Consider the following 57,671-nt stretch of genomic DNA (forward strand, 5'->3'; position numbering starts at 1 on the left):
CTTTCTTCGGCTAACTCCTCACTCAATGCTGCAAGGGCATCATCGCTGACATCCAGCGTATCATCATCGGCTTCATCCCCGACTTCATTGAACAGATCGTCAATATCATCAGCACTGAGTATATCGTTGTCATCCTGCGTAGCTTCTGCGTCAACATCCAGTGTAATTTCATCACCCAGGCTGTCATCAGCTTCATCGAAATTCTGTTGCAGGAAATCATCGAGGTCATCAGCACCGGCTTCTTCATTATTAACATCCGACTCATCGTCAAACACAATGTCGTCATTGAGTAAACTATCCAGCTCATCCTGTTCGAGCGTGTCATTGCCCTCTTCAAACGCATCATCTTCGAGGCTGTCAAAAACAATTTCGTCATCAGGCAGAATATCGTCATCCAGCTGCACACCTTCGTTTAACGCAACTTCGGCACTGTCTTGCGGCATATCCAAATCGAGCGGGTCAACCGCTGCTGTTGCTGCGGCGGCAGCTGCAGCCGGTGCAGGTGATTGAGGTAAGAACTCGTCGTCTTCCTCCACCTGCTTAGCCTTGCCGTTGCGCAAGCGCATGATAACCGCGCCAATGATCAGTAAAGCAGGAATGGTCGCGAGTAAAGCAACCACCAGCGGATTGGCGAATAACTTAGCAATGCTGAATTCAGCTTCTGCCTGTGCCTGCATTTGCTGCTGGGCAATTATCTCATTCTGCATGTCAATCACAGCTTTCAGCTGCTGTTGAATTTCGCTGTCTCTGCCGAGCTGATCCTGTACATTTTTGAGCTCTTCAGAAATATTATTCAGCTTTTTCTCAAGCTCGTTATTTTCTTCAAGAATTTCCTCAACACTACGTACAGAGGTTTTAAACTGGGTTTGCAGTTCATGGAGCCGAGAATCTTGCTCCATCTTGAGCGATTTAAGCTCGTTGGTTAGCGCCTCACGCGCTTCTTCTACATCAACCTTACGTGCCTGCGTAACACGTTTGTCGGCAGCATCTATGGTGGCTTGGTCAAGCTTACCGCTTTTTTTCAGCTCCCATAGTTCATCATCTTGATCTGACTTTTGTCTTGCCAATTGCGGATTAACACGGCGGATCTCGGCCAGTGTGGGAATTTTAAGGTAAGCGCCGTCGCGCATATGATTAAGGTTGTTGTCGAGAAAAGCCTGGGGGTTTTTCTCATACAAAGCTTGCATGACCTGGTAGATTGAAACCGAATCGCTCGGGCGGATTTTATGCGCGATACGCCACAAGGTATCTGTTGACTTGATTGGGCCAACCGATCGGCCCTGAAGACCAAGATCCACTCCTTTTGGACCTTTAAGAACGGTCCCATCCTGAGTGTGAACGGGCGCTGCAATAAGGGCCATTGCTAAGATACAAATAAAGGCTAAACCGCGCATGCTGTTCCTTTGTATACTCTTCTTGCGTTGCCCTGACGGCAACGCGACTACTGAATTGTGCTTAATAGGGCTTGTGCAAGCTCTGTTCCAGTTGCCAACTATAAACCAGATAACAGCGAATATCCATCGCCAAAGTATTGAAAATTAACATTCTTATCATGCTTTTTGGTGAGTTAGCTATGCATTGTTTAAGCCCCTGAATACCCTCAAGGATAGTCGAAATACATCAACATGGCGGGACAGAAATCAAAAGAGGCAAATTGCTGCCGTTCAGGGACAACCGGGGAGAAATGGGTCTGCCAGAATAAACAGACCCAAACAAAGATTATAAGTAATGCGCAATTAACTCTTCAGCAATTTGTACGCTGTTCGTTGCGGCACCCTTGCGCGTATTATCAGATACAACCCATAGGTTTAAACCATGCGGGTGAGAAATATCCGCTCTCAGACGGCCCACATAGACAGTGTCATTGCCGCTGGCGTCACCGACCGGCGTAGGGTAATCCTGTTCGTCCTCAATCAGTTCAATACCCGGGGCATCGTTTAACAGTTGCTTAATGTGCTCCAGGTCATAAGGCATACGAGTTTCCAGGTGAATGGCTTCGGCATGACCATAAAAAACGGGCACACGAACGGCCGTAGGGTTAACCATGACGCTGCTATCACCCAAGATTTTTTGGGTTTCCCACACCATTTTCATTTCTTCTTTGGTGTAGCCATTATCCTGAAACGCATCAATTTGCGGGATCACATTAAACGCGATTTGCTTAGTAAACACCTCGTTTTCAACTGGTCTGGCGTTCATCAGGTTAGCCGTTTGCTTTGCCAGCTCTTCAACCGCTTCTTTGCCTGCACCCGATACGGCCTGATAAGTAGAAACATTGATACGGTCTATACCATAAGCATCGTAAATCGGTTTTAATGCCACCATCATTTGAATCGTCGAGCAGTTTGGGTTGGCGATGATGTTACGATTGCGAAAATCTGCCAGACTGGCGCTATTTACTTCAGGCACCACCAGCGGCACGTCATAGTCGTATCTAAAATGTGAGGTGTTATCGATCACAACACAGCCCGCTTCCGCTGCTATCGGTGCATACTGCTCAGACACGCTGCCACCGGCAGAAAACAAACCAATATGGGCCTGGCTAAAATCAAACTCAGCCACATCCAGCACTGTCAGTGTTTCGCCGTTAAACTCTATTTCTTCACCCGCACTGCGGCTGCTCGCCAAAGGATACAGGTTACCGACCGGAAACTTTCGCTCTGCCAGTGTTTCAATAATTTGCTTACCGACCAGCCCGGTTGCCCCGAGCACCGCCACATCGTATTTCTGCGACATATTATTCCTCATTCAAATTAACTACTTTAAAACCAAGCTGCTGTAACTGCTGCCCACATTGGGGTGCATTTTGTACCGTAAGGGTATTGAACTCGCGGCGGGGTGGATAGTTTTTGCGTAACATATCAAACCCCTGACTGGCGATATTACTGCGCATCAGGCCATCGTCTCGACGAATATCATAGACCAGATGCACCAGTCTGCCGAGCTCCTGCTCACTCAGCGTATGCTCTGCATAGCAAGAAGTCAGTGCCGGAATAGGTAAAAACGACTCAAGTGATTTACTCGCCTCTACTCCTAACTGATTACACAGCGCCTGGTATAACATTTGTGTACCGCGTGCCTTGCCTTCTAAGGTATGACCCGCAATATGGACTGAGGCAAACAAAGTATGTTCTAACAGCGGCATCAGAATGTCTGGCTCGTTTTCCCAGACATCCAAAACGAGAGCAATTGCCTGCCCCGCTTCAAGCGCATTTAACAACGCCTGATTATCAATCACATCGCCACGACTTGCATTGATGACTAACATGCCGGGTTTCAGGGCTGCAATACGCTGCGCATTGAGCAAATGACGAGTCTGATGCCCACCGGTTTTAACCAAAGGCACGTGGAAAGTAACGATGTCTGCCTGCGCCAACAAGTCATCAAGTGGCATATGCAGGTCTAAGCTACCGGCCTCATGACGAAGCGGATCACACAGCAACAACTCAATGCCACTGGCAGCCAGCTTTTCACGTAAGCATTGACCTATATTGCCCACCCCAACAATACCCAACTTTTTGCCTTGCAGATTAATCGCTTTGTGTTGTGCATAGGCATACAATGCACTGATCACATACTCGGCAACGGCAACCGCATTGCAGCCAGGGGCACTGGCGAAACCAATATCACGCTCCGCCAACAATGGCCTGTCGATATGATCAACACCGATAGTCGCAGTGCCAACAAACTTGAGTTGTGTAGCCTCTGCCAGCAGTGTGCTGTTAACCTGAGTCACGGAGCGTGTCAGCAGCACATCAGCATCAACTAGCTGATGTGGAGTCAGACTGCGGCCATCAAAGCGTTTTACGACCCCAAGATCAGAGAAAAACTCTTCAACCAAGGGCATATTCTGATCTGCAAGGATCTTCATTTATACTTCCCAAACGATACACGGACCCCTTATTGTAACGCAGCCATCGCCCGGACAACAGGCTAACGTTTGCTGACACCAATACTGATAGCCGCAAACATCACGCAAAGTAAAAATATCACCAACACTTTGATACTGGGTTGCTCGGCTAGGTTAATCCATGGGCTAACTAAAAATGCCTGTACATTGCACCAGGCTAAAAACATGGCAATGATACTGGCCCCCTGGTAACCATACATGGCGCACAAAACGCAGCTGACAAGATTAAGAAATACAGCGGGTTGATAAAGATGTGCTGAAAGCAGCATCGAAAAAAAGGTCGCAGACGCGACACACAATGTTCCATATTGCATGACTATTCCCTCCTAGAATCATCTCTTCAACTATAGAAGAAAACCTTAAAATTACAAACTCATTACATAAAAACAACACCAAGGTGGCTAACTCGCATGGCAAATAAATAGCAACTAAAATAAAGATAAGATGCTATTTAGGCTTGAAATCACTGGTCCAACAAGCTAGCCTAGCCAATGTGGTCAGACCTCTTACAAGGAATAACAACATGACACTATTATTTACACTCGCTTTAATCGCATTGGTGAGCGCTGCCTGCTACCACCGTGCGAGCTGGAACACCTGTCTGGGTGTTGCTGCGGCGACGTTGCTGATCGGCACCTTTGCCGGGGCCTTTGGCGCGTTTGCCTGGTTAATATTCTTAGCCATTGCTGTTCCTCTTTCGATGACCAACGTGCGTCAACAGTATATTGTTGCGCCTTTGTTCAAGGCGTTCAAAAAAGTGACGCCAAGCATGTCAGAAACAGAAAAATCGGCGATTGATGCTGGTACAACATGGTGGGAAGCGGATCTATTCTGTGGTAACCCTAACTGGAATAAGTTGCACCAATATCAGGCTCCACGTCTTACTGCAGAAGAGCAGGCCTTTATGGATGGCCCGGTTGAAGAAGTCTGTGCGATGCTAAATGACTGGGAAGCAACACACGAGCTAACCGATTTACCGCAAGAAGTATGGCAATATCTTAAAGACAACAAGTTCTTTGCCATGATCATCAAAAAGCAATACGGTGGTCTGGAGTTTTCAGCGTACGCACAGTCTTGTGTATTGCAAAAACTGACCAGTAAGTCGACTTTGCTGTCTTCTATCGTTGGTGTACCTAATTCATTAGGTCCGGGCGAATTATTACAACACTATGGTACACAAGAACAGAAAGAACATTACCTGCCTCGTCTGGCAAAAGGTGATGAGATCCCTTGTTTCGCACTGACCTCTCCAGAAGCGGGCTCAGATGCGTCATCAATTCCGGATTTTGGTATCGTATGTAAAGGCGAATGGGAAGGTAAAGAAACCTTAGGTATCCGCCTGACCTGGAACAAGCGCTACATCACACTTGCACCAGTGGCTACCGTGCTTGGCCTGGCGTTTAAAATGCGCGACCCGGATGGCTTGCTGGGTGATAAAAAAGAAATTGGTATTACCTGTGCGTTGATCCCAACTAACACACCCGGTGTTGAAATTGGCCGCCGCCACTTCCCATTGAACGTGCCATTCCAGAATGGTCCAACACAAGGCGAAGACGTCTTTGTCCCTCTTGACTTCATCATTGGTGGTCCGAAAATGGCCGGCCAGGGCTGGCGTATGCTGGTTGAGTGTTTGTCAGTGGGTCGTGTGATCACCCTGCCATCTAATTCAACAGGTGGCATTAAGTCTCTGGCGCTGGCCAGTGGTGCGTACAGTCGTATTCGCCGCCAGTTCAAACTGCCGATTGGTAAAATGGAAGGGGTTGAAGAAGCACTGGCTAAGCTTGGTGGCTATGCCTACAGCAGTGATGCTGCCGTGAGCATGTCAACCGGCGCAGTCGACTTAGGTGAAAAGCCGTCTGTTATTTCTGCTATCTTGAAATATCACCTGACCGAGCAAATGCGTACCTCGACCATGCATGCAATGGATGTACATGGTGGTAAAGGGATCTGCTTGGGTCCAAACAACTACCTGGGCCGTGGTTATCAGGGGGCCCCCATTGCTATCACAGTTGAAGGTGCAAACATTCTGACCCGTAATATGATCATTTACGGCCAGGGTGCTATTCGCTGCCATCCTTTTGTTTTGGCAGAGCTTAATGCCTGTACCATCAAAGATAAAACAGAAGCCCTGAATAGCTTTGATAAAGCCCTGATGGGCCATGTAGGCTTCACCATTTCTAATCTGGTACGCACTAAATGGCTGGCACTGACGGGTGGTCGCTTCAGCAAAGTACCATTTAACGATGAAACAGCAGACTACTACCGTGCAGCCGCCCGTTTCAGTGCGTCACTGGCACTCATGTCCGACATCTGTATGGCAGTATTTGGTGGGTCACTGAAACGTAAAGAACGTATTTCTGCACGCCTGGGTGACTTGCTAAGTTACCTATACCTTGTTTCTGCAACGCTGAAACGTTATAACGATGAAGGCCGTCGCAAAGAAGACTTACCCTATGTTCAGTGGGCCTGTCAGGAGCATTTGTACCTGTGTCAACGTGCACTGGCAGATCTGATCAACAACATGCCGTCAATGGCATTGCGTGGTATGCTTAAACTCATCTTATTCCCATTCGGTCGCCCGGTTCGCAAACCAACCGATCAGATGGAACATAAACTGGCGCAGCTACTGCAAACACCAAGTGCAGCCCGTGACCGTCTTGCCTCGCATATCTATCTTCGTGATGAGCCGCTTAACCTGATTGGTAAACAAGAACAAACACTAAAAGACATTCTGGAGGTGGAACCGCTGTTCGACAAAGTATGTCGTGCCAAAGGCGAAAAGCTGCCATTTATGCGCCTGGATAAAGTGGCTGAAATGGGTCGTGAATGTGGTGCGCTTAACAACGACGAAGCCGATAAACTGGCCGCCGTTGAAGCGAAGCGACTCGCTGTTATTAATGTTGATGACTTTGACCCCGCTGACCTGCTGGCTGGCAAAGCCAGGGTGGTTGCAAAAGACGCGGACGCCGCATAACTTGTCTCTAACCTAAAGGCCAGCCATGCTGGCCTTTTTTATATCAGGTCTTTTATCTGCGCTAAATAAATAGCACTTTGAGCATCATCAGCGACACACTGATGCAGCCCCACACGACCGCTAATCGCCGAGGATGATAAGTAACGGTCCATACCAGCAGTGGCGTGCTCACTAACACCGCCAAACAAAACAGCTCACCATTAAGCAATACAGCAACACCGAGCCAGCTTGTAAAGCACAAGCCGTAAATCAATAACGACTGACTGCGTAAAAGTTGAGGGTACAGATCAAGGCTACGCCAGAACTGTCTGCGCCCCGTAACGTGTTTATCTGTATCCAGATACAAACTACTCCACCACAACTGATTAATCAGCAAGATCACTAACGTATAGTAATGCAGCAAATCGGGGCGCTCTTTGGCCATTATCAACCCTGCCCACAATGTGATCAGTGATGCACCTGCACGCCACACAATCATCCAGGGAGACTTCTTGATGACGTAATACCAAAAACTAGCAGGGCTCAGCGAGGGCTGTGGCAAAGCAAGCTTTATTTCAGGTCTGAACCAGTCCAATGCCAGCCACATTGCTATGACAGCCAGATAAATGGGCAAACTTGGCGCCAGCCACACGGCTGTAAAGGCGACCAGCAAGGAACTCACTAAAGCCTGAGGGCGGTAAAGCAAAATCAATGCAAAACCCCACTGTAAGAGCATAAATGCAGGCAGCTGTGGTGCCTGCCAGAGCTTGTCAAAGCCAATACTCACAGCCAGGATCAGCGCAGCAACAAAGAGCACATGACACCCCAACAAGAGTATCCAGTCTGCGGCAACTTGGTGTAACCGGCCGCGCAGCAATGTGCTGTGATAAGCGCGATGTGCAGAATCCATGATTGCAGGTTTAAGTGCCTGTAACAGCAAGCTCTGTAGAAGCAAAAAGCCAAATGCCACTTTGATGGCAAGGTGATGCGAATCAAACGAGACCAGCTTTCCCAAACCATAAAACACCCCAATGATCAGCTGGGGAATAAAAATAAAAAATAAGGTTATCAACATCATCGAGAACTGTTGCAGTTGCTTCATCAACACAGCCAGCTGAACACGACATGCCTGATAACGGTACAGATAATAATGTAACATTTACACCTCACCGAAACAGTGGCTGTGTCACAAAGCCAATTTCCATAAAGGGCTGAGGTTCATGGCAGCTGATGATCACTTGTGCCGGATGATGTTTCAGCCAGCCTAACAACACATCCAGGCTGGCCTGATCCAGTGCCGCACTCGGCTCATCCAACACCAAATAAGGCGTATTACGCATCATGGCGTTAATGAGCTGACACTTTTTTTGATTGCCGGATGATAACGCGCCGTAACGGGTATCCAGAAACGGGGTAAAGGACAGTTGGTTTATCATCAGTTCTGGCCAGGGACATGCCCAGCTCTTTACCGTCAATTGCAATAACTGCCTGGCTGTCAAAAACTCGGGAAAGGGAATGGACTCACTGGCAAGCGCCACGACTCTTTGGGCTGCAGGCTGGGGTTGGCCGGCAAATAGCACTTCGCCATGAAAAGCGTCGTCCAGACCTGAAATGATTCTGAATAAGGTGCTTTTCCCCAGTCCGTTTGGCGCTTCAAGGCAAAGCTTTTGCTCTGCCAGTGCGGTACTATAGTCAGAGAAAACCGGTTCGTGCAGATACACTTTGGTCAGGTGTTTTATTTCTATCATACAGGTCCTTGTTCATTGCCTGTTCCGATATTAACAAAACACCCTGACGCCGCATATACGCCCGTCGTTACAAAGTATGTCGGTTAAAAGCGCGCCCAGCATACTCAGAGATAAAAGTTTCGATAGCGCCACGCTTTTGCATCGTCACAAAGACTTGCTTGCCGTCTTTTCCACCAAAAGCAATATTGGTCGGATACTGGCCCTTGAGTGCAACCTTGCGCAGCAACTTGCCCTGCGCAGAGAGTATCACCACTTCGCCTGCGCCATAGCGCGCAACATAAAGATTACCGGCTTCATCACAACGCATGCCGTCCAGGCCATGATCCTCAAACTCATAAAACAGCTCAGGCTGACCTATCATGCCCTGCTCATCGAGCGAAAAAGCCCAGATCCGGCGCTGCACACTCTCATTGACATACAAAGTACGATTATCCGGACTGACTTCGATACCATTTGTGGTGCCCATATTGGCGCGCAGCAACTGAGTCTGTCCGTCTGGTGAGATGCGCCAGAGTTGCCCCTGATCATTTTGCCAATCCGGATCACTGGCGAAGAGCACGCCATTATCGCTGATCGCCAAATCATTGGGCTGGTGCATTTTCGGGTTATGCGCCAGCACAGAAACCGACTTATCGGGGGCCACCTTCAGGACATTGTGACCAGTGTAGTCAGCGATATACATATTGTCCCGGGCGTCAAAACGGATCCCATTGCCCGTGCTCCCTTCTGGTAAGGTCAGGTATAAGTTTGCCTCGCCGCGTCCGCTCACCTGGCCGACAGTACCCTGTTGCGCATAATTAACCGCAAATAGTACCCCATTACGATTAACTGCCGGGCCCTCTACCCCCTCGGTGAATACCCCATCCGCAACCCAGTCCTGTGACTGATATAACGCAGGCCCCGATTGAGAAGAAACACAGGCAGCAAGCAGGCTCGCTGTCGCACCCAGGATAAAAACATGTCTTATTGGCATAGCTTTGTCCCTAAACATAAAAGTCTGAGTATGCGGTTTCGTACACGGGCTGTGAATTGAGAAATATTCACACTGAGCATAGGGCTGAGCGCTCCTCAGAACTTATAGCGCACTTTTAACAATATCGAATCCTGCATTGGGGCTTGCCAGAGCTGCTTTGCACTCTCCAGCCAGGCCTCTGAGCCAATCTGACTGCGGGGCAATCTGTCACCTGTCGCTGCGCCACGACGATAAACCAGAAACAAATCTGACAGTGCGCCCATCCGGTAACGGAGTTTAAACTGACTGGACAAGCGGCGATCTTCAAAGCTGGTGTCTACTCCATTTAATAACTGTCGCTGGTGGTCCTGTAGCGCAAAAACCTGATCACTGCGTGCTTCCAGTACCGCCCACTCAAGGGTCGAGGAGAATTCCAACTTATCCGTTATCAAGCCACTGACCTGAATTTTATTAACGAAAAAGTCCCGTTCATACTGTGTGACCTGATCCGTGTCGCTTGCCACCAGCCAGCCATCTCCAGTGCGATAAAAGTTATTAAACTTAAGCGTCCAGTTTGGATGTGGCAACCAGGTCAAATCAACGGCATACTGTTGCGCACTGCCCGCAAATCCTTCCTGATCATATTCAAAGCTGGCAGCCCATGAGAACTTGCCTATGTAGGGGCTGATATACATTACTCGCGTTTCCCAATTACCCGGCTCTTCGAATGCCTGGCTCTGGCGACCTATGTTGTCCTGCCAGCCATCGCTGATCCGGTCAATATGAAAGTCAACCTGACCCCCATTTGCCAGCAACCATTGGCTGAGATAGGCCTGCCGGGCCGGTAATTTCAAACCCTCACTATTGGCTTCATAACGCACAGTAAGTGAGTGCTTAATGCGTGCTAACCAGTGACTCTGAGTATTGATTGCATGACTCAACTTCGCCTCACTATACTGCCAATTGTTCCGCTGTGAATACCCTAAATCACTGTTATTAAATCTTTTATTTAGCTTAAGGTAACGCCCTTCCAGACTCGTATTTGGCGAGAACTGATACCCCAGCTGCAACGAGGCCCCATTGCCCGTTTGTTCGCTCACTTGTTCGACCTGGCTTGCCAGCAACGCCCCCTGAAACGACCAGGTTGCGCTTTGATATTGACTGTCCCAGGCCATGGTTGATGCATTGCGATCCAGCCAGGGGCGATCTGTATAAGTGGCCAGTAATCCCGATTGCCAGTGCTTTTGCCTATATTTAGCCCGAGCGGCATAAAAGCGCTTACCGGCATCACTGTCTAAGTCCTTTTCTTTTACTGCAAAGGCACCCACTTGCAACGTCTCGCCCTGATGCACAAATCGGGTAGCCAAATCTATGGGTGTAATAAACTCACTGCCATCATCACTGCCCGCACCAATTCGACGGGTGTGGATAAGCTTAGTATCCTGCAATGCCTGAACATTGAATACAGCAATGTCCTGGGTAAAGAATGGTCGCTTGTCACTGCGGAGTGTTTCAACCGCACTGTAGTTGATATCCACTTCATCACTGTCCACCTGGCCAAAATCCGGGTTCACCGCCACCGACAATTTCTGATGATGATTGGGCTTGTAAAACAAATCGAAACCCACGTCACTGTCGCTGTTGTCCGTGGCCTGGTCGGCAAAATGTTGCTGATGACTAAAATATGGCACAAAACTTAACTGACTATGGCTAGGGATCGCCGATTCCAGCTTAGGCATGGCAAGGAAAAAGTCACTATTACTGGTCGTTTGCTTTTGATTTGCATAGATATAATTTTTACTGAGGTCATAAAGCTGAATAGATACGCCGATTTCTCCTTGCTCACTGTCCGTATTATGTGCTGGATTATAAAACGACACCGTATGCCAGGGGATGAATACCTCTGTGGACCAGTGATCTTCCGCTTCAAATGTTGCTGACTGCCAGTCTCCATCCCAGTCACTGTCCTTAGTCAGCTGCGTCGTGAGCACAGCGTCCTGGGTACCCCCGCCCAATGTAACGGCAAACTCATACGCGCCGCTGCCATCACCGGCAAAATCCACAACAATCCGGTTAAACTCAGCCTGCATAAAGGCATCCTGAATATTAAACTGCTTCTGCCGGCTTGCCTCATCCTGATAATTGATAATACCTATGTACACACCTGATTGGTCGCTCAATACACGGGCATGCACCTTATCAGTATGCTCAGTTAAGGTTGCCGGAACCACCTGGTAAAATCGATTAAATTGTCGGGCCGTTTGCCACAACGCTTCGTCCAGACGACCATCAAGCTTGATGGTCGTGTTGTGTGTTTGATTTGCCCATAGCGCCTGACTGCTCAATGCCCCACTGATGCACAAGGCGAGATAATACTGCTTCATATGACTGCTCCCGATATGAGTGACTGCACTTATTGCAACAGAAAAGCGCAACAGAAAAGCTGAAAGTTTCCTGAAGAAGCGTGATCAAGCTCTGATGATTATTGACTTTGTTCTGAACTAGGTTAGTTTCTGCTAATAATACATGACCGGCTTAAGCTAACAGCTGCTGTGTTTTAAAAATAACAATGAATGCAATGAAAAAAAGCCAGAGCCCAAAGCGCGGTTACAGCACCGATAAAGACTGCAGGCATGGAATCATCTACAAAGGATCCAATATGGAAACATCCACACGCGCTCAACATTATCACTTCCTGTCCTGGCAGTTTGATGCCAGCCAGGATGAATTGCGCGCGCCTGACAGCCAAGTGGCGGTAAAATTAGAGCCTCAGGTTGCCAGGCTACTCGAGCTGTTTGTCTGCGCACCGGATAAGGTGCTGTCACGCTCGACGCTGAATGAGGCATTGTGGCCAGACACCATTGTCGAATCTAACAGCCTGTATCAGTTGCTGACTAAATTACGCCGGGTGCTGAATGATAGTGCCAGGCAGCCCCGCTTTATCAAAACGGTGCCCAAACGTGGGTACGTGTTTATTGCGCCGGTAGAACGGCATCAGCCGACCTCTCAATTGAACGTGCATGCTGATACTGAGATCCAGCGCGCCACCGGGACCAATCCTCATATCAGATTCAAAAAGCGTGCACTGATGGCAGCAATACCTGTCGTCACTGCGTGCTTCAGTGCTATAGCTTACTTTTCCTCAGTACCTGATCCCATCACGCTCCCCCAGTATGAGGTCGAGGATATAACCTTTGAGCTGGGACTGGAATTTGATGTTGCAGCCCACACCACATTGCCGCTATTGGCCTATGTTGACGACTTTAAAACCCTGGTCATTTCAGATAAACAAGGCAATGTCACTCAGCGCCTGCATTTTGACGACCGGGTCGCCAAACCAGCCTGGCACCCCACTAAAGGCTGGCTGGCATTTTGGCAATATCAGGGTGATGGCTGCACCTTATTGATTGTAAATGCGCAAGGGCAACAACTAAATCAGTCGCAGGCCATCCCCTGTTATCAAATTCAGACGCCAAGCTGGCAATCAAACACGCTGCTTATTGCCACGGTACGTACCAAATCAGGGACACTCCCTTATCAATATAATATTGATAATAATAAATATATTTCTATTCCACTAAAGCTGAACAACGGTGATAAGCTCATCACAACACTACGAGGCTGGGACAACCAAACCTACTACCTGATCAAAGATGCCAGTCAACATAGCCGTCTGGTTACCCTCGATGGTACAGTTCAGATGCGCTGGTCTTACCCTGTCTGGTTGATTGCTTACGATCCTCAGCACCATAGCATGATCACCAATGACAGCAGCAAGCACCATAATCTGATTGCCACAACCCGAGACGGGCATGAATACCCAGTTATTGCCACACCGCAAGGGATCTTCAGTAGTCTGAGTATTGACAACCAGGGCAATATCTTTAGTGCCGCAGAAAACTGGCAGGTGAATATTCGTGACAAAGACAATCTGCCCATTTTCTCAAGTTCAAGCCATGACTATCTGCCGGTTACCAATAGCCTCGGGGAAACCGCCTTTATGTCACGCCGCACTGGCGCATGTGAGATTTATCTGCACAGTCATGATCGGGTTACTCAGCTCACGCATCACAAAGGCAATGGCTATGTGAACTTTGTCACCTGGAGCCCTGACAACGCCTACATCCTTGCCAACCGCGAAACACGATTACTATTGCTCGACCGCACCGGCGTACAGGAAGCCTTTACCCCTCAGCTGTCACTTCCACTCAGACACTTTGGCTGGTTAGATACTGACACTCTGTGGGCCACAGATGGTCATGAGGTCGTTATTTACACAAAAAGCGGCCACTTTAAACACCGTATAACCATGCCATCTGATCTGTTGCTATACGACTACCAAACTCAAAACTGGCTGATTTTTAAAGACTCAATGATTTATCGCACAGCCGATCTGGCGGGCACGTTTGATAATGCAATGCCGCTCACAACGCTCAAGCCCCAGGCTTATCATCAGGTGACGAACCCCAGGCTGAGAGATGGCTTCCTTTACTGGCAAAGTGCCTGGTCAAAGACCGACCATATCTGGCGCTTATCGCTTGATGGCAATACCCAACCAGAACTCCTGAAAACGCAAAACCTGTTGTGGCACTACGATATTGCCGCGGATGGCACCTTGCTGATTGCCAAAATGGAGTCGGTGGAGGGAGATATTAAGCGGCTGAGCGTCAAATAGAAAACGACTAGATGGTACAGTCTGATTACCTAATTGGTTTTGCATTTTGGGGGCCCTGTGTCACCTAATTGACCAGGACCCCCACTACACCTTAAGCTTAGTTTTAACTTAAGAGATGTTAAAGCGTTTTCATAAATGTCTGAATTTTTTCAGCAATAAAAGGCAGCTCCTCTTCTAGTGCAAAATGTCCGGTGTCAAGGATATGAAAATCAATATTTTGCAGGTCTCGCTTATAGGGATGTGCTCCCTGCTCGGGGAAAATATAATCTCCTTTGCCCCACACCAATAATGTTTTAGGCTGATGTTCTCTAAAGTAGGCCTGCCATTTTGGGTAGTGTAACAAGTTTGTTCCATACGAATAAAACAAAGCAAGCTGAATCTCCTGGTTACCAGGTCTGTCCAACAGCGCCTGATCGATAAGCCAGTTATCCGGACTGATCCGTTGTGGGTTACGTGTACCATTTGTGTATTGCCATTGAGTTGCGTCAATGGTCAGCAATGCATCCGCCAGTGCCTGACCCGTTTCAGTGCTCTTGTCTGCCCAATATTGTTTAATTGGTTCCCAAAACTCACCTAGCCCCTCTTCGTAGGCATTGCCATTTTGAATAATTAGGCCCTCTACCCTATGCGGATTGCCAGATGCGATACGAAAGCCGATTGGCGCACCGTAATCCATTAAGTACAACGAGAACGTATCAACCCCAACCTGACCCAGGAACTTTTCAGTAATAGCTGCCAGATTATCAAAGCTATACTCAAAATCATTAACAGACGGCATAGTGCTGTTGCCAAAACCGGGGTAATCCGGTGCAATCACATGATAGTCACCTGACAATGCCGGGATCAGGTTACGGTACATATGTGATGAAGTTGGAAAGCCATGCAACAATACAATTGTTTTGTTGGCCCGGTTGCCCGCTTCACGATAAAAAATTGACAACCCTTCTACCTCAGCCCGCTTGTACATTACTTCATTGAAACAATGCGTTTCAGTGGTTTTGGTTTGATCTATTTGATTGGCATTATTTGTATTCATAGTGACACCTATTTCCAGTGGTAAAATGTACTTACTGGCACGCAGTAAGTGTGACGTTCGATAGGTGCATTATGTTTTACTCGACTACATCAATAAACCGGCATAATATGAACTTAAAATCCACAATATGTTGACAATAAACTATGGATACAATCGATGGGCTCAAAGCCATGGTCGCGGTTGCTGAGTGTCAGTCCTTTACCAGTGCAAGTGAGCGGCTAGGTATGTCAAAGTCTCTGGTTAGTAAGTACGTCTCACAGTTAGAACAGCAAACCTGTATAAAAATGTTCAACCGGACGACTCGTCGAGTATTGCTGACTGAATCCGGAAAAATTTTTTATCACCAAGCGCTTACGGTGCTGTCACATTATCATCAGATGCTGGAAAGCGCGCAAAGCCTACATAACAGAGTCTCTGGTACCTTAAGAGTCAGCGCCCCTTATGCACTGGGAGAAACGAAACTCGCCAGAATATTACCGAAATTTATGCAATCGTATCCCGAACTAAGAATCGATTTACTGATGTCTAATGCCAGTGTCAATATGATTGAGGAAGGGATAGATGTGCGCCTGCGCGTTGGGCAACTCAGCGACTCATCACTGATTGTCAGGAAAATTACCCAATATCCACTCGTTGCTTGCGCCTCGCCCGAATACCTGGCAAAGCAGGGCCACCCGCAGAATCCGGAACAACTGTGTAAGCACAGCTGTATCATAGATCGCAATTATAAAATGGCGGATCGATGGCAGTTTACTCACCTGCGAACCCGAGATACAGACACCATAGAGGTACCCAACCAACTGAGCGTAAACAGCCCGACAGCCTCCCGCGAGCTGGCAAAACAGGGAGCTGGCGTTATTCTTTGCCCGATTTTTGTCGTTGAGGAAGCGATAGAAAAGGGGGAGCTCATAGTGTTATTCAGTGATTACATGACCTCGCAAGTCGCCCTTCAGGCGGTTTACCCTCACCGCGATTACACCCCCAGAAAACTGGTGACTTTCATTGATTTCTTGAAACAACACCTCTGAGAGTGATCAGTCAGGGAAGTTTAGGGGCAAACTCCCCCTGTAATAGCCGTTGCCACTGACGCTCAAACTCCCCTGAAGCTTTGAGCTTTTTCAGGCCTGCATTAAAACGCGTGCGCAGCGTATTGCTGCTCGCTATGGATTTTGGAAACAGTACATGCGCCCGATAGTTTAAAAAAGGCTTAGGGTGCGCCTGTATCTGGTCTTTCGGCATAGACGGAAAGTGTTCTGCCAGTAGGCTTTGCATCGCCGTTTCACTGAGCAAAATCAAATCGACGCGATCATTAAGCAGCATGTTCAGATTAAGCCGGTCATTACTGACCATAATTACATCCAGCTCCCCCTTTTGCATCGCCTGATGAAACGCTGGTACATATTCGTATCCTAAAATCGCGCCTATCCGATAGGGCTTAAGATCGTCAATGCTGTGCCATTGTGGCAACGGCGTGTCAGCCCTGAAATAGAGTAACAGCTGGCCACGATAGAGCTCATCGCTACAATAAAAGTGTTGTTGATATTCGCGTTCGCAAACCCAGTAAGAGGCCATGTCATACTTACCTTGCTGCGCAGCTTGGAAACTGCGCTTCCAGGGCAAATAAACAAACTCGGCGCTTAGCCCTGCCTCTGCAAGTACCTGACGTATGAGGTGATTGACAAAGCCATCGTCAACAAGCTTGCTCCCGGTAAACGGTGGATACTCACCAGTAGCAATGCGAACAGGTTCACTTGCCTGAACCGACTGCAATAAAAATATCAAAAAAAGTAGAGCTATTTTTTGCATCATACCGCTTACATAAACGGGGCTTTGATATAAATATAGGAGGTTGGAGAGTAATGTGTTACTGGCAAATTAATAAAAAATCGAGCTATGAACAGCTCGATTTTTCATTCAACGAGTTATGAACTCTCAGTAATGTCATCTAACTGAATGTCATTACAGGCTTGAGTGTAGCTAATTTCACTCGCAACAACGCTTGACGGATAGTGAATTATCCACTTTCTCAGGTTCTTCAAAACAGTATAGTCACAGCTTTTCGTTATGATATTTCCGCGAATAAACTGCGTTCTATTCCCCGATTTTATTTTGATTGTTTGCTGGACTGTATTGTTAGTATATGAAGAATTAAAAGAGATCAGCATAGTAGCAAAATCCAGCATTACAACTTCATATCAGTCATTTTCTGTTGTTCTTTTAACCACAGTTTATCAGACCTAAATGCGTACATAAAAACGGGATAGGATATAAACAAAAGTAAGCCAAATGTCCCCAGAGAAAACACCAGCTGAATTAAGCTAAAGTGATTAATTGTAAATACAACTCCCCACAAAACGACCAAACTACCCGGAACTAAAATAGTAAGTACGAAGGTTAGGATGGCTATCACTTTGCTTCCAATTGCCACCCCATAACCATACATAGGTATCAGTATTAAACAGTACAATATGAGCGATACAAAAGTGTTAAGATCTATATGCTCTTTAAATGGTAAGCCAATAAACTCAAGTGCAGTGATGAAGGCTGTAAAGCCAAATAGCATTTTCCACTTTTTCACAACCATCCCCTTAATGCATCAGCCTTATTCAACGGCGAGAAGTAGCAGGCAATACTTTAATCAAAGCGCTACCTGTAATCCCCTAGTCCTCACAGCGTCCCAGCTTTACAATAGCGTCTTTAACCTCTATCACCTTCCCCATGTATTCAGCATCAGCTGCCAGCGAATCAAAGTTACATTTTGCGTCTAGTTCTTTCTGGTGATTTTTAAATACTGTAACTGCTGGATTCATCAATTCTTTCAATACGGGTTACAACTAAATGTCCCTCAAATCATCAGGACATAAACTGACAAGACGCCTATATTATATGATTTATAGTTCCAGTAATTTTGTGCTTACGAATTGAATGACAGATTATATATAGTATGTCCAGACAGGTTCAGCGGAGATCATAGTGCTATTAAACGCAACATAAATAACCGGCCTCACTGATGGCAAATGGCGAACTTATCACAAACTATTTTTTACTGGCCGGACAAAGCGATATTAAAGGTTTTAGCTTTAGAGTAAATAGAGGAAAAAAAATCGATAAGCTTAAGAGAGGGATAATGCTGGGATAAGGAGACAGAGTTTTACTGGATTTTATAAAAAGTGGCGGAGTGGACGGGACTCGAACCCGCGACCCCCGGCGTGACAGGCCGGTATTCTAACCAACTGAACTACCACTCCGCAGTGGTATGACTTTTTATGCTTATATCAAATGGCGGAGTGGACGGGACTCGAACCCGCGACCCCCGGCGTGACAGGCCGGTATTCTAACCAACTGAACTACCACTCCGCAGAGATATAATACAATTTTTTACTCGTTAAAATGTTGGCGGAGTGGACGGGACTCGAACCCGCGACCCCCGGCGTGACAGGCCGGTATTCTAACCAACTGAACTACCACTCCACGAGTAAATAACGATGTTAGTGACGTCGTTTTGTCATAAATTCAGACTACATTGAATCTGAAAATCCAAACTAAACCCTGGCTAGATGGCGGAGTGGACGGGACTCGAACCCGCGACCCCCGGCGTGACAGGCCGGTATTCTAACCAACTGAACTACCACTCCACGGTGGTTTAGCTCGGTGCACTTCTTAAAGATGTTGGCGGAGTGGACGGGACTCGAACCCGCGACCCCCGGCGTGACAGGCCGGTATTCTAACCAACTGAACTACCACTCCAAAGAAGTACTACACAGGATAAGCGATTGGCGGAGTGGACGGGACTCGAACCCGCGACCCCCGGCGTGACAGGCCGGTATTCTAACCAACTGAACTACCACTCCAGCGTGCGCTTATAGAGAAAAAGTATGTGGCGGAGTGGACGGGACTCGAACCCGCGACCCCCGGCGTGACAGGCCGGTATTCTAACCAACTGAACTACCACTCCGCAGCATCTTGTTCTCTCGCTGTTCAGGTGTGCTCCCTGACAGCGGCGTGAATAATACGAATGCCCCCCTTAAGAGTCAACACCTTTTTTGAAAAAATCGGGGATTTTTAGTCATCCGACATCGAAAGGTTCAAAATATCAGCTGATTTGTCATTTTTTGAGCTTGGTTTGCCAGAGTTTTCTGTATCCGGATCTAACTCTTCCAAATCTAACTGCTTTTTCTTACCGATAAAGGGCAGGCTGATTTTTAATTCGATGGGCTTTTTCTGTACAAAAATGCGCACGGCCAGCCAACCCAGCAGTAGGATCAGCAAATTACCAACAACCACAATGGCAACAATGGCACCTGTGCTGAGACCCGGTTCCGGTTCAGGCGGTGCGACCACACGCTGCGTTGGCCGCTCTGACTCAGGTAACTCCGGTACTTTTTCAATGGGGCGTTCTATTTCAAAGTTATAATCTGGCAGGCGGGCCATAAACTCTCGGCCGTTGATGTTCTCACCAAAGGCGGACAATTCCACACTGTATCGACCCCAGTCATAGTTTTTAATTGCCAGCTGGCGGTACAAACGTTCTTCGCCATTGAGGGTAAACATTTGCTCTTCGCCATTGGGATACAAGATTTTGCCCTGAAAGATCACAGTTTCCGGTTTCACCACCTCGGACTCAAGCCTAATAGTCAGCTGGTGCTCAAAGTCTTCCTGACCTGCCAGCATCAATTCAAATGAAAAAGGTGGCTCTGCAATAATGATAGGATCTTTCACTACACGACGTTTGAGGATGGGCGTTTCTATATAAAATTCAGGCTGCCACTCACCGGCTGGAAAATTCAGGCGAAATTCACCAGTAAAGATGCCATCCAGTGGCCGCTCATCGAATTCCCGACCATCATCTTTAAATTCGGCCACACTTTGCGTACCCGCGCCAAAGTTGGCGTACTGATCATTATTAGTGCTGACAAATTCGACATACAGGGTAACGACATCACGGAAGTAGCCAATATCGACCGGCTGGCCATCGTTGGTGACTTGTCCCTGAATTTTTAGCATTTCACCACGGAATATCAAAGGTGGTAAGGGGTCTACCTGTAACTCTATGTCCCCTAACACCATGACCCGGCTGTCCTGCCGGATCTGGCCCAGTACCTGCCAAGGGCCTGGTATAGGGTCAGTCACTATCACCAGGTCATAACTGATCTCGTCATACCATTCGAGCTTTTCGTCCGCAATGGCGTGCGTGGCGTAGTATTTACTACCGTCCGGTTTAACCAGTACCACGGCAGGTGTACCTGGGGCCCGAAAGAACAACAACGTAATTTTCTTAACATTGTGGTCAATGCGAAAGCGGTTCTCCAGTAAAGGGATTTCATTGACCTTGCCGTCTCGCTCAAGCAGCGTAATTTGCGGTGTGTCGGCCATCATCGTCGCGCTAAACACTGCGCAATATAACAACATCAATCCTGTTAAGCCGATCCGCATGCCACTTTACCTCATCATAAATTAATCATTCTCTTGCACTACAGGTGCGTGCCTGAATGCAGCTACTGCTGCCATAAACTCTGCCCACAGGCTTTATTGACCAGCTCCATGCGTGCTTCATGCGCATCCAATTCATCTGCTGTCGCCAGCACCACATTCAGCGGCGCACGCTCAGCACTCAAGCGCCGGATCCCACCGCCACTGCCCTGTTGTGCCTGCTCATTGTGCTGAGCCAGATTAAGCTTCTTCTGTCCACCTGTCATAGCCAGGTAGACATCCGATAAGATCTCGGAATCCAGTAAAGCGCCGTGCAATGTTCGTTTTGAGTTATCTATATCATAACGACGACATAAAGCATCAAGGCTGTTCTTCTGACCCGGATGCAAGTCCCGCGCCATAACCAGAGTATCGAGGACCTCACATACCTCATGGGTTTTTGCAAATCCCTGATTAAGCATAGCAAACTCATGATCCATAAAGCCGACGTCGAACGGCGCGTTGTGGATCACCAATTCAGCGCCCTGAATATAGTCATAAAACTCTTGCGCAACGTTATGGAAGAAAGGTTTGTCTCGCAGGAACTCATTGGTAATACCGTGAACATCAATGGCCTCTTCTTCAATACTACGTTGTGGGTTGATGTAGACATGGAAGTTGTTGCCGGTCAGGCGACGATTCACTAATTCCACACACCCGATCTCGATGATCCGGTGACCTTCTTTGGGGTCAATGCCCGTGGTTTCTGTATCCAGTACTATTTGTCTTTTATGCATATCGTCGATTGCCTAACTTTGCTATGGTTAGCGTCTATTGGAGTATTTTACATAAAAACAGGCAAATTCGTGCAAAAATCCGTAGAGATCTATACCGACGGCTCCTGCTTGGGCAATCCAGGTCCTGGTGGCTATGGTGTGTACCTCAGTTACCAAGGTCATGAAAAGACCCTCAACGCCGGATATCGGCTTACCACAAATAACCGTATGGAGATGCTGGCAGCGATAGTTGCACTCGAAACACTCAAGCGTCCATGCCAGGTGATCCTTTACACCGACAGTCAATATGTGAAACAGGGGATCGAATCCTGGCTGGCCAACTGGAAAAAGCGCAACTGGAAAACAGCCGCTAAGAAACCGGTTAAAAATGTCGATTTATGGCAACGGCTGGACGCTGCAGTTCAGCGCCACACCATTGAGTGGCGTTGGGTTAAGGGCCATGCTGGCAACAAGTACAATGAGTTGGTGGACGACCTGGCACGCGAAGCTGCTGGCGGCGCTGATCTGCAAGAAGATACCGGCTACCAGAGCGAGTAACCGATTAACTTTGCTCCTGATTACGGCTATGCTTTAGTCGCGCACCTTTTACCGCGGGCGTCCATTTAGGGCGCGCATGCCACTTGGGTTTAATCGGCGTTAAAGGCGCGACCCGTTTTCGGGCCACCAGCAAATAGACACTGCCCATCGGCTTCATGTAATGACGACAAAAACGTCGCCAGGGCGCAAAACGCGACAACCGTGAGCCCCTTGCCAGTGAGGCATGGACGAATCGCTCATCAGCAAGAATTTCAAATCCCAGCAGATCCAGCCAGTCCTTAACTCTGGACGGGGTAAAAAAGCGTCCCGACCAGGGCAGCTTTTCTTTGCTAAATGGCAGCAAATGCGCAAGTCCACACAAACTAAATGGATTAAACCCGCTAATCACGATATACCCACCCGGGATCAGTGTTCGGTGTGCCTCTCGTAAAATATGATGAGGATCAGAATGATACTCCAGACATTGGCTGAGAATGCAGGCATCTACACTGTGTTCATAAAAGGGTAACTCATCGACTTCTGCAAACACGCCAACATGTCCCCCCTCTGGCGCAACACAAATCTGATGACTGATAGGGCTGTGTGACGTATCCAGCTGACCACTCAGGCAGCCCAGCTTGAGCATATGATAGCCAAACATTCGAGGTAGCCAATGGGCCATCCGCCTTTCTATGCTTGCGCGCACATAATCTCCATGTGGAAAGTCCTGCCACTGGTAGGGTTTCGGCCCTCGCTGAAAACTTAGAGCTGGTTTCATGATACGCACTCGCTATACTTATTACACCTTCACTTTATAGAGCAATGAGTTATGGCGCAAGTCGCAGTGCAAATCCACCCCATCAAGGCCTACAATGATAATTATATCTGGGCAATATGTCCGTCTGATAGCAATTTAATGTGGGTTGTGGATCCCGGACAAAGTGAGCCCGTTATTGAATTCGCCACAGCACAACACAAACAGCTGGCAGGCATCTTAGTCACGCACTATCACTGGGATCATACCGATGGCATCGCACCTTTGCAGGCACACTATGGCAACCTGCCCGTCTATGGCCCCAAAAATACGCCATTTGGTGGTATCACACACCCTTTAAACGACGGTGGTAAGGTCGTCATTGCCGGACTAGACTTTACCATAGCTCATACTCCGGGGCATACACTGGACCACATCTGCTACCTGGGCACTGAGCTGGCATTTACCGGAGATACCTTATTCAGTGCAGGCTGTGGTCGTTTATTTGAAGGTACTCCGGCACAGATGTGGCGCGCGATGCAAACCCTTGCCCAGCTCCCTCCCGAGTGTAAAATTTACTGCACGCATGAATATACGCAGGCTAATCTGGCTTTTGCCGCTGCGGTAGAGCCAGACAATATCGACATTACTACATGGCAGGAGTGGGGCCAGAAACAACGCGCACAAGCACTACCGACCTTGCCGACCACCATCGCACGTGAGTTAAGCATCAACCCTTTTATGCGGGCAAACCTGCCGCATATGCTCGATACTGTACCATCTGAGTTACAAACTGACTGTGATGAAGACTGGCAAAGGTTTGCCGTGCTCAGGCAATGGAAGGATAATTTTTAGGCACTGCTTTAATTTTTACAACTAAACAGTTAACATTGACGGGTTTTAGCTGTGGATTTTCTGCGGCACCGTACCCCGACAATGGATCAATGACCGAGTTTTATGAAAAAGCCTCTCTTGCTGCTGTTAGTATCAGCACTGTTGAGCGGTTGTCAAACCACGTTCGACAGCCCCACAATTGAACAAGCCGAACAACTGGATCACGCCAGTCCAGCTGAAATCAGCGACACTCTGATGAGTGCCATTCAGGAACCCGTGGAAGCCGATGAGCCACCACCTGTGTTCGACGACGTCTGGGAGCGGATCCGCTATCAGTTGTCTATTGACGTACCACAAAACCGCCCCGTTGTGGCAGAACGAAACTACTATCAGCGCCATCAGGCATACCTGGATCGAATTTCGAAGCGCGCTGAACCCTACCTCTACTATATTGTGGAAGAAGTAGAGAAACGCGAAATGCCGATTGAAATTGCACTGCTGCCAATCGTAGAAAGTGCGTTCGATCCGTTCGGTTATTCTCACCGCAGCGCGTCTGGGATCTGGCAGTTTATGCCGCAAACCGGAGAGCGGTTCGACCTTAAGCAAAACTGGTGGTATGACGGTCGTCGCGACATCGTTCAGTCAACTCGCGCCGCGCTGGAATATCTCACCTACCTGCACAAAACACTCGAAGGTGACTGGCTTAATGCCATAGCGGCCTATAACTCAGGAGAGGGACGGTTGCTCAAGGCGATCCGGAAGAATCGTAAGAAGCATTTGCCAACCGATTTCTGGTCTTTAGATTTGCCACGTGAAACCACAGCCTATGTGCCTAAATTGCTTGCTCTGTCAGATCTGTTAAAGCGTCAGGATGAGTTTAATGTCAAATGGAACAAGATCATCAATGCACAAGTGGTTGATACCGTCGAAGTAGGATCACAAATCGATTTAGCGTTAGCCGCCGAAATGGCCGACATGTCGCTCACGGAGCTTTACCGTCTGAACCCGGGTTTTAACCGTTGGGCCACCGATCCGAATGGGCCACATACCCTGTTGCTGCCAGCAGATAAAATCGAAGCATTTCAAACCCGCCTTGCCAGTACACCAGTCAAAGATCGTCTGCGCTGGCAATACTACACCGTTGCGCGCGGGGATAGTTTGTCGGTAATTGCCAAGAAGTTTTCCACCAGCACCAGTGCGATCCGTTCACTGAATAAGCTTGATTCACATATGATCCGGGTTGGGCAGAAACTGCTGGTCCCACTGAGCGACGGCGAGTTACAAAGCGAGCATTTACCAGATGCCGTGCGCAGCGCTGCGAACAAAGCAACACGTAACAAAAAAACTCATACAGTCACCAGTGGCGATACCTTATGGGATATCAGCCGTGAGTATGACGTCACCGTGACGCAGCTTGCCAAATGGAACAAGCTTAAAGCCAACGCAGTGCTTAAGCTGGGGCAAAAACTCACCATTTATCAGGAACAGAGTGCCACTCAGCCCGTCGAAAACACAACCGAACGCACCATTACCTATAAGGTGCGTAAAGGAGACTCCCTGGCACGGATAGCAGCCAAGTTTAACCTCACTGTTAGTGAAATCGTAAAGTGGAACAAGCTTGCGGGTCAGAAGTACCTCTACCCAGGTCAAAAGCTGAAACTGACCGTTGATGTCAAACGGTCATAGCGTTAAAAGCCGCTGACAACAGCGGCTTTTTTACTGGCTCCAGGTATCACGCCTTTATCACAGGTGTTGCAACCATTTCTGTAGCCAAGGGGCGACCGCCTCATAAGGCTCAAAATGCTCACACGCATCCACATCCAGCCTGGGCTCTGTCACTGTCGCATTGAGCTCCTGAACTAGCGCATCTATCTGACGCCCGGCACCACAAAAGGTGTCACCGTAACTACTGTCGCCCAACGCAACAACCCCTACGGTTTTCCCCGTCAGCATGGGAAACTGACTTTGCATTTGCAAAACTAAGGATAGCAGATTTTCCGGGATATCGCCTTGTCCGGTTGTTGAGGAAATAAAGAGTAAATTATCCGCTGATTTGACCTGCTCGAGCGTGGGTGCTTCGGCGATCACTGCGCTATGCCCTTGCTGTTCAATGTCGTTTTTAACCTCAGAGGCTAAATTTTCTGCATTGCCAAATACTGAACCAACAAAAAGCGTAATGGATGCCATTATAGATAGTCCTTTTCTGTGTCTGGCCAGCCCAGTTGCTTGCATAGGTTCAACATTTCTTCTCCCAGACTGGCGCGAATGGTGATGGGTTGTTGACTATAAGGATGCAAAAACTTTAGCTCAGTTGCAAATAACATCAAACGACGAATACCAAAATGCCCCTGAAAAAAGTGGTTTTGCTTGTTATCACCATGATTCACGTCACCTATTATCGGGTGATTAAGGTGATTAAGGTGGCGGCGGATCTGATGTTTACGACCCGTTTTTGGAAAACACTCGACGAGAGAGTAACGAATACTGGGATATTTCCCCAACGGTATATTGAGCGTTGCCTGATGCAAACAGTTGAACTGAGTTTGTGCTTCCTGTGGCGCTTTATCCTGATTAGCAAACTTATCAGCAATTTTATCAAGCTGCTCTTTCAAAGGTTTATCAACATAAACATCTTGCGGCGCAAAGCCACGCACCAAAGCCAAGTAGCGCTTTTGTACCGTGCCGTCGATGAAAATCTGATTCATATCGCGCGCAGCCTCGGAGCTCAGCGCAAACAACAAAACGCCGGAAGTCGGCCGGTCAAGTCTGTGCACTGGGAACACATGCTGCCCCAGCTGATCCCTGAGCATCTGCATCGCAAACTGCGTTTCACGCTTGTCTAAAAAGGAGCGATGAACCAGCAAGCCTGATGGTTTATTGATAGCCACATAATGTTCATCCTGATAAATGATCTCTAACATCCAGGCCTACTCCGAAACAGCTGAGTCTAGGCGCTGTAACACACTCAGCAATGATTTAAACTGGGGATGTTGTGCGAAGTTGACTTCTGCCATCGGCGCAATGGCCATATTAGCAGGTAAAGATGCGCCGTTTCGCAACAAGGTACGCATCTTTACGATAAAAACAAACTGCAACCATTGCTCAAACCGTAACGTATCGCAGCAAAATGGCTGAGTAGACTGTAACGCCTGTTCCGAAACTGGCTCTGCCTGCCAAAGTTTAGCCTGGCGCAACGTGTGCTCGAGTTCTTCAAGCAGTTGCCAAACTGGGTGATCCATAGTGCTTCCTCAGACAAATACAAAAGCCCCATTATACCCGATCCAAGCCGGGCGTTTGTATCTTTATGGTCACCCTTATCAGTCACCAAGAATAAAGTTATAATCGCGCTTCAACGCAATTAAGTGAGATGAAAATGACAGCGCAAATTACGACTTTAGGTGAACTACTAACTTCAGCAGGCACCCAATGGCGCGCCTATGATATTGGCCGTCGCATAACCAAAATCGATAAAAAGCAGTTTGCGCAGATAGAAACCACTCAGGTGCCCTACCCTTATCCACTCGCGGGCCATGCATTATTAGCGATTCAGTTCTGGGATAATCAGGCCACGCAGGACCCCTATGTGTGGTTTTTAAAGTTACCACTGGATGAACAGAGTAAACTGGTTGCAGCCAGCCGTGACCACTTTGCCTCTATGGTCATCGAAGCCTTAGGCACTCAGCTCACCGGCGAAGCGGCGCAAGGTAAACTGGATAACAACCCCTATGTCTATGCACCCAATGCCAATAAACTGGCCGCATTTAATGCATTACTGAAAACAGAACTCAAGCGACCTGCCTCGCAATACTATGAATATGCTGAGCTCTATATCGCTGGAAAAATGGGCTTGGATCAGTGGCAAAACCTAGCAGTACAAGGTCTGGCTGACTTAGCCATGCGCCTGGAGCATGGTAACAACCAAAACAATCTCAAGACCCACTGGTCACAATTACCCAAGGAAGTTCAGTCGCCTCTGGCGGCCATGTTAGAACATGTTGCCATTGGTGTTGAGCTAACCGAGCACTTATTAGGTGGCCTGAAACAAGCCGTGAACGATCAAGATTTAACAGCGTGTACCAATCACCTCAGAGCATTATCGGGTAGCCATAGTCTCGGGCTCATCGCTGACGCTGTTGATACTATATTAGACTCACCACTGGCTGCACAGGCCGATCTGCAACTCACCATTACCGGACGCTGTTGGGAAACACTGACAGACTCAACCAGACTCATTAGGCTCATGGACAGTGCAGCGCATAACACTGAAGTAGATGGCTTATTTGAAAGCATTTTCGCCGACCTGGTTGCAATTCCAACATTGCGCCCACATGTCTTAGCTCTACTTAGAACAGAAAATCGCAGTGAAACACTGTCCAGAGCAATAGGCAGGCTATTTAAACGATGATCACTCTTTGGCTTTTTATTCTTATTGGCGCAGTCATTGCGTTCTTTTGGTTTGGCCGTCAGATTGCAGAAGCGGCACAACAACACGCTGTAGGACAAGCAGAAAAGCTCAATGTTCAGTTGCTCAGTGTTGCCTGTGTAAAACGCAGGCTCGGTGTACTGAGTAACGGAAAACTGGGAATAAAAAGCCAATTTGCCTTTGAATTCAGTTCAGATCAGCAAAGTGCATACACCGGCACTATGCACCTTGAGAACCTGCGCCTGAAAAAAATGGATGTACCACCTCACCGCATGCTGTAACTTCCATAGTCGGGTGACAGATCAAAGTGTGCTTTTTCGAAGGGTCAAAAATGATTTCTTTAGTATTTGGTGAGAGTTGAAATTAAAGAGTGGTTTTGAAGTGTGCGTTGACAACGCAAAAAACCAAGGCGTAACCCTTGTGCTACGCCCCAATCTGACGAATTTCCTGGGAGGTATCCAATACCTCTGCCTACAACAAACTAGCAAGCCGCCAAGCTTCATCATCCCCTGAACGGGTATACATCCCGACATACCCGATCTTCTTCCCTGACTTCATCCGATAGGTTACATCCTGTAGATATCCTTACCGCATCCAAGCACATCCTTTGTCGGCTTGTGTAAGCTCTGTCACACCGCTCGACTTGTCTTCCCTATTCCTTTTATAAACAACGTCCTTTTTGTGTCCTAAGCCATCCTGACCTTGTCCACTTCGCTTATCCTAAGCGCTCCTAACTTCCACTGTCAAACATCATCCTGATGTTTCTAAGTCTCCCTTGACTCTGTCCACTTCGCTTATCCTAAGCGCTCCTAACTTCCACTGTTAAACATCTTCCTGATGTTTCCTGAGCCGTCCTGACTCTGTCCACTTCGCTTATCCTAAGCGCTCCTGACTTCCACTGTTAAACATCTTCCTGATGTTTCCTGAGCCGTCCTGACTCTGTCCACTTCGCTTATCCTAAGCGCTCCTGACTTCCACTGTTAAACATCTTCCTGATGTTTCCTGAGCCATCCTGACTCTGTCCACTTCGCTTATCCTAAGCGCTCCTGACTTCCACTGTTAAACATCTTCCTGATGTTTCCTGAGCCATCCTGACTCTGTCCACGTCGCTTATCCTAAGCGCTCCTGACTTCCACTGTTAAACATCTTCCTGATGTTTCCTGAGCCGTCCTGACTCTGTCCACTTCGCTTATCCTAAGCGCTCCTAACTTCCACTGTTAAACATCTTCCTGATGTTTCCTGAGCCATCCAGACTCTGTCCGCTTCACCCGTTCCTGGCACCGATGTCCTTCCGTCCTTGAACACGATTAAGTTTACGCAATCCTGAATAATGGGAAAGACGCTTTTTCTCACACTTTTTTTCGTCACCTTCTTGAAACAATCATAAGGACATTTAATTTCAATAACTTAACACGATAAGGAGGGCTAAAACACCGGTACTAAAACGCCTTGACCTACATTAATGTGAGAAAAGTCTCACAGGCTTTTTTCCATAATGGCGGTTCGAGTTTTAAACAGCAGTTCACCCTGTACTGATTTGAAGGTTAAAACCTGAAGTTTTTCATAACCATGCTGGCTAAAAAAGAAGTTCTGTTCGGCCTCAGACACAAATACCCCGAGACCACTGGCCAGGGGATTTTCTTTAACTAATTCGTCCAGTGCATCCAATAAATGATGTCCCAGTCCCTGACCCTGATAGTGTGGCTCTACGGCAATAAACGAAAGAAAATAATAATGTCCACAATCCGCCAGTGCCTCTCGTATGGTTTTTTCTTTGTCTATTAATTGCTGAGTTTGCAAATATCCAGCACTCATCATTAACCGCAAACGCCAGTCCCAGCGTCGCGATGCTTGCAGCTCTGTCTGAGCTTCAAATACACAGGCAATCGCCAGCAAGTCTTCTTCCTGGTAGAGACCAATTAAGGGTTGAGCAGACTGACCGAAGCAGGACAACTCCTCGCGGATCAAAGCTCGTAGTCGTGATTCATAAGTTTGTTCATCCGCCCCACCCAGCACATCTTTGAATAACTTGTCATCATGGTAGGCTCTGTATAACAGGCTGGCTGCCACCCTACTGTCTTCCGGGGATAAATGTTTAATGGTTAGCTGCGCATTGGTCGTCGAGTTTGTCATGGTAAGTCCTTGTGTTTTTTGTTGTGATTATCGACAATTTTTACTTGTCGGTGTGGTAAATCTACTATAGTTATAGCGTACTTTTTAAACAACCAGAGGGCATATGGATACCAGTGCACATAACCTAAAAAACTTATTTGCTCAGCTTGGATTAGACAACAGTGATGCAGGCATAAAGTCATTTTTTAGTCAGCACACACTGCCCAGCGATATGCTTTTGGCAGAAGCCCCATTTTGGAACCAAGGACAGAAGCACTTCATTGAAGAGTCACTCAGAGAAGATGCTGACTGGAGTGAAATAATCGATGAGCTGGATGCAAGATTACGTTAAACAAAGCTGACCACACTTGCGATAACTGGAGTTATATCCAAAACGTGCTGTGCTAAACACATATGTCATTGCAAAGCGCTATATGCCACCTCACAAACACGAGCTGCATCTTTTTACTGGTGATGTTGTGGCAACTTAGGTGATACAATGCGCTGAGTTTTAATTTCCAGAGGCCGCTTTATGCACCCCGCAGTTTTGAACGCAATTGCCGCACTCGTTGCGCAAGGCAAAACCCCTACCGTTGCCACCACCAAAGCCAAACTGGCTGAGCCCGTAGCAATGCCCTTGATCATTGCGGGACTAACAGCTTATAAAAATAACCCCGATCTGCTCTCAGCACTAGACGAACAGCCAAACCAGAGTACCCAGTCGCCTGAACAAGACAGCGCACAGACTCAGTTAGATCGCATCGAGGCTAAACTGGATAAATTGCTCGCTCTTCTGGAGTCTCGCTAAGATGTTCGTTGTTGATCTCACTTTTGACTGTTATCAGGACACCACGCTTGAGCAAGCAGAGCAGGCTATCAACCGAGTGGTTAACGCGTTGCGTTTTAACGGCCAAATCATTGGGGATGAATTTCCCACCGTTTTAAAAGAAGGCTTTTTTATCACCCGGGTGATGTGTCCTCTTGAAGATGCACTGCACCCTCTGCATCACAGCCCATTCGTTAAGCACGCCATTGATCAACTCCAGCAGGCAGGATTGTTAGCACCTAAAGTCAAAGTAATAGGTCAGGATATTCATGCCAATGGCGCTGATCAATGCCAGTCCCCGTCCAGCTATATTCTCTATACAACCTATGTACACACCTGCAGTCCATTGTATTGTGGTGATGATTTTCAGCCAGTGCCCCTGTACAAGATCCCGGCCATTGCCAATGGCGATTATAAAGCACTGATAAAATGGCAAGAAGACTGGCAGGCCTGTGATCAGATCCAAATTAATGGTGCAACACGCTGCGAGTTTGCCGCCCTCAATGAGTTGACCAGCCTGGACAGTGATCTCACCCGACGAGGCCTGGATCTCAGTAAACGGATCCGTTATCTCACCAAAAAGCCGGTTTATTATTACTTGTATCGGGTTGGGGGAGAAAGTCTGGCACAGGAAAAAGCTCGCTTGTGTCCGAGCTGCGGCGCACATTGGGCGTTAGATGAGCCCTGGTTTGGCATTTTCGATTTCAAATGTGATGCCTGTGAACTGGTTTCCAATATTTCCTGGGATTTCCAGTAAAGACACAAGAGATGGCCTGGCCATCTCTTGTTATAAATTAAAACTGCGAGATCAGCTGAGCCAGAAACGCACTCAGACTGGGCGCCAGCACTATATGTGGCGTCTTACCCACGCGTTCAAGACATACTTCACCCGTACTGAGTTGCACTGTGATTAAGACATCTTCGTGCGCAGTCAAACCAATAAAAACGGTATCAGCTTGCTTCAGGCGGCGCTTCATTAACATATGCCCGGTGATATTCTGTTGTAAGCGCTCGAAATCTTCTTCATTCCAGGCCTGCAGCAGTTCAATCTCTTCTCCATCCAGCGTAGCCACAATATTGCCACCATACGCCGTGCCATAAAACGCATTTAACTCAGGGCTAAACTGAGTTTCCAACGCATTGGCCAATGCAGTCAAATCACCGCCCGGATTTCTGGACACGGCTTGCCAGGCAATCAGGCCATCGCCTCTTGGCTCACCGGCTTCGCACGGGCTGGGCCATTGTGCGTCATGCTCGATCAATGGCCAGTGACCGTGGGTCTGCTGTACCGAGTTGGCAAATTTATCATGAAGTTCGAGGATCAAAGTGCTCACGCTCATACTGCTATTTTCGCTCATTATTCGCTATAATCTGGGCCATTGTAACTACTAATGGATCAACATGACAGACTACAATAACGCCCCGGAGTTAAAAGCCTCTGTGTTGGGTAAAACCACCGAATACGCCAGTCAGTACGAGCCGAGCTTGCTTCATCCTATCGCGCGCAAGCTTAATCGTGATCAGATAGCAGTTGATGAGCAGGCATTACCATTTTTTGGTGAAGATATCTGGCATGGTTATGAGCTGTCCTGGCTGAATACAAAAGGTAAACCCCAGGTGGCCATCGCGCGCTTTGTGTTCCCTTGCCAGAGCAGCCATATTATCGAGTCTAAGTCATTTAAACTCTATCTGAACAGCTTCAATCAGAGTCAATTCGCAAGCTTTGACGTGGTACGTGACACACTACAGCAGGATCTCTCCAAAGCGGCCCAGTGCGATGTTACAGTGACTTTATACGGCCCTGATGACCACAACTGCCTGCCATTTTCAGCCCTGCCGGGAGAGTGTATTGATGAATTAGACATTACTGTGGATGATTACAGCCCACGCGATGGCTTATTGACTCAGGAAAGTGACCAGCAAGTGAGTGAAACCCTGCACAGCCACCTGTTAAAATCTAACTGTCTGATCACCTCTCAGCCAGACTGGGCAAGTATCGTTATCCGCTATGAAGGAGCAAAGGTTTGTCGTGAATCATTGCTGCGTTACCTGATCTCATTTCGTGACCACAACGAGTTTCACGAACAATGTGTAGAGCGCATCTACTGCGATCTGCTGCACGCACTCAATCCCGCCAAGCTGGAAGTGTATGCACGTTATACACGTCGTGGTGGCCTGGATATCAATCCGTTCCGCTCAACCGAACAAGATCAGACCACCTTTAATGTTCGGATCAATCGTCAGTAAACGCCTCAATCGGCACACTGACAGCGCAAACATCGGTGTGATTGGCCTGGTGTAAAAACCAGGCTTCAGGGCGATTTTTGCGCGCCGCAATCAAAGCCCGAAATGCGCGACTATGGGTATTAAACACTCGAAAACGTTGCTTGTCGGTACTCTGAATATCCGCCAATACCTCAACGCTAAGAATGGGGTTAAAAGGCTGGTTGGCTGCAGGCTTTCGGTGCAATCGTTGCACATGCTCCATACCGGCTAACACTCGGCCAAAGACCGTGGTATTTAAATCCAGATACCGTTGTGCTGTTAATGTGAAATAGAACTCACTGCCACCGCTATCAGCACTGTTTTGTCGCGCCATCGCAAAAGTGCCCGGGCAATGTGTCTGCCAGGTACGAGTCCCCTTGTCGTTTTGTGCTACGGCAAACCCGTTTAAGAACCCGGTCCGAGGTGCATAGCCATCGACTAGGTTTAAAGGTGTGATCTCCTGAGGCTCTGCTGTTGCCAGGAAAAGTTCAGCCGGAATACTTTTTGACCCCTTGAGCGGGCGTTTCTCGTTGCTCTGATCGCCACCCTGTGCAACAAAACCTTCAACAAAGCGATACATAGTCAGGTCACGGTAAAAGCCCTCTCGCGCCAGCGCTTTAATATTTTTCACATGGCCGGGCGCCAGCTGCGGGTTCAGTTCGACATAAACCGGCCCGGTTGGCAAAGTGATCTTAAGGATGTGCTCCAATGGCACCGACCGCCAATCGGCATCGTCTGCCTGTGCAATGATGTCAGCAGGGGCTGGTGCCGCCTGAAGCACATCAACACTATCAGATTGCGCCAGTTTATCGGTTGCCTGACAGGCAGTGAGTGTGAGAAGCAACAGCGCTGCTGTGCTCATCCTTGCTGTTACTTTGCGTATTATTATTGTCATTATATGTTCCTGGTTGATACCACAATTCGCTGCGTGACAAAGGCGTCTCGGCAGACAAAGTTGGATTCGGCAAGCGCAGATGAGTGCGCCCAGCCAAATCGAGTTGTGTCAGCTGATCCGCGAAATGGCGACGAAATAGCTGCTCAAAACAGCCATCCACAATCGCTTGCTCAAGACCCGCTTGCAACAAATCACGGAGCTGGATATTGGTTTTATCGACAAACAGATAAACTGCTGATGGATAGATAATTAATAGACTGGGTTGCACCATAATATCAGTGCGTGAAGGAAAGTCATTGGCAGCCAGAATATCCAACGGCACGACATCCAGGCGTTTGTTACTGAGCATAGTCATGGCCTTTTCTGTATCGTGAAAAGCCACCACCTGTAACCCATTGCGTTCGAACACAGCTCTGTCAGGCCAGTCATGACGCAGCCCAAACAACAAAGGCTGCAACTGCCCCCAATGCTTAATATCCACAAAGTCCGCCGCCCGGCTGGCAGCAATGAACAACACGCGATAGCCCAGCAAACCTTTAACCAAGGGGATCCGCACAGCCAGTGCCTGCTGCTCACGCGCCTTGCTAGTCACAGACCAAAACACATCAATGCCCGATGGTTTGCCGAGCAAACGCAATGCCCGACTCTGTGTCGGGATCCCAACTATCGGCTTAAATGTAACAGGCCTGGGCTGATAAGACAGTGCCAGTGCCAGCAACTCAGTCACATAAGGATTGGCGCCCGCAGTGACACGGATCTCAAGCGGCGCAATAGCACGAGAAGCCATGGCTGAGCCACAGATACAAAGCATCAATAGCAACAAAAAACGGCCCATCATTCATCCCAGTCAAACTTATACAGCAAATCAATACTCTTATATAAACCACTTGTGGCTTCAATATAAAACTTTGAAAAAATACGATACCGCATTGCCACTTCGCTGAGCGATGCGAACACCCCGACTCGGTAACTGACCTGTACACTGGGTGTCAGATAGCCAGATACTTCAACCTGGGTATCGTCCCCGCTGCCTTTGGCTGTCAGGTTCACATCCTTAATTCCTATGGTCTCTCCCGCTTTAGCGAAGTAACCCTTACTGCGGTCTATACTCTGCGACAATAAAAATTGTGCCAGCATGGTATTGCTATTGCTGTCACCCTCGCCCAAGGGCTGTCCATTAAGCAAATAAGCCAGCGCCTGTGCCTGATCCATCGCGGGCTCTGAGTAAATCACCAGCTCCGGGCTGCGAATACTGCCTTTTACTTCCACACCAGCAATCACACCATTGGCTGTGGCATCTCGGTTACGGATCGCACGCACATTGATATAAGGCTTATCCAATGGGCCATTAAAGCCCAGCTGGCCAGTTTCTATGCTCAAATCCTGACCAAAGGCCTTATACTGTCCTTCTCGCAGATTAATCTCGCCACTGGCCAGCATGGCTGAAGCGAGTTGTTTTTCCAGCGATAACTCACCTGCCAGGTAAGCATCTAACCCCATCGCCTTGATTCTGACATCATCAAGCAAACTGACATCCAGGTCGAGCCGATAATCCAGTATCTGAACAGACTCACTGGCACTGGGATCAGCGTTATCAATGATGACCTGATCGTCACTCACAGTGACCACCCCTTCCGGCAGCGCTTCTATTTCTATGCGTCCATAAGGAACACTAACCGCACCCAATAACTCGGCATACAGGCCGTTGTAGCTCAGTAACAGCTCAGGCGAAATATCCAGTTCGATACCTGGCTGTGGCATCAGCGTCAGGCGCTCACCATTGAGCTGCAATTTCGCCGCAATAGCGGACTCCCAATCGATCTCACCGGTGAATCTAAGCTGACCTCTGGGCAAAGTGTGTAGCTCACCATGGAGCTGAGCCTGCTGACCATTCAGTTGCACATCAAGGTCCAAATCGCTAATGGCCACGGGAATTTCACTGGCTTTTAGTTGAATATCCGTGGCTCTGAGCTGCCCATTGAGCTGCGGCTGAGACAGTGCACCATCGATGCCTATCTGACCGGTGATAGTGCCAGCCAGTTCCAAATCGGGCCACATCAAACTGCGGAGCAAAGGTTTGAACTTATCGAGTTCTATGCCCGCGATATTGACAAAACCACGCATAGAGTGCATCTCTGTCTGTAATGGCATCTCCAGCTCACCATTAAAATGACCTAACTTTTTGAGCGCCAGTTGCCAGGTCGTTTTGGCTTGTTGTGCATCACTGTTAAGTGTCAGTACAAAGCGCTCGATTTCAAGAGGTAGGGTCGGTGCTACGCTGTCTTCACTGTCGTTGAGCTGTTCAGCGACAGCGCCATGTAAAACAACCTGAGCGTCAGACATATCCAGCTGCCCGTCCAGCGCCTGTAACTGACCTTGTAACCAATTTGCCCTGGCATGACCCGACAATAGGCCTTTTAGTTGCGCTGCATTGCTAAGTAACGGATTAAAATGCGCCAGGTCTAGTTGCTGCAACTCTACGCTGGCCTGGCCCTGAGCCCCCTGCTGCGCCGCGAAACACAGCTGTCCGGGTGCCAGTGTCCAGCATTGACGCCCGATCTCAATTTGCCCGGCTTTAGCCAGAATTGGTGCCGATGACAGCAATACCAGCTCGCTACTGTTTATGCGCAACAGGCCCGAATCCAGTTGACCTGCCCAGGCTTGCTGAGCATATTGTCCACTTAATGCCAGCTCAGCGCTGCCGCCGCTATTCTCAACCTGTACCCTCAGCTGATGCTGGCTTTGATCACCTTGCGCCGTCATACTGAGTGCCGTTTCGGGTAACTCCCCCAACGTCACAGCCGGCAAAGAGACACGCAGATCCGTCAGCCAATTTTTGGCCATATCCAGTGTCAGAGCCAGCGTCCCGCCGTCAAGCGATGTGTCCTCATAAACCAATTTGTCGAGCTGGCTGTTGAACGAGAATTTGGGCATCTCAACCGGTCCGCTCGCCGTAAACACCCCAGACAGTTGTACATCCGCAGGCAAGAGCAAATTTCGTTCATGTGCCAGGGCCAGCTCACCTTGCAAGTCCAGTTGTTTATCGGCTTTGCCTGACACCATAATCTGACTTTGCCCGTAACTGAGCTGAGCAGCCAGGATCTCACCATGTAAGTCACTATTCACTTTGCCTCGGGCTACCAGCCTCAGCGGCAATGCAGCCAACTGGCCCGAGAGTGTGAGCTCATTTATCTGCGCCTGCCAGCGCTCACCCTGCTGAGTAAACTCAAGCTGATAAGCGCCCGACAACTGCGTCTCATCGAGTTCAAGCCAGGCGCCCAAAGGCAACCTATGTAGTTCTCCTTGCAACTGACTACGAAGTCCACCTTGCCAGCTTACCTTAGCACTGAATTGTGTATGAGCGTCTCCTAAAGCCAGTTCAGCCTTTTGCAGCGCCAGTGCGTTAAGACCTCCGTTAGCAGCCAGTTGCACCGTGAGCTGATTATCCAGCAAGGCCAGCTGCTTGCTCAGCGCCACATCGGCATGCGCGGTGAACTGATAGTCATCCGCGGTACCCGAGGCGCTGAACGCTAGCTGTTGCAGGGTGTTATCCGCATCGAGCGCAAATTGTCCGGCCCTTACATCCAGTGAAAATGGCCAGTTTGGGACTGCCACATTGACACTTAAGGCGATCATGCCTTGCGCCATACCAGTGATATCCGCAGCCAATTCAAGTTGCTGCAGGTCGCCATTCAATGTGAGCGAACTCTGATAATCCGGATGCTGATAGTCAAGCGCACCCGACACAGCCCAGCTGCTCAGGTCAGCCTGCGCCGTGACTGCAAGCTGATGGGCAAAATATGCCATCGACAAGTGCCGTACCGACAACTCCGACTGCTCAGCAGCTGCGCTCAATGTTAGCTGATTCAGTACCTGAATCTCACCCTCGTAGGGTTGATAAACAAGCTCGTCTATAGTCAGTTGTTCAAGATCAACCGCTATAGGAAGGCGTATGGCAGGCAAGGATAACGCCGGTATCTCTGTCGGCATAACGAAAGGCGCGGCAGGTGCTGGCGCTTCAATTTGTTGGATTTGTATGCTGCCCAGTGCAAACTGACCAACCTGCATATCCTGCTTATCAATGCGTGCAGTCAACATTAGCTCATTAAGATCTATCTGATATCCGGCAGCTTTGATATCTGCAATGCCGAGCGTCAGTTGCTCAATGGCAACAGTGAACGGCACAGTCACGGCGCCCGGCTCAGACGCAGGCTCTGTGCCTGTTGCACCGGATTGTGCACTTCTTTGTTCAGTCAAATGCAAGGTCACCTGGTCAGCACGACCAGAAAGGCACAAAGTTGCACAGCTAAACCAGTCAAGTGACAGGCTTAACTGACGTGCGTCAAAAACAAGCAGTTCGTTTTCAAACCGGATATCCAGTACAGCATTAGACAACACACGTGCCTGCGGCGAGCTTACCTGCAAGCCAGAAACGCTGTGGTTGGCCACCCAGACAACAAACTTATGACCGGGTAACGTAAATAGCAGAAAAAATACCGTCACACATACACCAATGACAGCATAGCTAATACGGCGCAGCCAGGTTTTCATTCCCATTACATCTCCGGTCCAATCACAATACTTAAACGGGTACTTCTACTGTCTTTACTCAGTCCCCATGCGTGGTCCAGCCGGATTGGCCCAACCGGTGTCAGATAGCGCAGCCCGAATCCGGCCCCCAATGCCCATTTCTCTTTAAAATCATCCGTCGCCGTACCACTATCAACAAACAAGGCAACACGCCAGTTGGGCAAAAACTGATAATTGTACTCAGCGCTGGCAGTCGCCAGATATTTACCGCCGAGCAATTTGCCGTTCTCATCACGCGGGGCCACCGACTGATAGGCAAACCCTCGAACGCTCTGATCGCCACCGGCGAAAAAGCGCATATTAAAAGGCACGGCCGCAATATCCTCTGCCACAATTGCGCCGGCTTCCAGGCGAGTCAGAAAAAAATGCCGCTGCTCGAGATTACGCAACCAGGCATTTTTCCATCGCACTTTGAGTAAAGATGTTGAAGAGATCACGGAGTCACTGGCCAGCTCGACCGAGATCAGTCGCTCGTTCCCCCAGTAAGGCAGCATGCCCCCCAGCGTTTGCTTTTTCGCATAGCTCACCCCCGGGATCAGCATTTCGGTCTTAAGTACCTCGCCATCTTGTTCACTGGTCTCATGTTCACGTTTCAAAAAAGCGGTACGCACCCAGTTGCCGGATGTCAGCCATTGGCGCTGAACCTGAATATTCCAGGTTTTAATATCAACCCCTTCGGTCAGATCATCCTGCAACTGATAGCCACCAAGAATGCGAAATACATCGCTATTGGGGTCACTCATAGGAATGGTGTAAGCCGCACTGATATCCTGCTGACGCTGAGAAACATTGAGATCTGAGGTCATGGAATGTCCCCCGTCAGTGATCCAGGGCTTACTCCATTTAAAGCGCGCTTTTGCCCCCAACTCAGTGCTATATCCTCCACCAACTTCATAGCTATTGGCCGGTTTATCGACCAACTCAACACGGACAGGAACCTCACCGTCTTGTCTGGCTTTAAGCAGCGGGTAAACACGAACACTTTGAAAATACGGTGTTTCATTCAATGTCAGGTTGTACTCAGATAGTTTATCCGAGACATACAATTCACCAGGCTGAAACGGGCTCAGCGCTCTGGCAAAGTCAATTGCTTTTGAATCAGATGACAAATGCAGCTTACCAAAGCGATAGCGGGGGCCAGCTGAAAGGACTAAGGTAGCAGAAACCTGCTGTAATTCACGCTCTACAGTGATCTGCTTTTCCTGCCACTGAAAATCAAAATAGCCCAGCTCCAGTAGTAGACTTTCGATTTGCGCTTTGGTGGCTTCATACTGATCATGTCTAACCTGCTCGCCAGCCTGGATAGCGCCCGCGATTAAACGGCTGCGCAGTGTTTCATCTGCAATCCCCTGTAAGGAGATCTCAACGTTGTACCAGGACAATGGTATCCCGGGATCCAGATGTAATACGACACCGCGAGTCTGGGGGTCAAATGCCACAGAGACTGCATGGCGATAATATCCAAGTGCCTGCAATGCCTTAGTAACATCTTTACTTATGAGCTTTGTTCTGCGCGGCGTAAATGGCTTACCCACATATGAAGCCATAAATCGAATGACGTTATCCCGAACTTCATCCGTTAACTCAGCGCTGTCAGAGGCACTGTGAATGGTAAACTCTGAAATATCAGATGACGCTATAGCCGAAGAATGAAATGAGAACAGTAGCACAAAAAGAACGGTACTAAACGCAGATGAACGCACTAAATAACCCTATAAATCACAGTGGCATTATAATACCACAGCAAGTTGACGCTGACATGGCGTGGTTAGGCTCATCACTGTGTTATTTTTATGCACTTGCATGCAAATTTTTGCGGTCAGTGCTTTTTATTTTGTGTTGGATAGCGGACAATATCGCCAGCTATATTAACTTGAGTACGATTATGCAATTCCCTGATGATGACAACGGCCAGCTTCTGTCTGAAATTGCTGCAGCCGGTGTAGATCTCACGCAGATGCACAGCATCGATTTTTTTATCTTGTTTGAACAAAAAGCCGACGCAGAACGCTTTATGAGTGCCATATCTGCCGATGAGTTGGCACCGAACACTAAGCTGGATACCTGTCCGGATACTGGCGTATGGGAAGTGATAACTTCTGTGACTATGGTGCCGGATCACCAGCTTTTAACTCAAACAGAACAATACCTGGAGTCTATCGCTAACAGCCACGAAGGCTACGGTGATGGCTGGGGGATCCTCGCCGAGTAAAGCTCGCGTGTTTTCGTCGCGGATAACAGCAAGTTCAGCTTAGCTTTTATCCGCGGTGCGATAATTGCCCTGATAATCAAAAATCTTCTCTGCCACCTGCCAGCCATACTTTTTATGTTGTCGGGCAATAACAAAATCCGGCGCCGATAACACAGTGGCATCCACCTGTGCCGCCTCCGTCCATGCCTTCACATTAACGCCAGTCCGGCAGTGCTTTTCAAACTGACGAACAAAATAGTGCCGACTTTTGGGGTTCGCAAAGTCAAACACTTCGCTGACACTTGCGCCATCTTCATCAAAATAGGTGATTTTCAGCACTTGCGCCTTAACCACTTCACCACTTAACCCACTGCAGCGTATCACCATGGCATTTTTTAAATTGAGTGCCGCCCGCAGCTTATCGTCGGGATCTGCCAACATCACTCCACAACTATGACACTGACGGGCCGCAATGTCGTTCTCGGCACCACAACTGTCGCACTCTTTAAACTTAAAACGATAGTCACATTGTTGCTCATTGCCTTCGTCGTCCTGCAACAACCCCTGACAACGCCTGCCAAAATGCTCAATAACCCGTCCCTGCTCATCATATTTACCCCAAAAGATATTGCCAAAACCACAGCCCGGACACAAAACCTGAACAGGCTCATTATCTGAGTTGGGCTTTTTACTCCCCACCTCCGGATGGAACAAATCAAATTCATTAGCTGCATAATCGATTACCAGGCAGTCTTTTTTACCTTCACTGAGGCGCAGGCCTCTGCCCACAATTTGCTGATATAAACTAACCGACTCGGTGGGCCTTAAGATCGCAATAACGTCGACATGAGGGGCATCAAACCCCGTAGTTAATACCGATACATTCACCAAATATTTTATTTCTCGACGTTTAAATGCGGCAATGATGTCATCCCGCTCACGATTATCCGTATCGCCAATCACCAGGGCTGTTTGCTCTGTTGGTAAATAACCAATGATCTCTTTGGCATGTAATACGGTCGCAGCAAATATCATCACGCCATGACGCTCTTTGCTGAGTGACACAACATGGTTAATAATGCTTTTGGTCGCCCGGGTATTACTCTGTAACAGCTGATTCATATCCGCTTCACTGAAACGACCAAATGCATTGCTATTTAGCGCGGAGAAATCGTAATTCTCTATAGCCGGATCGAGTTTATTAGGCGGTGTAAGATAGCCATGCTTGATCATATAACGCAGCGGTAATTCATAAATACAACGATGGAAAGGGCTATTTTCACTACCTCGTACAAAGCCATGGTAGTGACTACGATACACCCAGCCACTACCAAGCCTGTATGGCGTTGCTGTCAGCCCCAATAACTTTAAAGCAGGATTAAATTGTCGCAGGCGTTCAATAACCATCATATATTGACTGTCATCCTCACCGCTGACACGGTGGCACTCATCAATAATCAGCAGAGAATAAAAGCTATCTATCGCTTCTAAATTCCGGGCCAGTGACTGAACACTCGCAAACGTTACCTGATGAAGCATTTCCTTTTGCTTTAACCCTGCCGAGTAAATACTCGCGTTTAAACCATAACTTTGGTATTTCTGGGCATTTTGCTCAACCAGCTCTTTTACATGTGTCATCACCAGAATTTTGTGTTTCGCGAGTCGTGCTAACTGGGCAATGACCAGGCTTTTACCAGCACCGGTTGGCAACACAATAACAGCGCTATCATCGGACTTTTTAAAATGTGTGATGGTATTAGCGACCGCTTCTTCTTGATAAGGTCTGAGCGTGTAAATAGGGACACCTGAGAATATTAACGAGTTAAGATAAAGATGGAATAAGGCAGGATATAGAAAGTGAACCGATTAGTTGTCCACTTAAAAGGCAAGCCAGTCACCTATGAAATACCGTAACTGGCCTTAGAAACGCACAATTAGATTTTATGCTCTTCTAAATTAACATCAACAAACGCCTTTGGTGTTTTACCGCGACCAGTCCATTCAAATACCTCACCATCTTTTTCAATTCGGTATTTTGGGCGTACCTTACTACGCTTATCAGTCGCACTTTCCGAAGCAAAATCTTCTAAAGACAATCCTTTTTCTTTAATCAGTGCCAAAACTTCTTTTTTGGCTTCTTCCTGTTTTGCCTGCTCATCAATAGCAGCTTGGATCAGCTCCAGCGCTTTATTCAAATCACTGTAACTTGCAGTCTTTATAAAAGATCTTATTTCACGCATTTGATTACTCTCGTAGATTGTTGAATTTACAATTTTCTAAGTTAATTAAGCTCGATATATAGAGAGTATATTATATTTATCTCATTTCAAATTAAAAGTGATTAAATTTATAATGCCTATTGATAATTACTCAATATTAGTCACGACATTAAGACATTTTCCACTCTTAGGGACAGCGATAAAGTCGCATACCGAACTAGCGCATCCACACTTTCACTTCTGCCAGGCCATTCGACTGCAGCAATTGTAGCTGCGATTCCACATTCTGGCTTTGTTCGAACTCAAAGGCATCCAGTTGTTCGTCAAAAGTTATGGTCGCGGCGCCATCACCACCGCGTTGTTTTACTTCATGCAATGCGATATCAGCAAGGTTAACCGAGGCCTCCCAGCCTATCACCTGCCCTCCCAGCAAAGGCAGTGGATAGAAGGACCAGCCTACAGAGACACTCAGGTTCAATGACTTGCCATTGGGTAGCTTAAAGTCAAATTGGGCAATTGCTTTACATAACTCACTAACATATCGTTCAACTTCGGAGCATTTAAAGTCCCGTAAAAGCAGCAAAAACTCATCGCCACTCCAACGCGCCACATAATCTGAACCCTGAGTACGGGTATTAAGCAAGGTCGCAAGCTGCTGCAAACAGCTATCTCCACCAATTGGGCCATAAGCATCATTGATTTTACTGAAACTATCGATATTCAGGATCATCAGCACCAGACTCTTATCCTGCTGACGCAATGACTGTGCGTTACGCTGATAGTGTTCAATATCTTTGGGAAGCTGGTCAAATAAGAAGCGGCGACTCCGAAGCCCCGTCAACTCATCTGAGTGGCTGACCAGCTTCAGTTGCGTATTTACCTGATTCAGTTTGTCGTTGGCTTTTCTCAGCTCGGTTGTACGCTCCGCAACCAGCGCTTCCAGTGCGGCCTGTTTACGTCGCTCCTGAGTGCGAAACACCCAGAACACCAGATAGAATAAAAACATGAAGCCACAGGTGATTATCAAACGGAAAAACACCGTTTCATCAAACCGCTGGGGTAATTGCAGATTCAGTGACAGATTATGTGCCTGTTGCCAGTCCTGACCACGTCGCTTCACCTGTAGTAAGAAAGTGAAATCGCCCGGCGGCAAGTTTGTATATATGGCTTCCCGGCGAGACTGTGCATCGCGCCACTGGGCATCGTGCCCGTCCAGTTTATAGCGGAATTCTATACTTTGCGGTGCATAAAAATCGATAGCCGTGTAGCGAATCGTCAAATCTCGCTCGCTGGTGTCGAGTTCAACTGGCCCCTCAAGTCTGTCTGGTGTCAGGTTTCGGTATGCCGTAGAGATACTCTCAAATTTAGGTGCCAGTTCAGCAGCACTAAATAGTTGCACCTTTTTCGGGATCCGCACTATGCCTTGCAGGCTGGGATAGAGAAGATAATCATCCTGCTCAACCACAGCATCATGCCCCAGTCCGGTACAACATTGACTCGGCACCCCATCCAGTTGCCTGTCAAAGGGATTGATAACCTGTTCAACCTGCAGATTCTGTACAGGTTCACTAAACTGTGCCACCGGCATCCGATATACACCTTTCATGGTACTCACCCAAACGAGTTCCTGGGTTTTATCGAAATGCAATGACAAAATCGGGCCATAAGGTAGCCCGTGTGAGGCATCCAGCTGATGCCAGTCTCCATCCTGGCTTCGATAATAAAGGCCATCATAAAAGGTCCCCACCAGAGTGGCACTACCTTCAACGTGCAAGATACTGGTGACATAAGCAGACTCAAGGGACGTCTGCCCGCCTATCTTCTCGATGCCGCGTTCATTATATTTATAGGCCCCTTTATCGGTGCCAATAAAACCAAAGCGAGGGAAGTCGACGACATAGGTAATAAACTGGCTACCAAGAAAGGCATTATAAGTGAAGGGTGTCAGTCCACTGTAATCGAGCCGATATAGACCACGCCCGGTACCCAGCCATAATCCACCTTGATTGGAGGGGGTCAGCGTAAAGACCTGAGTCTGACGAAATTCTCGATTAGGGATAGCCAGCAATTTATCGTCTTCATAAATCACCACACCCCGACCGGTACCCAGAAACAAACGTTCGCCAATAAACTCCATATCATGGATCTCAACCCCTTTGAGCTGCTCTGAACTGATCACGGGTTCAAAATTATCGTTGCCGTCCAATCGGCCAACCCCTTCACGGGTTGCTACCCAAACGTTCCCCTGCAGGTCTTGCGTAATCGCAGAAACGGCCTGCTCTCGTTGCGTCCCGACAGCAAAACGCTCTACTCTGCCAGCATGTGCCAGCCACAAGCCTTCATTGATACTGGCCATCCACACATTTGAGTCGTTGTCGATGAAGATATCGGTAAACCATATCCCCTGATCCAGCTGTGCCAGTTCGACATATTGCCACTGACCACCACTTTCTTTGTACAGCAGCCGTCCATATGTGGAAACCCACATACCGCCTTGCTGATCGCTTAGAAACTTATAGGTCGCGTTATTGCCAATCTCATCATAGCGCCGTAACACCTCATCGAAATCAAGAAAATAAGCACCTAACTGAGAAGCCAGGAAAAGCTTACCGTCTATCCAGGCAAGGTCATGGATATTGGTCTGCGCTAACTGCCGGGGTAATGAAACTTTGCTCGACAGCTCAAGCCGCATATCATTGGAGCCCATAGATTGCGATTCGCTGATCCGCAGTAAATGGCGCTCATTGATCAGCCAAATCCCCTGCGGTGAAGACGTCATTTTAGTTACGGAGCCAACGATTTGGCTGATATGCGTTAGGGAGAGTTTTTTGTTGTCGAGGTTATTTTCAGCCAAAGTAAGGCGCTTGGCCGACACATAGTATAAGCCATTTGCAGCGACCCAGATATTGCCATTATGATCTTCGAGAATATCTCTGACTTCGCCCTGGACTTCAAAACGCTCTGCGGCAAGCGTCTGTGGATTTAAACGGGTCACACCCCGGCGGGTACCTATCCACAACATACCAAATCGGTCTACGAAAATCTTATTGACCGCATTGCTGTCAAGAAACGTGCTGTTTTGGGTCGTATAATTGCTAAACTGCAAGCCATCAAAGCGACTTAAGCCGAACTGTGTCCCCAGCCAGATATAACCCTGCTGATCCTGTACAACGCTTTTTATACTTTGCGACGGCAGCCCGTTTTGCATACTCCACTGTTTAACAACATAATCATTAATTGCCGCATTCACACCGGTGGTGAATATGCACAGCAACAGTAGAAGTATAAATCGCATAGGCTCCCTCTTCGTACCCGTAAAAAAATTAGCCGCCCAGGACCCCTGTTTTAAACAAAGCTTGCAGACAAATCAATGAAAATATCCCGGCAAGTAGGTCATCCGCCATGATCCCAAAGCCACCATGGAGTTTTCTGTCCAATAATCTGATGGGACCAGGCTTTGCGATATCAAAAAAGCGAAACAACAAGAAGCCAACCAACAAAGACTGCCAGCTAATTGCTGCCCCCACCATGGTAATATAAAATCCGGCAACTTCATCCCATACAATGGCAGGGTGGTCATGTACTCCGACATCACGAGCGGTTTTACCACAAATCCAAAAGCCAGCGAGGCTGATAACAACTGCCAGAGCTACTTGTAACCACAAGGGCTGTCCCATTGTCAGCAAAATAAATGGCAATGCTGCCAGGGTACCAAAAGTACCCGGCGCTTTGGGCGCCAGTCCTAAACCGAACCCCAAAGCTAAAAAGTGGTGCGGGCGTTTGAGGTTGAATGATAACGGCTTATTCAAACCTGCTCCTAATTAAAAATGTTGATAACCACTGCGTGGCAAAGGGCACTTTTCGCCCGCATTGAACAGCTCAAGCTTACCCGCTGAAGCCGTGACCTGACCGATACAAACAGGCTCAACGCCATACTGGCGCAGCCTTGCTTCGACAGCCCCTTTGTTGCTGTCGTTGACGGTAAATAACAACTCGTAGTCATCGCCATAAGCCAGACTTAGCTCACGCCGCAAAGATTCAGGTTGCAATTGTTTCATAATTGGTGACACGGGCACATCTTCGATATTAATAATGGCCCCGACTGCGGATTTATTCAGGATGTGCTGTAAGTCAGCCAGTAAGCCATCTGAAATATCGATACAGGCTGTTGCCATACCACGTAAAACCTGCCCTGCCGCAACTCTGGGAGTTGGGAAATGCAACTTTTCTTCAAGCCGCTTTACTTGCTTGTCGCCAAGCACAAGCTGACGTTTACGTGCTTCAATAGCCAGCGCAGCATCGCCCAGTTCTCCAGTCACGTAGATCCAGTCACCCACTTTAGCACCAGAACGTGTCAGCGCTTTATCATTGGGAATAATCCCTTTGGCACAAATGGTAATGGTTAGCGGACCCTGTGTCGTATCACCGCCAATCAGCTGAACATTATAGTATTCAGCAATTTCATGCATCCCTTCAGTAAACGCTTCCAGCCAGTCCATATCAACCTTAGGTAAGGTCAGTCCAATGGAGATCCAGGTTGGCTCTGCGCCCATGGCAGCTAAATCACTGAGGTTAACAGCCAATGCACGATGGCCAAGTGCTCTGGGTGGAATGTCTTCGAAAAAGTGGACACCGGCAACCAGGGTGTCTGTCGTAATGGCAAGTTGGTGCTTTTCAGGAACCGTCACTATGGCACAATCATCACCAATGCCAACCTTTACATCACGGCGCGCAATACCACGTCCCTTGAAGTAATGATTGATTAATTCAAATTCCTTCATACAATAAAAAAGCCGGCCTATGCCGGCTCTCCTCACGGTCTCGATTACTTGCGGATTATCTTAACCGCTTTGTCCAGTACGCCGTTGACAAATTTGTGACTGTCTTCGGCACCAAACATTTTCGCCAGCTCAATCCCTTCGTTAATGGCGACTTTATAAGGGACGTCTTCGCGGAATTTTAACTCGTAAATGCTGACGCGTAATACGGCTTTTTCAACCATATCCAGGTCATCAAATGGACGAGATAAATGCGGCGTCATCAATTCATCTAGCTGCTTGCAGTTCACTGCAACACCACGAGCCAGATCCTTGAAGTACTCTACATCAACCTTTGAAACGTCGTTTTCGATCAGCATTTGCTGCTCGATATCAGCAATGGGGTTGCCACTTAGCTGCCAAGAATATACTGCCTGAAGGGCAAGGACACGCGCCTTACGTCTAGCTGCTGGTTTCACTGAGATTCCTCTTAAATTTGCTCTAGCACGTTCACCATTTCTAGTGCACCAAGTGCGGCTTCGCCACCCTTATTGCCCATTTTGGTTCCCGCACGTTCGATGGCCTGCTCAATACTTTCGGTGGTTAACACACCAAAGGCAACCGGGATATCGTAGTCCAGAGACACGCTCGCCAGGCCTTTGTTAGACTCATTTGCAACCAAGTCGAAATGAGGCGTACCACCACGGATGATGACACCTAATGCAATGATGGCATCGTGTTCTTTCTTCATTGCAACACGTTTTGCCGCCAAAGGTAATTCTACCGCACCCGGTACATACACAACTGTGATGTCTTCATCCTTTACGCCACCTGTGCGCTTTAACTCATCAACCGCGCCTTCTAACAGACTGCTGCCGATAAAGTCGTTGAAACGGGAGATGACAATGGCAAATTTTTTGCCTGGTGCGTATTTATTACCTTCGATGATTTTCATTAGATGATTCCTAATCTAGTATAAGCAATTGCCAAATTGAGGCGCATAATAGCATAGAAAAAGACGAAACGCCTACAGGGAAATCCCAACCGGCGCTCGTTATGCTATTCGTAAATTATTGAGGTTCGACGTAATCGACGACTTCTAAGTGGAAACCTGACAGGGCGTGATATTTTTTCGGTAAGCTCATCAGGCGCATTTTGCTGATCCCCAGATCAGCGAGAATTTGTGAGCCAACACCAACGGTTCTGGAAGTGCCCTGGAATTTGCGATAGTTTGGCTTCTCTCCGGCGTCTTCTGCTGCAAATGCCTTGACCAGCTGTTCCAAATCTTCGGTTTTCTCTTGTTTGCCCAGGATAACTAACACACCTTCATTATCGGCGATGTATTTCATCGCTCCATGCAAGGTCCAGCTACGATCAGCACTGCGATCAGAAAGCAGCGTATCATTGAATGTACTCTGTAAATGAACCCGAACTAATGTTGCCTCATCTACACTGACTTCGCCTTTAAGCAACGCATAGTGCAGCTGGTTATCTATGGTGTCTTTGTAAGTAACCAGGTCAAACTCGCCGTACTCAGTGGGTAGCTTGCACTGGGCGACCTTTTCAATCGTGGTCTCATTGAGGTTACGATATTCGATTAAATCGGCAATGGTGCCAATTTTGATGTCATGCTCTTTCGCAAATACTTCCAGCTCAGGGCGTCTCGCCATGGTGCCATCTGGATTAAGGATCTCAACGATCACAGAAGACGCTTCAAGACCGGCTAAGCGCGCTAAATCACAACCCGCTTCTGTGTGTCCAGCGCGAGTCAAAACGCCACCAGGCTGTGCCATAATTGGAAAGATATGACCTGGCTGCACAATGTCTTCGGGCACCGCACCTTTGGCTACCGCCGCCTGCACGGTACGGGCACGATCGGCCGCTGAAATACCCGTTGTCACTCCTTTTGCTGCTTCTATCGACATGGTGAAGTTGGTTGAAAACTGAGCGCCGTTATTTTTAACCATCAGCGGTAAGTCAAGCTGCTGGCAACGTTCCTGCGTCATTGTCAGACAGATCAGGCCACGGCCATAGGTCGCCATAAAGTTAATTGCTTCTGGCGTGATATGCTCTGCCGCAATGATCAGATCACCTTCATTTTCTCGGTCTTCATCATCCATCAGAATGACCATCTTACCGGCTTTGATGTCGTCGATGATTTCTTGTGCGCTGTTTAAGCTCATAATCTTTCCGTTAGTAAGTCGTAATTGGCAAGTTATTTAATAAACCCAGCTTTGGCGAGCAAGCTGGTTGTGAGAGTTGATTGCTGCGTGGCAACCGGTTCCCCCTGGATCAACCTTTCCAGATAACGTGCTATCTGATCCACTTCCAGGTTGAGTAAGGTTCCCACCTTAAAGTCGACAATGGTAGTTTCCTGTGCTGTGTGTGGCACTATCGTCAACTTGAATTTGTCACAATCCAGGTCATTTACCGTCAGGCTTATGCCATCAATGGCCACGGAGCCTTTATAGGGTATGTACTTCATTAATGATGCTGGCGCTTTGAGCCAATAATCTGTAGCGCGTGCATTGGGCTGCACGGCGACGACCTCAGCAATGCCGTCGACGTGACCAGATACCAAGTGGCCACCAAGACGAGAGATCGGTTGCAAGGCTTTTTCCAGGTTCACTTTTTGTCCAACCCGATATTCACCGAAACGGGTTAACTTCAGCGTTTCATTTGAAACGTCGGCACGAAAGCCGTCAGCAAACTTCTCAACAACGGTCAGACACACCCCATTGGTGGCAATACTGTCGCCCAGTTGCACATCATCCATATCCAGTGTTGTGCTGGTAACTCGGACGCTGAGGTCACCTTGTTTAAGCGTTAGCTCTGTCAATGTGCCCGTTGCTTCAATGATGCCTGTAAACATAATGTCTTACTTACCTTGTTGTTTGTTTGCCGTGATGCGAATATCCGTCCCAATCGACACGACCTCAGCAATATGTAGTTCAGTGATCTCGCTCATCGACGCCAGCGGCGCGCTGTTGAACAAGTCTTTGCCATGGGTGCCAATAATTTTGGGTGCCAGATAAATCAGATACTCATCAATCAGGTTTTGCTGATGCATCGCACCAGCCAGTGTTGCACCGGCTTCCAGCCAGATCTGATTGATATTACGCTCAGCTAGCATGCTCAGCGCTGCATGCAAATCAATTTTACCAGCATGGGTATTAATTTTAATTTGCTCTACGAAATGTGGCCAGTTGTGCTGTTTATCAAGGTCTGAACGCAAAATAACGACTGGCGATGGAATTTTAAACAGCGCTAATTCCGGGTGCAGACGATTTTGCGAGTCAATAATCACCCGAAGCGGTTGTCGCCATTGCTCAACAGGACGTTCGATGTCCGTAAGCTCCTGTGCGCGCACATTAAGCCGGGCATCGTCGACCAGCACAGTGTCCGCACCAGTTAAAATTGCGCAGCTTTGTGCCCGACCAAGCTGAACATCTCGTCGTGCCGCTACCCCGGTGATCCACTTACTTTCACCATTACCCAGTGCCGTTTTACCGTCCAGGCTTGCAGCCAATTTACAGACAACAAAAGGCAGGCCATGTTCCATGCGCTTTAAAAACCCCTTGTTCAGTGCTCGGGCTTGTTGCTCCAGCAAACCGGAGGCTGTGTCTATCCCGGCCTCATTGAGCATCGCCAATCCCCGCCCGGCCACTTCAGGGTTAGGATCGACCATAGCTGCAATGACTTTGCTTACACCCGCTTCGATCAGGCCTTTTGCACACGGAGGAGTACGGCCGTAATGGCTGCAGGGCTCAAGCGTCACATAGGCTGTTGCACCCCGAGCTCGCGCTTTCGCTTCACGCAGGGCGTGCACTTCTGCATGTGGCTCTCCGGCTCGCAAATGAAATCCTTCACCGACAATCTCACCATTATTAACGATCACGCAGCCTACATTTGGGTTGGGTGTTGTGGTAAAACGGCCTTGCTTAGCCAATTCAATGGCGCGTGCCATATAGGTATGATCGGCCTGTGTAAAACTCATTCATCCCCCAGTCGGGCAATTTCTTCGCCAAACTCTTTCACATCTTCAAAGCAACGATACACCGACGCAAACCGCACGTAAGCGACTTTGTCGAGTTTTTTCAATGCTTCCATAATACACTCACCAACAAGCTGGCTGGGTACCTCTCGCTCGCCAGTCGCTCGTAACTGAGACTTGATTTGATGAACCACTTCTTCAATCTGCTCGGTGCTCACCGGACGCTTCTCCAGCGCGCGATGCAAACCATTTTGTAACTTGTCTTCGTTAAATGGCTCTCTGGAGCCATCTTGCTTGATGACCCTGGGCATAACCAGCTCTGCACCTTCAAAGGTGGTAAAACGCTCATGACACAAAATACACTCGCGTCGCCTGCGGACCTGATGGCCCGAGCCAACTAATCGTGAATCAATCACTTTGGTTTCTTTTGCCGTACAAAATGGACAGTGCATAAAAGCTCACTATGAAAAACAGACAAAAACCCAAACTGCTTCATTGATTTCAGATAGCACTTTGAGCCAATTGCCGCCAGTATATCAAGATAGTAGCATTTGATGCACATAAAAAAGGCCGCACTTAAGGCGGCCTTTTCTTATCGATTTCGGTAATCTTTCAGCTTTACGCGTAAACAGGCAGCTTAGCGCAGATTGCTTTAACCTTTTCTTTTACCTGTGCCTGTACCGCATCATCTTCGATGTTATCAAGTACGTCACAGATCCAGCCTGCCAGCTCGCCCGCTTCAGCTTCTTTAAAGCCACGACGCGTGATAGCCGGTGAACCAATGCGCAGACCAGACGTCACAAACGGAGAACGAGGATCGTTTGGTACAGAGTTCTTGTTCACTGTGATATTAGCACGACCTAGCGCAGCGTCAGCATCTTTACCTGTGATGTCTTTGTCGATCAAATCAAGCAGAAACAGGTGGTTGTCTGTCTTACCAGAGACCACTTTATAACCACGCTCCTGAAGTACTGCGACCATCGCTTGTGCATTTTTAACCACTTGTGTCTGGTAGGCTTTGAACTCTTCTTGCAGCGCTTCTTTGAATGCAACTGCTTTAGCTGCGATCACGTGACATAAAGGACCACCCTGACCACCAGGGAAAACCGCGCTGTTCAGTTTTTTGTAGATATCCGCATCACCACATGCAGACAAGATCAAACCACCGCGAGGACCAGCCAGTGTTTTGTGTGTAGTCGTTGTCACAACGTGTGCGTGTGGAATTGGACTTGGGTAGATACCCGCAGCAACCAGACCCGCTACGTGTGCCATATCAACCAGCAGGTAAGCACCTACTTTATCAGCAATCTCACGGAATTTAGCCCAGTCAACAATCCCTGAGTAAGCAGAGAAACCGCCGATGATCATTTTTGGCTTGTGCTCTAATGCCAGCGCTTCAACCTGTGCGTAATCAATTTCGCCCGTTTCTTCATTCAGACCATATTGAATGGCATTGTAGGTTTTACCAGAAAAGTTCACGTGTGAACCATGCGTCAGGTGACCACCATGCGCCAGGCTCATACCCAGTACAGTGTCATGCGGCTGAAGCAGCGCCTGGAATACCGCAGCGTTAGCCTGAGAACCCGCGTGAGGCTGAACGTTTGCGTAATCACAACCAAACAATTCACAAGCACGGTCAATCGCCAGCTGCTCAACCACGTCAACGTGCTCACAGCCACCGTAGTAACGCTTACCCGGATAACCTTCAGCATATTTGTTAGTTAACTGCGACCCCTGAGCCTCTAGTACGCGTGGGCTACAGTAGTTTTCAGAAGCGATAAGCTCAATGTGCTCTTCCTGACGGGTAGTTTCCGACTGGATCGCTTGAAATAGTTCAGGGTCAAAATCTGCAATATTCATGTTACGTTCTAACATGGTGTCTCCTAGGTACACGTAAGATTGGTTTTTGAAGGCTTGATTGTACGCAAATTGCGGCCATTTGCCTATGAAATCGGTGTGAGCCTATTTAAACAAGGATTGAATTTATTTCACAGTGTTTAGGGGATGATATTTTTTTATTTAAACATTTATATTTTTTATTAAAAAGCGTATTTATATTTCAAATTGAAATCTACTAAATACGCTTTGCTGGCGACTCACCGCGCCACCAGCAAAACAACAAGCAAACTTTTAACGCGCCAAACGTGTCAGTACAGCCTGTTTGAGTGCAGCGTAATCCGTAGACAAAGGTTCAGCCAGACACGGCTTTTCCAGCGCACTTGCCAGTGTCTCAGGCATCTCAATCGCCTGTTCCAGCACAGCTTCCACTGTTTCTCTGAATTTAGCAGGGTGCGCCGTCGCCAGGAAAATACCGGTTTCTTCAGGCTGTCCATCCAGCTGAAGCCCTTCGTAGGCGATGGCGGTATGCGGTTCTGTCACATACCCTCCTTTTGCAACCTGACGCATGACTTCCTGCGTTCGCTCTTCCGATACTGAACGTGAATAAAACTCATACTTTGGAAAGTATCCACTATCTAACATAGATTCCACGCGAGGCCAGTTATTAGGTTTACTCACATCCATCGCATTAGAAATAGATTCCAAAGTCGCATTGGGTTGCCACTGACCAGAATCCAGATAACGAGGCACAGTGTCATTCTGGTTGGTGGTTGCACTGAGGCGCTTCACAGGCAGTCCCAGCGCCGCGGCTATCATAGCCGCACACACATTACCGAAATTACCGCTCGGTACGGAGACATGAACCTGCTCACGCTCTGCGACTGTAAGCTGGGCAAAGGCCTCGAAGTAATAACACACCTGGGCCAGCAGGCGACTGATGTTGATTGAGTTGGCTGAATTCAGTCCCAGAGTTTGCTTAACTTCATCATCCAGGAAAGCCTGTTTTACCAGAGCCTGACAGTCATCGAAACTGCCCTCAACGGCGTAACAATGAATATTTTCTCCGAGTGTGGTAAACAGCTTTTGTTGCGCCAGCGAAATTTTACCCTGCGGATACAGGATCACCACGTCAACGCCTGGCATTTGATAAAACGCATGTGCGACCGCAGCACCAGTGTCACCACTGGTTGCAGTCAATATGGTCACCCGTTCGCCCTGGCTAAACGCACCAATACACTGCGCCATAAACCGGCCGCCAAAGTCTTTAAAGGCAAGCGTAGGCCCATGAAAAAGCTCCAGGCAATATTTATTTTCTTCAACTTGTACTAATTTAGCCGGAAAATCAAATGCCTGCTCACACATGCTCTGTAGTGAGTCGAGCGGCAACTCATCTCCAATGAGATGTTTCAAAATCGCGGCACTGCGCTGTGCAAACGGTTGTGCCAACAAACTATCAACGTCAGTCAGTGGCACAAGCTCAGTTGGGAAAAACACCCCCTGATTACGGCCAAGACCCGTTTTAACCGCTTCAATAAAGGATACTGTCTGAGTATCATCTTTTAAATTCACCAGTTTCATTCTACTCTCCTTCCTTTATCTCTCTTGTACCCTGTGGGTCTATTCGGCAAATGTGGCTGAAGCCATGTTCATTTAAATAGTGCTGTTGTAGCCATAGCTGGCATCGCTGTGCATCCTGATCATTGTCGCACAATGCTAACAAGGTAGGCCCGGCGCCAGAAATGCTAACCATGAGTGCGCCTAATTCAGGCAAACTTTGTTTGGCCTCCGCAAACCCTTTTATCAAGGGTGCCCTGGATGGCTCGGCAATCTCATCACGCATCAAGGCCACAGCCTTATCAAATTGGTGCTGAGTCATGAGAAGCGTAAAGGCGCTTAATCGCTGAGCAAATTCTACCGCATCGTGTGTCGCCAGCTGTTGTGGCAATACAGCCCTGGCCGCCGCCGTATTCAGTGCAAAGCCAGGATAAGCGACCACCAGTCGCCAGTTGTCATCACTCGGTAAGCTCAGTGCTCTGTCCGGTATTAACTCAGCTGTCAGCTGTAACCCACCCAAATAGCAAGGCGTGATATTGTCATAGTGGCGTCCGCCACTGACTTTACCTTCAAAATCAGCCATCAGCTCAATCATCTGCGTCTGAGACAATTGAGTCTGTGCAAAGGCATCCAGCGCCGCGAACGTCGCGACCACTGAACAGGCACTAGACCCGAGCCCTGAGCCAATTGGCAGGCGTTTCTCCAGCGTCAACTTGACCCCGGGCATAGTCGCAGCGACATGCTCCCTGAAATGGACCAGACATTGATAAGCCAGGTTTTCCTCGGCTCCCGACGGTAATTTATCGGCATAAGGACCAATACATTCAAAGCTGTCCTGTACGGCTGCCTCAGCACTCACTACATCACCCAGTAAAGTGCCATCAAGCGGGGCTATCGCAGCGCCCAGAGAATCAAAACCGACACAAAAATTGCCGATGGATGCGGGTGCATAAAATCGTTTCATAACCACTCCTAGCGCGTCAGGGTTTTCAAGATATCAGCAAATACCCCGGCCGCGGTTACTTCCGCTCCGGCGCCATAACCACGGATCACAAATGGTTTGGGCTGATAGTACTGGCTTAATATGGCAAGCGCATTTTCACCATCTCGGATATCCGACAACGCATGTGAGCGCTCCACCGCCTCGATACCCACCCGACAGCGACCATCTTGAATACTGCCCACGTAGCGCAGCACTTTGCCTTCACTGGCCGCACTTTGAATGCGATCTGCAAAGGCACCATCCTGTTGATGCAGCTGCGCCATAAATTCATCCACTGAGCTACCCGCAGCAAAGTCAGCAGGCACAACTGGTTCCACATCGATATCAGACAGCTCCAGTGCCAACCCGGATTCACGGGCGATAATGAGGAGCTTGCGCGCCACATCTGTACCCGATAGGTCGTCACGCGGATCCGGCTCTGTAAAGCCGCTTTGTTTTGCTTTTGCAGTGGCCTCGGACAGACTCAGGCCATCTTCCAGCTCGCCAAAGATATAAGACAATGAGCCCGATAAAATGCCACTGAAAGACAACAGCTCATCACCTGCACCAAATAACAACTGAAGGTTGTCGAGTACTGGTAGCCCTGCTCCCACATTGGTTTCATATAAAAAGCGTCGGCCCTTTTGTTGCGCAACCTGTTTTAGCGCCTGGTAATAGTCGTAGTCACTGGTATTGGCTTTTTTATTGGCAGCAACAACATGAAATCCGGCAGCCAGGAAGTCATGATACTGATCGGCCAAGTGTTGAGACGAGCTGCAATCGACAATCACCGGATTAATCAGGTGATTGCGGCGCACAAACGACTCTAGCTCTGACAACACAAAGCCCTGCTGCGCATCGGCCAACACCTGCTGCCAGTGCTCAAAAGGCACCCCTTGTTCATTCAGATAACAGCGTTTTGAATTCGCCACCCCATAGAGGTTGAGCTTGATGTTGCGCTCCGCCAGCCAACTTTGCTGGCGCTGTAACTGTGCGATCAGCTCAGTTCCCACTAAGCCACAGCCAAGCAAGAACACGTCAATTGAGGGAATATGGGTGAAAAAGTTTTCATGGCAAACCTTGACCGCATCCTGACAAAGCTCGCCCTGGATCACGGCAGAAATGGCACTTTCGGTAGAATCCTGAGCAATCGCCACAATATTAACCTGCGCCTGTGCCAAAGAGGCAAAAAACTTAGCGGCTAAGCCTTTGTGTGATTTCATGTTATCGCCCACCAGGGTAACAATCGCCAGCGAACGACGTACCTGGATTGGCTCAATCAGGTGGGCTTGCATCTCAAGCTCAAAAGCAGTTTGCAGTGCCAGCAATGCTAGTGACAAATCTTGTTCATGAACACAGAAGCTAATACTGAATTCACAGGATGACTGGGTGATAAGAACAATCGAAACATTGTCCTTGGCCAACGCCGAAAATACTCTG

Annotated in this window: 51 protein-coding genes and 7 tRNA genes (2 of these 58 cut by a window edge); 13 read left to right on the forward strand and 45 right to left on the reverse strand. The window is 48.3% G+C overall.

Annotated elements, in window-relative coordinates:
• The 4 genes from AT705_RS07130 to AT705_RS07145 all read right to left on the reverse strand — a co-directional run.
• Positions 1 to 1,394: the start of a FimV/HubP family polar landmark protein gene (locus AT705_RS07130; protein WP_058796063.1), read on the reverse strand. 3,871 nt of this gene lie to the left of the window's left edge; the window shows 1,394 of its 5,265 coding nt (coding positions 1-1,394); it begins with the start codon at positions 1,392 to 1,394; the stop codon falls past the left edge of the window.
• Positions 1,395 to 1,719: 325 nt separating this feature from the next.
• Positions 1,720 to 2,736: an aspartate-semialdehyde dehydrogenase gene (locus AT705_RS07135; protein ID WP_058796064.1), complete on the reverse strand. Its 1,017-nt coding sequence runs from the start codon at positions 2,734 to 2,736 to the stop codon at positions 1,720 to 1,722.
• Position 2,737: 1 nt separating this feature from the next.
• Positions 2,738 to 3,871, reverse strand: a complete 1,134-nt coding sequence (locus tag AT705_RS07140) for a 4-phosphoerythronate dehydrogenase (RefSeq protein WP_058796065.1) — start codon at positions 3,869 to 3,871, stop codon at positions 2,738 to 2,740.
• A 62-nt stretch (positions 3,872 to 3,933) separates the two neighbouring features.
• Positions 3,934 to 4,224, reverse strand: a complete 291-nt coding sequence (locus AT705_RS07145) for a DUF6419 family natural product biosynthesis protein (protein WP_058796066.1) — start codon at positions 4,222 to 4,224, stop codon at positions 3,934 to 3,936.
• Between the two features lie 209 nt (positions 4,225 to 4,433).
• Here AT705_RS07145 and fadE point away from each other — a divergent pair, with 209 nt between their 5' ends.
• Positions 4,434 to 6,884, forward strand: coding sequence for an acyl-CoA dehydrogenase FadE (fadE, locus tag AT705_RS07150; RefSeq protein WP_058796067.1), 2,451 nt, complete (start codon positions 4,434 to 4,436; stop codon positions 6,882 to 6,884).
• Between the two features lie 61 nt (positions 6,885 to 6,945).
• Here the strand turns inward: fadE and AT705_RS07155 are convergent, their stop codons facing one another.
• The 4 genes from AT705_RS07155 to AT705_RS07170 all read right to left on the reverse strand — a co-directional run bounded on the left by AT705_RS07155 (position 6,946) and on the right by AT705_RS07170 (position 11,947).
• Positions 6,946 to 8,022: a DUF6136 family protein gene (locus AT705_RS07155; protein ID WP_058796068.1), complete on the reverse strand. Its 1,077-nt coding sequence runs from the start codon at positions 8,020 to 8,022 to the stop codon at positions 6,946 to 6,948.
• A 7-nt stretch (positions 8,023 to 8,029) separates the two neighbouring features.
• Positions 8,030 to 8,611 carry an ABC transporter ATP-binding protein gene (locus AT705_RS07160; protein WP_058796069.1) on the reverse strand — a complete coding sequence of 194 codons (582 nt, stop codon included), beginning with the start codon at positions 8,609 to 8,611 and terminating at the stop codon, positions 8,030 to 8,032.
• 67 nt (positions 8,612 to 8,678) lie between these two features.
• On the reverse strand, positions 8,679 to 9,584 hold the full coding sequence (locus tag AT705_RS07165) for an SMP-30/gluconolactonase/LRE family protein (protein WP_058796070.1): 906 nt from the start codon (positions 9,582 to 9,584) through the stop codon (positions 8,679 to 8,681).
• 95 nt (positions 9,585 to 9,679) lie between these two features.
• Positions 9,680 to 11,947, reverse strand: a complete 2,268-nt coding sequence (locus AT705_RS07170) for a DUF5916 domain-containing protein (protein ID WP_058796071.1) — start codon at positions 11,945 to 11,947, stop codon at positions 9,680 to 9,682.
• A 275-nt stretch (positions 11,948 to 12,222) separates the two neighbouring features.
• Between AT705_RS07170 and AT705_RS07175 the strand changes: the two genes are divergently transcribed.
• Positions 12,223 to 14,238, forward strand: coding sequence for a winged helix-turn-helix domain-containing protein (locus AT705_RS07175; protein ID WP_167551979.1), 2,016 nt, complete (start codon positions 12,223 to 12,225; stop codon positions 14,236 to 14,238).
• A 118-nt stretch (positions 14,239 to 14,356) separates the two neighbouring features.
• On the opposite strand, the gene AT705_RS07180 is transcribed toward AT705_RS07175, so the two are convergent.
• The gene (locus AT705_RS07180) at positions 14,357 to 15,274 is read right to left on the reverse strand and encodes an alpha/beta fold hydrolase (RefSeq protein ID WP_082668936.1); all 918 of its coding nucleotides are present in this window, start codon (positions 15,272 to 15,274) and stop codon (positions 14,357 to 14,359) included.
• A gap of 143 nt (positions 15,275 to 15,417) precedes the next feature.
• On the opposite strand from AT705_RS07180, the gene AT705_RS07185 reads away from it, so the two are divergent.
• Positions 15,418 to 16,302, forward strand: a complete 885-nt coding sequence (locus AT705_RS07185) for a LysR family transcriptional regulator (RefSeq protein WP_058796073.1) — start codon at positions 15,418 to 15,420, stop codon at positions 16,300 to 16,302.
• A gap of 10 nt (positions 16,303 to 16,312) precedes the next feature.
• Here AT705_RS07185 and AT705_RS07190 read toward each other — a convergent pair whose 3' ends face one another.
• From AT705_RS07190 to dnaQ, 11 genes are all read right to left on the reverse strand, one after another.
• Positions 16,313 to 17,083, reverse strand: a complete 771-nt coding sequence (locus AT705_RS07190; protein WP_058796074.1) for a substrate-binding periplasmic protein — start codon at positions 17,081 to 17,083, stop codon at positions 16,313 to 16,315.
• Positions 17,084 to 17,456: 373 nt separating this feature from the next.
• Positions 17,457 to 17,852, reverse strand: a complete 396-nt coding sequence (locus AT705_RS07200) for a hypothetical protein (protein WP_058796076.1) — start codon at positions 17,850 to 17,852, stop codon at positions 17,457 to 17,459.
• Between the two features lie 593 nt (positions 17,853 to 18,445).
• A tRNA-Asp gene (locus AT705_RS07205) sits at positions 18,446 to 18,522 on the reverse strand.
• Positions 18,523 to 18,554: 32 nt separating this feature from the next.
• Positions 18,555 to 18,631 (reverse strand) — tRNA-Asp (locus AT705_RS07210).
• Between the two features lie 37 nt (positions 18,632 to 18,668).
• A tRNA-Asp gene (locus AT705_RS07215) sits at positions 18,669 to 18,745 on the reverse strand.
• Between the two features lie 87 nt (positions 18,746 to 18,832).
• Positions 18,833 to 18,909, reverse strand: a tRNA-Asp gene (locus AT705_RS07220).
• Between the two features lie 35 nt (positions 18,910 to 18,944).
• A tRNA-Asp gene (locus AT705_RS07225) sits at positions 18,945 to 19,021 on the reverse strand.
• Between the two features lie 27 nt (positions 19,022 to 19,048).
• Positions 19,049 to 19,125, reverse strand: a tRNA-Asp gene (locus tag AT705_RS07230).
• Positions 19,126 to 19,152: 27 nt separating this feature from the next.
• Positions 19,153 to 19,229, reverse strand: a tRNA-Asp gene (locus AT705_RS07235).
• A 107-nt stretch (positions 19,230 to 19,336) separates the two neighbouring features.
• Complete coding sequence (locus AT705_RS07240; protein WP_237113818.1) at positions 19,337 to 20,683, reverse strand: TIGR03503 family protein; 1,347 nt, start codon at positions 20,681 to 20,683, stop codon at positions 19,337 to 19,339.
• 86 nt (positions 20,684 to 20,769) lie between these two features.
• Positions 20,770 to 21,480: a DNA polymerase III subunit epsilon gene (gene dnaQ / locus AT705_RS07245; protein WP_058796077.1), complete on the reverse strand. Its 711-nt coding sequence runs from the start codon at positions 21,478 to 21,480 to the stop codon at positions 20,770 to 20,772.
• 69 nt (positions 21,481 to 21,549) lie between these two features.
• Here dnaQ and rnhA point away from each other — a divergent pair, with 69 nt between their 5' ends.
• Complete coding sequence (gene rnhA / locus AT705_RS07250; RefSeq protein ID WP_010382760.1) at positions 21,550 to 22,017, forward strand: ribonuclease HI; 468 nt, start codon at positions 21,550 to 21,552, stop codon at positions 22,015 to 22,017.
• A 4-nt stretch (positions 22,018 to 22,021) separates the two neighbouring features.
• Here the strand turns inward: rnhA and AT705_RS07255 are convergent, their stop codons facing one another.
• Positions 22,022 to 22,774, reverse strand: a complete 753-nt coding sequence (locus AT705_RS07255; protein ID WP_058796078.1) for a class I SAM-dependent methyltransferase — start codon at positions 22,772 to 22,774, stop codon at positions 22,022 to 22,024.
• Positions 22,775 to 22,825: 51 nt separating this feature from the next.
• Here AT705_RS07255 and gloB point away from each other — a divergent pair, with 51 nt between their 5' ends.
• Together gloB and AT705_RS07265 are read left to right on the forward strand one after the other, a co-directional pair.
• Positions 22,826 to 23,605, forward strand: coding sequence for a hydroxyacylglutathione hydrolase (gloB, locus tag AT705_RS07260; protein ID WP_058796079.1), 780 nt, complete (start codon positions 22,826 to 22,828; stop codon positions 23,603 to 23,605).
• 102 nt (positions 23,606 to 23,707) lie between these two features.
• Positions 23,708 to 25,270 (forward strand): lytic transglycosylase, encoded by a 1,563-nt coding sequence (locus AT705_RS07265; RefSeq protein ID WP_058796080.1) that lies wholly within the window; start codon positions 23,708 to 23,710, stop codon positions 25,268 to 25,270.
• Positions 25,271 to 25,327: 57 nt separating this feature from the next.
• On the opposite strand, the gene AT705_RS07270 is transcribed toward AT705_RS07265, so the two are convergent.
• The 3 genes from AT705_RS07270 to AT705_RS07280 are packed head-to-tail and all read right to left on the reverse strand — an operon-like array spanning position 25,328 to position 26,823.
• Positions 25,328 to 25,771 carry a flavodoxin domain-containing protein gene (locus AT705_RS07270; protein WP_058796081.1) on the reverse strand — a complete coding sequence of 148 codons (444 nt, stop codon included), beginning with the start codon at positions 25,769 to 25,771 and terminating at the stop codon, positions 25,328 to 25,330.
• The gene (gene truC / locus AT705_RS07275; protein ID WP_058796082.1) at positions 25,771 to 26,505 is read right to left on the reverse strand and encodes a tRNA pseudouridine(65) synthase TruC; all 735 of its coding nucleotides are present in this window, start codon (positions 26,503 to 26,505) and stop codon (positions 25,771 to 25,773) included. Before truC ends, AT705_RS07270 begins: the two co-directional genes overlap by 1 nt.
• A gap of 6 nt (positions 26,506 to 26,511) precedes the next feature.
• Entirely contained in the window at positions 26,512 to 26,823 is a 312-nt protein-coding gene (locus AT705_RS07280) for a YqcC family protein (protein WP_058796083.1), read from the reverse strand.
• A 134-nt stretch (positions 26,824 to 26,957) separates the two neighbouring features.
• On the opposite strand from AT705_RS07280, the gene AT705_RS07285 reads away from it, so the two are divergent.
• The gene (locus tag AT705_RS07285; protein ID WP_058796084.1) at positions 26,958 to 27,989 is read left to right on the forward strand and encodes a DUF3549 family protein; all 1,032 of its coding nucleotides are present in this window, start codon (positions 26,958 to 26,960) and stop codon (positions 27,987 to 27,989) included.
• Positions 27,986 to 28,288 (forward strand): DUF3301 domain-containing protein, encoded by a 303-nt coding sequence (locus tag AT705_RS07290; protein WP_049864923.1) that lies wholly within the window; start codon positions 27,986 to 27,988, stop codon positions 28,286 to 28,288. The genes AT705_RS07285 and AT705_RS07290 overlap by 4 nt, the downstream gene beginning before the upstream one ends.
• 1,195 nt (positions 28,289 to 29,483) lie before the next feature.
• Here the strand turns inward: AT705_RS07290 and AT705_RS07295 are convergent.
• Positions 29,484 to 30,140, reverse strand: a complete 657-nt coding sequence (locus AT705_RS07295) for a GNAT family N-acetyltransferase (RefSeq protein WP_058796085.1) — start codon at positions 30,138 to 30,140, stop codon at positions 29,484 to 29,486.
• A 103-nt stretch (positions 30,141 to 30,243) separates the two neighbouring features.
• On the opposite strand from AT705_RS07295, the gene AT705_RS07300 reads away from it, so the two are divergent.
• The 3 genes from AT705_RS07300 (at position 30,244) to AT705_RS07310 (ending at position 31,702) form a co-directional block, all read left to right on the forward strand.
• A complete protein-coding gene (locus AT705_RS07300; RefSeq protein ID WP_058796086.1) occupies positions 30,244 to 30,471 on the forward strand; it encodes a DUF2789 domain-containing protein in 228 nt (75 codons plus the stop codon).
• Positions 30,472 to 30,651: 180 nt separating this feature from the next.
• A complete protein-coding gene (locus AT705_RS07305; RefSeq protein WP_058796087.1) occupies positions 30,652 to 30,927 on the forward strand; it encodes a hypothetical protein in 276 nt (91 codons plus the stop codon).
• Position 30,928: 1 nt separating this feature from the next.
• Positions 30,929 to 31,702 carry a Zn-ribbon-containing protein gene (locus AT705_RS07310; RefSeq protein WP_010382776.1) on the forward strand — a complete coding sequence of 258 codons (774 nt, stop codon included), beginning with the start codon at positions 30,929 to 30,931 and terminating at the stop codon, positions 31,700 to 31,702.
• 37 nt (positions 31,703 to 31,739) lie between these two features.
• Here AT705_RS07310 and syd read toward each other — a convergent pair whose 3' ends face one another.
• Entirely contained in the window at positions 31,740 to 32,285 is a 546-nt protein-coding gene (syd, locus tag AT705_RS07315; protein WP_058797924.1) for a SecY-interacting protein, read from the reverse strand.
• A 61-nt stretch (positions 32,286 to 32,346) separates the two neighbouring features.
• Between syd and queF the strand changes: the two genes are divergently transcribed.
• The gene (gene queF / locus AT705_RS07320; protein ID WP_058796088.1) at positions 32,347 to 33,192 is read left to right on the forward strand and encodes an NADPH-dependent 7-cyano-7-deazaguanine reductase QueF; all 846 of its coding nucleotides are present in this window, start codon (positions 32,347 to 32,349) and stop codon (positions 33,190 to 33,192) included.
• On the opposite strand, the gene AT705_RS07325 is transcribed toward queF, so the two are convergent.
• From AT705_RS07325 to AT705_RS07340, 4 genes are read right to left on the reverse strand one after another with little or no spacing between them, the layout of a single operon-like run.
• Positions 33,179 to 34,072: a peptidylprolyl isomerase gene (locus AT705_RS07325; protein ID WP_058796089.1), complete on the reverse strand. Its 894-nt coding sequence runs from the start codon at positions 34,070 to 34,072 to the stop codon at positions 33,179 to 33,181. The genes queF and AT705_RS07325 overlap by 14 nt on opposite strands.
• Positions 34,017 to 34,892 (reverse strand): transporter substrate-binding domain-containing protein, encoded by an 876-nt coding sequence (locus AT705_RS07330; RefSeq protein ID WP_167551980.1) that lies wholly within the window; start codon positions 34,890 to 34,892, stop codon positions 34,017 to 34,019. Before AT705_RS07330 ends, AT705_RS07325 begins: the two co-directional genes overlap by 56 nt.
• Positions 34,893 to 34,939: 47 nt before the next feature.
• Positions 34,940 to 38,662, reverse strand: a complete 3,723-nt coding sequence (locus AT705_RS07335) for a translocation/assembly module TamB domain-containing protein (protein WP_058796091.1) — start codon at positions 38,660 to 38,662, stop codon at positions 34,940 to 34,942.
• Positions 38,662 to 40,398 (reverse strand): autotransporter assembly complex protein TamA, encoded by a 1,737-nt coding sequence (locus tag AT705_RS07340; protein ID WP_058796092.1) that lies wholly within the window; start codon positions 40,396 to 40,398, stop codon positions 38,662 to 38,664. Before AT705_RS07340 ends, AT705_RS07335 begins: the two co-directional genes overlap by 1 nt.
• A 182-nt stretch (positions 40,399 to 40,580) precedes the next feature.
• Between AT705_RS07340 and AT705_RS07345 the strand changes: the two genes are divergently transcribed.
• Positions 40,581 to 40,907: a ribonuclease E inhibitor RraB gene (locus AT705_RS07345; protein WP_040645521.1), complete on the forward strand. Its 327-nt coding sequence runs from the start codon at positions 40,581 to 40,583 to the stop codon at positions 40,905 to 40,907.
• Between the two features lie 39 nt (positions 40,908 to 40,946).
• On the opposite strand, the gene AT705_RS07350 is transcribed toward AT705_RS07345, so the two are convergent.
• The 15 genes from AT705_RS07350 to thrA form a co-directional block, all read right to left on the reverse strand.
• Entirely contained in the window at positions 40,947 to 42,701 is a 1,755-nt protein-coding gene (locus AT705_RS07350) for a DEAD/DEAH box helicase (RefSeq protein ID WP_058796093.1), read from the reverse strand.
• Between the two features lie 119 nt (positions 42,702 to 42,820).
• Entirely contained in the window at positions 42,821 to 43,126 is a 306-nt protein-coding gene (locus AT705_RS07355; protein ID WP_058796094.1) for an H-NS histone family protein, read from the reverse strand.
• A 196-nt stretch (positions 43,127 to 43,322) separates the two neighbouring features.
• Positions 43,323 to 46,400 (reverse strand): ligand-binding sensor domain-containing diguanylate cyclase, encoded by a 3,078-nt coding sequence (locus AT705_RS07360; protein ID WP_058796095.1) that lies wholly within the window; start codon positions 46,398 to 46,400, stop codon positions 43,323 to 43,325.
• A gap of 28 nt (positions 46,401 to 46,428) precedes the next feature.
• Positions 46,429 to 46,914, reverse strand: coding sequence for a phosphatidylglycerophosphatase A family protein (locus AT705_RS07365; RefSeq protein ID WP_010382790.1), 486 nt, complete (start codon positions 46,912 to 46,914; stop codon positions 46,429 to 46,431).
• Between the two features lie 12 nt (positions 46,915 to 46,926).
• Positions 46,927 to 47,886: a thiamine-phosphate kinase gene (gene thiL / locus AT705_RS07370; protein ID WP_058796096.1), complete on the reverse strand. Its 960-nt coding sequence runs from the start codon at positions 47,884 to 47,886 to the stop codon at positions 46,927 to 46,929.
• Positions 47,887 to 47,930: 44 nt separating this feature from the next.
• Positions 47,931 to 48,341: a transcription antitermination factor NusB gene (gene nusB / locus AT705_RS07375; RefSeq protein ID WP_010382792.1), complete on the reverse strand. Its 411-nt coding sequence runs from the start codon at positions 48,339 to 48,341 to the stop codon at positions 47,931 to 47,933.
• An 11-nt stretch (positions 48,342 to 48,352) separates the two neighbouring features.
• Positions 48,353 to 48,817 (reverse strand): 6,7-dimethyl-8-ribityllumazine synthase, encoded by a 465-nt coding sequence (ribH, locus tag AT705_RS07380; RefSeq protein WP_010382793.1) that lies wholly within the window; start codon positions 48,815 to 48,817, stop codon positions 48,353 to 48,355.
• 115 nt (positions 48,818 to 48,932) lie between these two features.
• Complete coding sequence (gene ribBA / locus AT705_RS07385) at positions 48,933 to 50,045, reverse strand: bifunctional 3,4-dihydroxy-2-butanone-4-phosphate synthase/GTP cyclohydrolase II (RefSeq protein WP_058796097.1); 1,113 nt, start codon at positions 50,043 to 50,045, stop codon at positions 48,933 to 48,935.
• A gap of 32 nt (positions 50,046 to 50,077) precedes the next feature.
• Positions 50,078 to 50,734, reverse strand: coding sequence for a riboflavin synthase (locus tag AT705_RS07390; RefSeq protein ID WP_058796098.1), 657 nt, complete (start codon positions 50,732 to 50,734; stop codon positions 50,078 to 50,080).
• 6 nt (positions 50,735 to 50,740) lie between these two features.
• On the reverse strand, positions 50,741 to 51,859 hold the full coding sequence (gene ribD / locus AT705_RS07395; protein ID WP_058796099.1) for a bifunctional diaminohydroxyphosphoribosylaminopyrimidine deaminase/5-amino-6-(5-phosphoribosylamino)uracil reductase RibD: 1,119 nt from the start codon (positions 51,857 to 51,859) through the stop codon (positions 50,741 to 50,743).
• Positions 51,856 to 52,308: a transcriptional regulator NrdR gene (gene nrdR / locus AT705_RS07400; protein ID WP_010382799.1), complete on the reverse strand. Its 453-nt coding sequence runs from the start codon at positions 52,306 to 52,308 to the stop codon at positions 51,856 to 51,858. Before nrdR ends, ribD begins: the two co-directional genes overlap by 4 nt.
• Before the next feature lie 166 nt (positions 52,309 to 52,474).
• A complete protein-coding gene (glyA, locus tag AT705_RS07405; protein WP_049865142.1) occupies positions 52,475 to 53,731 on the reverse strand; it encodes a serine hydroxymethyltransferase in 1,257 nt (418 codons plus the stop codon).
• Between the two features lie 255 nt (positions 53,732 to 53,986).
• Positions 53,987 to 55,273, reverse strand: coding sequence for a threonine synthase (thrC, locus tag AT705_RS07410; protein ID WP_058796100.1), 1,287 nt, complete (start codon positions 55,271 to 55,273; stop codon positions 53,987 to 53,989).
• Between the two features lies 1 nt (position 55,274).
• On the reverse strand, positions 55,275 to 56,213 hold the full coding sequence (gene thrB / locus AT705_RS07415) for a homoserine kinase (RefSeq protein ID WP_058796101.1): 939 nt from the start codon (positions 56,211 to 56,213) through the stop codon (positions 55,275 to 55,277).
• 8 nt (positions 56,214 to 56,221) lie between these two features.
• Positions 56,222 to 57,671: the 3' portion of a bifunctional aspartate kinase/homoserine dehydrogenase I gene (thrA, locus tag AT705_RS07420; RefSeq protein ID WP_058796102.1), read on the reverse strand. It continues 968 nt past the right edge of the window; 1,450 of the gene's 2,418 nt are visible here — the last part of the coding sequence; its start codon lies off the right edge, out of view; the stop codon is at positions 56,222 to 56,224.

The sequence above is a fragment of the Pseudoalteromonas rubra genome (assembly GCF_001482385.1).
Lineage (GTDB): Bacteria > Pseudomonadota > Gammaproteobacteria > Enterobacterales > Alteromonadaceae > Pseudoalteromonas > Pseudoalteromonas ardens.

Coding starts and splice junctions, on each gene's coding strand:
- queF (WP_058796088.1), top strand. CDS start 32,347: ATGACAGACTACAATAACGCCCCGGAGTTAAAAGCCTCTGTGTTGGGT.
- AT705_RS07355 (WP_058796094.1), bottom strand. CDS start 43,126: ATGCGTGAAATAAGATCTTTTATAAAGACTGCAAGTTACAGTGATTTG.
- syd (WP_058797924.1), bottom strand. CDS start 32,285: ATGAGCGTGAGCACTTTGATCCTCGAACTTCATGATAAATTTGCCAAC.
- AT705_RS07325 (WP_058796089.1), bottom strand. CDS start 34,072: ATGAGCACAGCAGCGCTGTTGCTTCTCACACTCACTGCCTGTCAGGCA.
- AT705_RS07170 (WP_058796071.1), bottom strand. CDS start 11,947: ATGAAGCAGTATTATCTCGCCTTGTGCATCAGTGGGGCATTGAGCAGT.
- AT705_RS07190 (WP_058796074.1), bottom strand. CDS start 17,083: ATGATGCAAAAAATAGCTCTACTTTTTTTGATATTTTTATTGCAGTCG.
- AT705_RS07360 (WP_058796095.1), bottom strand. CDS start 46,400: ATGCGATTTATACTTCTACTGTTGCTGTGCATATTCACCACCGGTGTG.
- glyA (WP_049865142.1), bottom strand. CDS start 53,731: ATGTTAGAACGTAACATGAATATTGCAGATTTTGACCCTGAACTATTT.
- fadE (WP_058796067.1), top strand. CDS start 4,434: ATGACACTATTATTTACACTCGCTTTAATCGCATTGGTGAGCGCTGCC.
- AT705_RS07140 (WP_058796065.1), bottom strand. CDS start 3,871: ATGAAGATCCTTGCAGATCAGAATATGCCCTTGGTTGAAGAGTTTTTC.
- AT705_RS07145 (WP_058796066.1), bottom strand. CDS start 4,224: ATGCAATATGGAACATTGTGTGTCGCGTCTGCGACCTTTTTTTCGATG.
- AT705_RS07390 (WP_058796098.1), bottom strand. CDS start 50,734: ATGTTTACAGGCATCATTGAAGCAACGGGCACATTGACAGAGCTAACG.
- AT705_RS07285 (WP_058796084.1), top strand. CDS start 26,958: ATGACAGCGCAAATTACGACTTTAGGTGAACTACTAACTTCAGCAGGC.
- AT705_RS07165 (WP_058796070.1), bottom strand. CDS start 9,584: ATGCCAATAAGACATGTTTTTATCCTGGGTGCGACAGCGAGCCTGCTT.
- ribH (WP_010382793.1), bottom strand. CDS start 48,817: ATGAAAATCATCGAAGGTAATAAATACGCACCAGGCAAAAAATTTGCC.
- AT705_RS07255 (WP_058796078.1), bottom strand. CDS start 22,774: ATGAAACCAGCTCTAAGTTTTCAGCGAGGGCCGAAACCCTACCAGTGG.
- ribD (WP_058796099.1), bottom strand. CDS start 51,859: ATGAGTTTTACACAGGCCGATCATACCTATATGGCACGCGCCATTGAA.
- AT705_RS07330 (WP_167551980.1), bottom strand. CDS start 34,892: ATGGCTTCTCGTGCTATTGCGCCGCTTGAGATCCGTGTCACTGCGGGC.
- AT705_RS07175 (WP_167551979.1), top strand. CDS start 12,223: ATGGAAACATCCACACGCGCTCAACATTATCACTTCCTGTCCTGGCAG.
- AT705_RS07155 (WP_058796068.1), bottom strand. CDS start 8,022: ATGTTACATTATTATCTGTACCGTTATCAGGCATGTCGTGTTCAGCTG.
- AT705_RS07160 (WP_058796069.1), bottom strand. CDS start 8,611: ATGATAGAAATAAAACACCTGACCAAAGTGTATCTGCACGAACCGGTT.
- AT705_RS07135 (WP_058796064.1), bottom strand. CDS start 2,736: ATGTCGCAGAAATACGATGTGGCGGTGCTCGGGGCAACCGGGCTGGTC.
- AT705_RS07310 (WP_010382776.1), top strand. CDS start 30,929: ATGTTCGTTGTTGATCTCACTTTTGACTGTTATCAGGACACCACGCTT.
- AT705_RS07345 (WP_040645521.1), top strand. CDS start 40,581: ATGCAATTCCCTGATGATGACAACGGCCAGCTTCTGTCTGAAATTGCT.
- AT705_RS07240 (WP_237113818.1), bottom strand. CDS start 20,683: ATGTTGTTATATTGCGCAGTGTTTAGCGCGACGATGATGGCCGACACA.
- truC (WP_058796082.1), bottom strand. CDS start 26,505: ATGTTAGAGATCATTTATCAGGATGAACATTATGTGGCTATCAATAAA.
- AT705_RS07185 (WP_058796073.1), top strand. CDS start 15,418: ATGGATACAATCGATGGGCTCAAAGCCATGGTCGCGGTTGCTGAGTGT.
- AT705_RS07295 (WP_058796085.1), bottom strand. CDS start 30,140: ATGACAAACTCGACGACCAATGCGCAGCTAACCATTAAACATTTATCC.
- gloB (WP_058796079.1), top strand. CDS start 22,826: ATGGCGCAAGTCGCAGTGCAAATCCACCCCATCAAGGCCTACAATGAT.
- ribBA (WP_058796097.1), bottom strand. CDS start 50,045: ATGAGCTTAAACAGCGCACAAGAAATCATCGACGACATCAAAGCCGGT.
- AT705_RS07265 (WP_058796080.1), top strand. CDS start 23,708: ATGAAAAAGCCTCTCTTGCTGCTGTTAGTATCAGCACTGTTGAGCGGT.
- AT705_RS07180 (WP_082668936.1), bottom strand. CDS start 15,274: ATGAATACAAATAATGCCAATCAAATAGATCAAACCAAAACCACTGAA.
- thiL (WP_058796096.1), bottom strand. CDS start 47,886: ATGAAGGAATTTGAATTAATCAATCATTACTTCAAGGGACGTGGTATT.
- AT705_RS07305 (WP_058796087.1), top strand. CDS start 30,652: ATGCACCCCGCAGTTTTGAACGCAATTGCCGCACTCGTTGCGCAAGGC.
- AT705_RS07300 (WP_058796086.1), top strand. CDS start 30,244: ATGGATACCAGTGCACATAACCTAAAAAACTTATTTGCTCAGCTTGGA.
- AT705_RS07335 (WP_058796091.1), bottom strand. CDS start 38,662: ATGGGAATGAAAACCTGGCTGCGCCGTATTAGCTATGCTGTCATTGGT.
- AT705_RS07290 (WP_049864923.1), top strand. CDS start 27,986: ATGATCACTCTTTGGCTTTTTATTCTTATTGGCGCAGTCATTGCGTTC.
- AT705_RS07280 (WP_058796083.1), bottom strand. CDS start 26,823: ATGGATCACCCAGTTTGGCAACTGCTTGAAGAACTCGAGCACACGTTG.
- AT705_RS07270 (WP_058796081.1), bottom strand. CDS start 25,771: ATGGCATCCATTACGCTTTTTGTTGGTTCAGTATTTGGCAATGCAGAA.
- thrC (WP_058796100.1), bottom strand. CDS start 55,273: ATGAAACTGGTGAATTTAAAAGATGATACTCAGACAGTATCCTTTATT.
- nrdR (WP_010382799.1), bottom strand. CDS start 52,308: ATGCACTGTCCATTTTGTACGGCAAAAGAAACCAAAGTGATTGATTCA.
- thrB (WP_058796101.1), bottom strand. CDS start 56,213: ATGAAACGATTTTATGCACCCGCATCCATCGGCAATTTTTGTGTCGGT.
- dnaQ (WP_058796077.1), bottom strand. CDS start 21,480: ATGCATAAAAGACAAATAGTACTGGATACAGAAACCACGGGCATTGAC.